Source organism: Azospirillum griseum, from assembly GCF_003966125.1.
GTDB classification, from domain to species: Bacteria; Pseudomonadota; Alphaproteobacteria; order Azospirillales; family Azospirillaceae; genus Azospirillum; species Azospirillum griseum.
The window spans coordinates 427,912-482,145 of sequence record NZ_RXMA01000001.1; the positions used below are offsets into that span (position 1 = coordinate 427,912).

Consider the following 54,234-nt stretch of genomic DNA (forward strand, 5'->3'; position numbering starts at 1 on the left):
CGCTGGCCGCCGCCTCGGCCACCGGTGACAAGGCCGCGACCGGCAAGGCGTTCGCGGCCTTGGCCGACACCTGCAAGGCCTGCCACCAGCGCTACCGCGCCGATTGATCGCTGTCGGCGAGTCATGGAAAAGGTTGCCCCCGTCCGGTCCGCCGGACGGGGGTTTCTGTTTGGGTCGGCCCGTCGTCCAGCCGTCGTCCGGCCCCCGTCAGCCCGCCGCGCGCACCACCAGCGACACCAGCCCCAGCGCGGCCAGCAGAAGGGTCAGCGCCAGCAGCGGCGAGGCCCGGCGCGGCTCGTCCACCGGCGGTTCGCCCAGCGCGTGCGGCACGCGCTTGCGCCCGGTGATCATCGGGCCGATCAGATTGTCTTTCTTGACCAGCAGATAGACCAGCACCGCCGCGACGTGGACGGCGATCATCAGCAGCAGGCCGTTCGGCAACAGCCGGTGCAGCGTGCTCAGCGCCTTCACCGTGCCCTCGGCCACCAGCGGGACCAGCGGGCCATCGACGACCACATCGTCGGTGGTGAACAGGCCGCTCGACGCCTGGACCAGCAGCACCAGCAGCAGCGCCACCACCATCAGGCCGCCCAACGGGTTGTGGCCCAACGTGACCGGGGCCGCACCCGGCGTGCGGCTGTTGGTGAGATAGGCCAGCACGGCGCGCGGTCCCCTGATGAAATCGGTGAAGCGCGCGGTCTGGCTGCCCACCAGCCCCCAGACCAGGCGGAACAGCACCAACCCCAGAATTGTTTCCCCGGCCAACATATGAATCGACAAGGCCCCGGCCTTGCCCGACACGATCGCCACGGCGACCAACAGCACCAGCGCCCAATGAAACAGGCGGGTCGGCAGGTCCCACACCCGGATGTCGCGCGCGCGTTGCTCCCGAGTCGCGGTATGACCACTTGCCATCGCTCGATCCTCGCCGTGTTGCCCAGCTTCGGGACTGGAAAATGGGGATGTTTCTTTTGCGGCTGATCCTGAAAAGCCGTCCCGTTTTTGGTGACAAAGACCGTATCGGCTGTCAACACGCTTGATGGTATGGCCGCACGGCGGATATGACTGGTCGCAAGATCGGCCCGCGCACCCGCCCGAGGCTGACGCCCGTTCGCATCCGCGTTTCCAGACATCAGCCCCTCAAAACATCAGCCACAAGGACCCCGTCCATGCCCGACAAACAGCTCCTCCACCTCGTGTTCGGCGGCGAACTGGTGCGCCCGGACACCGACCAGTTCGTCGATCCGTCAAAGCTGCACATCGTCGGCATCTTCCCGAGCTATGACGAGGCGTACAAGGCGTGGCGCGGGGCGACCGGGCAGACCATCGACGACGCCCACACCCGCTATTACATCGTCCACCTGCACCGCTTCCTTGATCCGAACGCGGGCCATCAGGACGGCGACCACCATCATTGATGGGATGGCGGGCGGCGCGTCACCGCCGCCCGCCCGCCGGTTCGCCGTGTTATGTCCCGTAGTTTCGTATTTTAAAAACACACCGCCTCGAACGCGCGCCCGCTCAGGCCGGTTCCGGCACCGCGAGGCTTTTCAGGCGCTTGCTCAGCAGGTCCAGCGCCGCGTCGGCGGGGACCGGCCGCCCGGTCAGCCAGCCTTGCACCTGGGTGCAATTGTGGTGGCGCAGGAAATTGGCCTGCTCGGTCTTCTCCACCCCTTCGGCCACCACGTCCAGCCCCAACATGTCGGCCATGGCGATGATGGTGGACACGATGCTGGCGTCCTCGCGCTCCTGCGGGACGCCGTTGATGAAGGAGCGGTCGATCTTCAACGTGGTGATCGGCAGCTTTTTCAGATAGCTCAGCGACGAATGGCCGGTGCCGAAATCATCCACCGCCACCCGGATGCCCATCGCCTTCAGCGCGGCCAGCACGCTCATCGCGTGGTCGATGTCCTGCATCACCGCCCCTTCGGTGATTTCCAGCTCGATCAGTTCGGGCGGCAGACCGTGGCGGTCGACGATGCGGCGGAAATCCTCCGCCGTGCGGTGGCGCAGATGGCGGGGGGAAATGTTGACCGCCACCGGGACCGGCCGCATCCCCTGATCCAGCCACGCCCGTTGCTGGCGGCACGCCTCGTCCAGCACCCAATCGCCCAGCGGCACGATGAAGCCGGTGTCCTCGGCCACCGGGATGAACTCGCCCGGCGACACCATGCCCTGCCCCGGCACGTCCCAGCGCAACAGCGCCTCGAAGCCTTCCAGGCTGTAATCGATCAGCGACACCTTGGGCTGATAGTGCAAACGGAACTGGCGGTTGACCAGGGCGGAGCGCAACTCCCCGTCCAGGGCCAGATGGCGGCGGGCCTGATCGGCCAACTCTTTGCGGAAAAAGGCGTGCCGCCGCCCGCCCAGCCGTTTGGCCGCGTACAGCGCGGTGTCGGCGGCGCGGATCAGCTCGTGCGGCTCCTCGGTGTGGTCGGGGAACAGGGCGATGCCGATCGCGGTGCGCACATAATGCTCGTTCCCGGCCAGGATGACCGGGCGGTCGAAGGCGGACAGGATGCGGTCGGCGATGACCGCCGCCTCCGCCCCGTCGGCGATCTCCTCCAGGATGATGGCGAAATCGTCGGTGCCGATGCGCCCGACCACATCGGACGCCCGCACCGCATCACTGACCCGCCGCGCCACCTCCTGCAACAGCGCGTCGCCCGCCTGATGGCCCAGCGTGTCGGTGACAAGCTTGAAGCGCGACAGATCCAGGCACATCACGGCAAAGCGGCGGTCGTGACGGCGGCAGCGTTCCACCGCCGTTTCCAGCATGGATTCGACCATCGCCCGGTTGGGCAGGCCGGTCAGCCGGTCGCGCGTGGCCAGCCGCATCAGCTCGCGCTCGTGCCGCAGCCGCTGCGTCATGTCGGTCAGGGCGCAGACATAGCCGCGCTTGCCCTGCACCACCAGCGGCGACACCGAAATCGCCGCGTCCACCCGCCCGTCGGCGCGCGGAATGCCCAGCGCCTCGGCCCGCAACAGTTCGCCAGCCCCACCGGCCCCGGCCAACAGGGCCTGGACGCGGCCCCGGTCGGCCTCAACAAACAGACCGGCCAGCGCCCGCCCCGGCAGCGAGTCCCCCGCCACCCCGAACAGGGCGACCGCCGCCGGGTTGTGCTCCTCGATCCGGCCATGCTCGTCCACCAGGACAATCGCCTCGCTGACGTTGTTCATGATCCCGGCCAGCCGCTCGTCCCGCTCGATCAGCGCGCTGGCAGAACGGCGGAAATACTCCATGGCGCGGGCCATCGCGCCGAACTCGTCGCGGCGGTGGCGGCCCGGCACGTCCACATCGGTCCGCCCCTCGGTCAATTGCCGCATGCGGGCGGACAGCGCCTCGATCGGGCCGACGACGTTCTGCGACAGATAGAGCGAAAAGGGCCAGCTCAGCACCAGCAGGGCCAGCAGGAACAGGATGAAGGCCGCCGCCTCCATCAGAAATTCACGGTCGATGTCGTCGATGTTGGCGGCGGCGGCGACCACCCACCCCCACGGCTCGAAGCGGGTCTGGCTGATGACCGCGTGGGAAAAGGGCGGCCAGCCCGCCGGTGCCGTTCCATCGGTGAAGACGGTCAGGTGAAAGGGGTCGTTCCCCAACGCGCGCAAGGCCAAGCGGGCGCGGGCCTGCGCCTCCTCACGCGGAATCGCCCCGCTGGCCGCCTCGCGGTCCAGATCGTTCAGCATGGTGCGGGAGGATTCGACGAGCGCGCCCGCCATCCGCTCCCGCTCGGCGATCAGGCCATGGCGCAGCAGATACAGCGCCGGAATGGCCGCCATCAGGCAGCCAATCAGGCCGATCCAGGTCAACCAGCGTATCTTGCGGCGAAGCGTCATCTGGCCCCGGCGAGGCTCCCCTGACCATCAGTCACACGGATGGTGTCTGTGCGCAGCGCAGGTTCGCTGTTTTGTTTCAAACCTGCAATCGCAATCTTGTTTGCAAACGCAACATTATCATGCAAGACCAACCTTGATTGGCGAGATGCGTCAATCGGCCTCGCGTCATGGTGTCACCCTGGCAAGCCCCCGACGACGCTGCCGCGATCACCCCGCCAATCATGCCCGTTCGCTCCCTTACATCCGGGTGGGGTACAGGCGTTGGAACCCGTCGGTGACGCGGGCGATCACCGCCGGGTCGCGGTCCCGCCAATAGCGCGGGTCGCGCATCAACGCCCGCAACTCCGCCTCGCCATCGGCGACGGTGGCCCGCCCCGGCCCCAGCGCCAGGGCCGTCGGCTCGGTCCCCGACATCATCGCGTGCAGGGCCATCACCCCTTCATAAGTGGTGGACAACCCTTCGACGGCGGCGGGCGGCAGATTCTTGCCCGCCCAGGCGAGAAGCTGGCGCGACACCTCCCGCCATTTCTCTTCGCCGCCAAAGCGGGCGACCAGCCGCTCGACCTCGCGTTCGGCCTGGAATTCAGCGGCGAGATGCTGGATCAACGGCATCATCCGCTCGGCGGCGAGATCATAGAGCAACTGCGCCTGACCGGGGGTGTAGCCCGCCTCGAACAGCCGCCCGTTGATCTCCGGGTCGGGCTGGAACAGGCCGTGGTCGCAGGCGATGCAATAGCCCTCCGGCGACTCGGGCGCGCCCAACGCCCGACGCAGCGCGACCGGATCGAAGGACGCCGGGTCCGGCGGGCTGTTGGCGGGCGACGCGACCGGGGCCGCCACCGACAGGCGTCGCTCCAGCTCGCGATAGGATTTCAACAGGGCGTCCACCCGCAGCGCGCCGGTTTTCGGGTCGCGGAACTTCTCCGGGACCGCGTCGGGCTCGGCGGGCGGGGTGTTGGGCGGGACATCGGTCCCGGCACCGGTGCGGGGGGCGATCAGCAGATTGTCGGCCATCGGTCACACACTCCATTCTAACAGCAAGGAAAAGGCGGCTCAGGCCCGTTGCCCGCGCGCCGTCAGGGCCAGGATCACCGCCACCAGATGCCGTTGGCCTTCCAGATGGCGCAGCGCGGCGTCGGGAACGTCGGGGCCAAGGGCGCGGCCCAACGTCATCGCCCGCAGCGTGTCGAGCACCCGCTGCCCGTCCGGCCCGGCGAAACAACGGGCAAAGGCCGGGGCCGGATCGGCGGCACTGTCGGCGGCGGCGTTGGTGGATGCGTCCGGGGGCGTCACCCCGTTCAACCACCCCCACCCCGCCGTGGTGTCCAGGTTCGGTTCCAGGATGCGATCAGCCATGGACGCCCCCGGTCGCGGAGGACGCGGAGACAGGCGGAACCGTGGCGGGCGGGACGGCAGCGGGCGAAATGGCGGCAGGCGATGCCGGGACCGGCGGCGGCGCGTCCTCCGCCCGCATCAGCGTGGCCGGAACGCCAAAGGCTTCGCCCAGCCAGCGCGCGGTCGCGGCGGCGTCCACCGTGGCGGCGGCCTGCGGCCCCAGCTGCTGCACGGTGTCGAGCCAGCGCAGCGTCGCCCGCACATCGCGTTGCGCCTGGGCCTGGGCCAACGGGGAGCGGTGTTGCAGCGCCACCAGCCGCCCATCGACGGTGATGTCGGGAATCTCGCCCCGGCGGCGCAGGATGGCGACGGCGCGCAACAGCAGCGGCGTCAGCATCTCCGCTTGCAGGCGGCCATAGGTCGCCCCCAACAGCCGCGCCATCTCGGCGGACCGCTCCATCACCTCGGTCGCGGTCATCCGCGCCTGATCGACCGGCCCCAACCGATCCGTCAGCAGGGCGTGGCGAATGCGCGACCGCAGATCCTCGAGCACCAGTTGCGAGACGTCGAACCGCCCCGGATTGGCCAGCGGCGTCAACCCGGCGGACCCCACCGCCTTGGGGATGATCGTTCCCGGCACCAAGCGGATCGTCGCCGGATTCAACACGCCGTCGTCATCGGCCTGCCAGATGCTAGGGAAAAGCTGGCATTATGATTGCTATTCAACGGATTGAGTGCCGGACGGGGGAGCATGTAAGCGCCATGTAAGCAAGGTGTCGGCGGCATCGATCACGCTCTGTTTGGCACCCAGCCACACATCATCCCGTACGCTAGTATCTATAATATACATTGTGTTATCAATACGGTGGAAGCAAGTTCAATGGCTGCGGTAAGTAGGCACCTCTTTACGCAAACTTCCGATACGATTAAGCTCCACGCCCCGTCCTAAAGTTGACAGTGCTGCTATGCCATTTGTCCTTGAAGCAACCGTTCCCCCATCTGATTATGATTTTTTTGATCGTGGAGAACACGATTGTATGGCTCTCTGTTATCTTGGAGCAGACCAGGATAAGGGGACAACATACTTCGCCGCAGTAGCTCTTGCCCCTTACGCGCTGGATCGGCCCGAGTACCATTTTTATATCGTCGAAAGGAACAGTTTCACCGGTGAAGCTGTTGAGCATTGGACAGGCAGAAGCATTCATGATGAGTTTACGAAACAAGATCGATGGATGATACTAGGGATCGTTTGCTACCTAACCGAAACTATTTTGAACATAAAACGACCCAGACAGGTGGATAGGTGTACGTATGACCATAACCCCCCTGAAAAATCTATGGACAAACATTATATGATTTCTCGTGTCTTTGTTGGATGTGGGTACAAGGTGCTCCAATGTGACGACTGGAATGGAAAGCGCGTTTGGCTAGCAACGCTCGGGGATCCAGAAATCGTTTGATTCCCGCCTCGGATAGGCGCTAGCTATGTAAGTCAATGGAGAGTGAGCTATGAACAGGACAGACCAGATAGAGTTCTGCGAGAACGCCGAGGAGCGTGCCAGAGCGACGTTTGCGAAGTGGCGTGTTGACGCTTCGTTCGAGGCTGCCCTGAGCAAGTACGATCATAAGGCCCAAGAGGAACGTAAGGTCGCTCGTAGAGCATAACGTTAGCCTAGCTTGATCTCAGCAATAGCCGTAAGATATGGCCCCGCACTTGCGGGGCCGATTTTTTTGCTTTGGTCACACTAATTCTCGAAAGCCGTTAATATTCATTATATCACCGCAAATGGCAGCGGCGAAGTTGATGGCGACGACAAAAACAGCACCGTCAAACTAAGAACTCTTCGTCCTCCACGTCCAGATCGTAAATGGAGCCTCCCGCTTCACCGTGTTGCGCCAGCGATACGGCGATGGCGCAGGCAACGGCCCCGTCGATCCGCTCGCGCGCCTTGCCCTTGCTGAACAGGCGGTTTCCGGCCCGGTCGGTTTCCACCTGGATGTTGTCGAAGCACCAGCGCAACACCTCATGCCCGCCGTGCTGAAACTGTCGCCCGACGATGGCGCGCTCAAGCTCCTTGATGGCGGGGGCCATGGTGATCCAGCCTTGCCGCACCTCCACAGCCGGATAACCGTCCTCGGTCAGCGTGTTCAGGGTGGAGCGGGCAAGGTGGGGGTCGATCCCCACCGACACCACGTTGAAGCGGTCGCACAGGTCGCGGATGCAGTCTTCCACCGCGCGGAAGTCCACCACGTTGCCCGGTGTCGGCTCGATCAGGCCGTCATCCGCCCAGCGGACATAGGGCACGCCGTCGCGGTCCTGTCGGCCCCGCAGGTTGTCGCCAGGACAGAAGAAATGCGGCAGCACCGCATAGCCCGTCCCGACGCGCCAGCACGCCACCACCACCGTCAGGTCCGAATTGCTCGACAGGTCCACACCAAGCCAGCAGGGCGCGCCCGCCAGGGCGTCGAGGTCGAGCGGTTCGGCCCCTGCGTCATAGACCGACATGTCAACGAACGGGTCGGTCGAATGATCCAGCCACACGTTCAGGTGCAGTTGTTTGAACGCCTCCCGATCCGCCGGGCGGTTCTCCGCTTCACGGGCAAGCTGCCGCAAGCCGTCGATGTCGGGGAAGCCATGGGCCAAACCGGGGTTGGCGCGGAACCACACCCGTTCGTCGCGCCAATCGGCATCCGGGGCCGTCTCGAACAGGACGGGCAGCGTGCCGGGGTCGTCGATCTCGCCACGGGCGACGCGGCGGGCGTAATCCACGATGTCATGGGCGACGTTCTGTTGACCGCGCCCGGCGGTGGAGATGACCACGCACAGGGAACCGGGAACCTTCACCAAGCCGGTGCGGATCACGTCCCACAGATCGCGCTTGGGCCATGCGTGCAGTTCGTCCACCAGGGCAAAGGTGGGGGTCGTGCCGTGGGACCGGGCGGCGTCGCAGGAAATGGCGCGAAGCTGGCAGCCGGATTTCGGATGCTCGATCCGGTGGCGGTAGTCGATGAACCGCAGCTTGTCACCGATCCGGGCATCCTCCCGGCAGATACCGGCGGCTTCCTCAAAGCCGATTCGGGCTTGCTCCCGATCCGACGCGGCGAACAGCGCCAGCCCGCCGGGCACCCGCTCCGGGCCGATGGTGTGCAGCAGCCCCAGACCAGCGCCCAGGCTCGTTTTGCGCCCGCCGCGCGGCAGCAGCATGACGACGTTGCGCACGATCCGCCGCCCGTCCGGGTGGCGCGGGCCGTAGATGCGTCTGACCAGACGCTCTTGAAAGTCGTGAAGCTGGAACGCCCGCTTGGGCAGGGTGGATTTCGGGTGGCGCAGCAGGCGCAGGAAATCGACGGCGCGTTGCCCGTAGCCCAAGGGGTCGGGGATGTCGGAACCGTCAGAGATCCAAGCCGGATAGGTCGTCATCGTCGTTGTCCGTGGGAGCGGCCTTGTTGCGGCTGGCCGGGGTCAAGCCCAGTTCGGCAGCCAACCGGCGGCTTTCGGTCAGGGCCTGGAACATGGTCTGAAAGGCCGGGTGCCGCCGCACCTCGCCCTTGGCGCTGGTGATGGTGTCGCCTTCGGTGGCAAGGGTCGCCTGCATCCGGCGGACGGTGCCAGCGGCCAGACAGTAGGATTCCAACATGGGCAGGTCTTCGCGCGTCACCGTCTTGCGGGCGCGCAACCCCGGCACCACCCGCCGCCATTCGGCCTTGGCCTCGGTCGGCAGCCAGGACGGCGCGGGCGGCAACCGGGCAAGCCCGCCGTCAATCGCCTTCAACTCCGGTTTCCGTCCACGCATCACAGCACCCCTTATCCGATTTGCTCAATTCGCCTCTCTCGGGAGGAAGACCCCCATCCGGTACCGGCCCCTCTCCCCCGAAATTGGGAACCCCCTACCCCAACCCCTTGCGATCATGATGTTTTTCCGTGTGTCTTCCGGTTGTGGTGCAGGCGGCAGAGCGTTTGAAGGTTGGACGGGTCAAGACGACGGTCGGGCCGGTCCTTGATGCTGGCCTTGTGGTCCACGTCCACCCCCTCGGTTGCCCCACACACCACACAGCCGGGGTGCGCCTTCAGATGGGCACGGCGCAGACGGGACCAATCGGCGTCATAGCCGCGCGCGTGGCGATCCGGGCGGGCGGCTTCCACAGCCTTGGCGCAGCGTCGGCACCGTTGACCGGCGGGAATGACCGAACCGCATGTGCAGATGCGGGGAGCGGCGTAGGGCATGGCTCACCCCTTCACGTTCATTTCAATGCGCACCAACTCACCCCGCGCATAGACCGGCCCCACGGCCTCCACGTTCCGCATCGTGCCGCGAACAACCAGCGAGTCGCCTTTCCTCGGAACGCGCGGGTCTGGGGTGCCCGACAGACCGGAACCGCCGGGCCACTTCGCCCGCTCGATCTCCGTCGGTGACAGGATGACGAAGATGTCCGTCTGGGTGATGCTGCCGATCAGTTCTTGCGGCTTGTAGCCTCGCACGAAGGCCATGCATTCCACGTCCACGCTCGTGCGCGGGTTCACGCCGTAGAAGCGGCGCAACAGCACGGGTTCACCGGCCACGGCAAGAGCGCGGTCAAGGGCTGCAATTTCGGGAATCATACTGCCGCCGCCCGGGGGGACTCGAACCCCCTACCTCCAGCTTGGAAGGCTGGCGCTCTATCCAGATGAGCTACGAACGCATACACGTCGCCATAAGGCAGCGGCAGGACGTTTTTATACCAAGGTTGCAGAGCGCATTGCAAGTTCTGAGTCATCGCACCACCGCCTTCACAGAGATGATGCTGTTGGCATAGGTACCGGTGGTCACGATCCGCGCGCGGAGCCGGTCCCCGAGAATGCCGTCAAGAATGGTGTCGTCCGTCAACGCGCCATCGGTGGGAACGGCGGGGGTGCCCCTCGGCGTCAGGCCGGACACATTCACCACCTTGACCGCGCCCGCCGCGCCAAAGGCGAGACACGCCACGTCAACCCAGGTGATCCCGCCGTCAAGGCTGGTCGCCACATAAACCTTGGCGGTCGTGCCGCCGGAGCCATAGGCAAGCCGCGCCTGGATGGTGACGGCGGTCACGCCCTCCAAGTCCAGAATGGGCGACTGCGCTTCGTTGATGGCGGTGGTGATGGCGCGGTCGGCAAGCGCGTAAGTGCCGGGATTGAGCATGGCGGTTCACCCGATGGACGGTTGACGGTGGGGAAAGAGAAGCCCTTCAACATCCGGGGGCAGGCACACGCCCGCGCCAAAGCCGCCCACCCAATAGGTGGTTGCCATGACGCCCGACACGTCTTCCGTGCGCACCATCGGATCGCGGGATCGGGCGAACCAACCCGCCTTCACCAGCATGATGGTTGCCCGCTCGATGTCTTCCGGGAGCGTGCGGCCCGGTTGTCCAGGCGCGACGTAACCGGCGGTGTACTCCACCGTCACTTTGCCAACCGGCCAATCACAACGGCGATCCAAGCCGGTCAGCCGGTGGATGAACCCGGCTCCACCGTCGGTTTCGTAATCGGCGGAGGTCAGCGCCTTTCCCCCTTCGATGATCGAGAGGATGGAAACCACCGGCCAACGCCCAAGGGACAGCGCGTCGGCGGCGACCGTCAGGCGAACGCTTTCGCGCACCGTTTCCAGGGCGAAGACGCGGTTGCAGAACCGTTCGACCGTCGCGCTTGCGCGGGCGATCAGGTCCGCGATGAACGGATCATCCGCCCCCGTCACAAGGGACAACTCAGCCTTGATCGCGGCCACGGTGGTGAGTCGGCGGGTGGTGGCGGGGGTGATGACGGTCAGCATGGCGGGCCTCACACCGGCGGGTTGCTGGTGGGGGCGTTGGCCGGATGCCCCAGGATCGCCACGGCCCCCAGGTTCGCCGCGCTGGCGTTGCCGGTGGGGGTGATGGTGAGGCGCTGGTAGCGCTTGCCCCCGACATAGCCCAGCTTGCGGGCCTTGTTGTCGTCGGCAAAGGTGAAGCCCGCCAACGCCTCGGTGCCCACCAGCAGAGCGTCAGGCACGGCCACCGCGTCGGACAGGTTCGCCGCGTCGCCATGCTCCAACAGGACGGCAAAGGTGGCGTCCGCGTCGGCAAGCGAGCCGGTCAGCAAGACGAAGGTCACGGAGCCATAGCCCAGCCGGTCCACGATGGCGGACACGACGGGGGTGTTGTCGCTGGTCGCCACCCCCGGCGGGATGATGGTGATGGGATGGATGCTGTTCAGCAGGTCGCGCATGGTGTGGCCCTTCCTCAGTTCGTGGCGATGCGCAGCTTGCGCAGGGCTTCGGATTTGCGAACGCCACCGGCCACCCGCTTGCGGGCGTGGAAGCGGCATTTCCCCTTGGTGCGTTGGGTCAGGTCGTCGCGCAGCAGGGAGAAGCCCACCCGGTCGAACACGCGATAGCCTTGCGCGAAGTCACCGAACACCAGGGGGATGGCTCCCGCCGTGATGTCCGGCATGTCGGGCAGTTCCACCACCGGACGGCCCAGGATCGTGGTGACGGGGGAACCGGCCAGCCCGGTCATGGACAGCAGATATTCGCCCGTCGAGGTCTTCAGCTTGCGAACCGCCCCCAGGGTGGTGGAGTTCATCGCCCAGACAGCGTTCGTCCGGTAGGGCGACGGCAGGGCGTGGAAGGCGTCAATCAAGCTGTCGGCGGTGATCTTCGCCGCGTCGCCGCTCGCCACGGTCGGGATGCTGGTGTCGGTCATGAAGCCCATGGGGCGTTTGACGCCGTTGCCGGTGACGAACGCCTCACCCTCCGCTTGCCCGAACTCTTCGGCCAGATCGGCGGCGAGTTCCGCGAAGATGTCCACGGCGGCGTCTTCCAGCGTGCTGAACGCCACATCGACATAGGCGGTCAGTTCCTTCACCTCATAGGCCGACTTGCCATAGCGCGAGCCGGTTTCGGTGTCGTCGCGGTCTTCCAGTTCCTCCACCCACGTCGCGGTGGGGCGACCGATCCGCTTGGGCAGTTCCACCGATCCGCGCGCCGTGTTGCGCACGGTGGCAAGTTGACGGACGGGCGACCACAGCACGATGTTCTTGTCCACCTCCGCGATGAACTCCGCCGGGGCCAGATAGCCCGCGCTGGTGTCGTCGCCCGTGCGCAGGGTCTTCACCTCGGTGAACTCCATCCCGGCGGTTCCGCCCCGGAGGTAGGCTTCAAACGCCTTGCGTTCGGGCGCGGTGGTTGCCGCGTCGCCCGTGGTCGCGGCGGTTCCCGGACGGCGCAGCATCGTTTCAATGCGCGAGACGCCTTTCGCGGTGGTCCCCATGCTGTCCTCAACCGATTTCAAACGCTTGTCGATGTCGGAAACCGTCCCTTCCAAGGCGGTCAGACGGGTGTCGGCGGGGGGCGTGTCGGTGGTGTCGGTGGTCGCCGCGTTCGGATCGGCCATGGTCTTTTCCTCGTGGGTTCGTGCCGTCGAAACGGCGGGGAAGGATTTCACGCTGGTGATGGTCGCGGCGGGGGCAGCCGGAACCGACACCAGTGAAATTTCGAGCAAGTCCACCTCATCCAACCGCCGGATGCCGCCGGGCAGGCGGGTGGCCTTGATGGTGCGGAAACCGATGCTCAGGCCGGTCAGCGCCTTGGCGCGGGCCAGGGCATAGGCGTCATCCCCGGTGGTGGTCCCCAGGGTCAGCCGCCCGGCCACCGTCAACCCACGCGGGGTTTCCTCGACGCGCTCCCACGCCCCGACAACCGCCGCCGGATCGTGGCTCAACAGCATGGCGGGCATGGTGCCGCGCGCCTTGTGTTCGGCCAGCGAGCGGGAGAAGGCACCGGGGGCCACGATGTCGCGCACGCGGTCGGGCGTACCCCCGAAGGGCGACGCAAGCCCCTCGATCAGCCCGGCACCGCTGGGGGCGGCTTTGAACTCCAGATCAAGCCGTTCCATGCGCGCCCCCTGTGGTCGGGGCGGGCGCGGTGTTGACCGGGCGCATGAAGGTTTCACCCCCGGCGTAGGGCGGGCGGTTCTCCATCGCGCGGGCTTCGTTCGGGTTCAGAATGCCCGACGAAATCGCCTTGCTCATCGCTTCGAACCGGGCGGCGATGTCGGCGCGGGCCAGATCGTCCACCAGAAATTCAAAATAAAGGCTGTCCCGTTCGTCGGGCGAAAGCAGCGTGATCGCCAGCGCGTCGCACCAACTGCGCAAGATGGGCAACATGCAGAAGGTGAGGAATTGTTGCCCCATGCTCTCGGCGTTCGCGTGGGTGGCGCGGTCCATTTCGTTGACCAGATGCAGCGGCACCCGCCAAAAGCGCGACACCTCTTCGATTTGGAACCGGCGCATTTCCAGGGTTTGCGCGTCCACGCTGTTCAACTGGATTTGGGTGAAATCCATGTCGTCATCGAACATCATCGTCCGGTGTTCGGCGTCCGCCCCCGAATAGAAGCGGGTGAACAGGGCGCGGATGCGCTGCAACGCCTCGGGCGTCTTCTTGCCCTTGACCTTCAAAATCCCGGACGGCTTGGCACCGCGACCGAACAGCCCGGCGCAATGGGCCTCCAACGTCAAAGACAGGCCAATGGCCTCCCGGCCCAGCGTGACGGGCGACGCGCCCTTGTGAACGTCCAGCCCCACGCCCCGGATGTGCAGGATCTCGGATCGGTCATAGTCGCGGGCGGGCAGCGCCGGGTTGCCGGTGGCGACGCTGTAGACCGGGGCCATGGTGCGCGGGTCTTGCCGGATGGAAACCGCGCGGGGATCGAGCGGGATCAACTCCACCACCCGGCCCTCGCCGTCCCGGTTGACGAAGGCAAAGGCGTTGCCGTGGGTGGCAAGGTGGGTGCCCAGCACAAGCCGGAACTCGCTGGCCGGGGTCCAGTCGTTCGCGGCCTTCGTCACCAGGGCGTAAAGGGGATGGTCGGTGGCGCGCTCCCGGTCATCGCCCTTGCGGCGGTACAGGTGCGGGGTCAGTTGCCCCATGGTTTCGGCAATGACCTTGATGCAGGCGAAGGACACCGAACAGCGCATGGCGGTTTCCGGGGAAACCGACACACCGGCAGCGGTCGGCAACGCCCCGCCGGTCAGAACCTCATAGCCGTCCGCGCTCTTGCGCTCAGTATCCGTGAAAAATCCCTTGATTGCTCCAAACATTTGCCGCGTCCTTTGCCGTACAAAAGCAAAATTCGTCGCAGTATCCGCGCAATCAAGTTATAAAATCAAAACAACCACACGCCTTGTGATTTGTCTTTTCTTCATCATTCCAGGGTTTTCCAACCGGAACAGAATGATTTCCGCACCCTTGACACATCACCGGACACCCGGCATCCGCTTGATGATGCCAGCGTCGGCCAGCAGCTTGGCGACGTTCGCCTTTTGCGCTTCCGTTGGCGTCGCGTTGTGGTCGGAACCGTCCGTGTCACGCCAACGCCCGATCCGGGGACCGGCTCCCCCTTTGGCGATCACCGTCAAGCGCTCCCATTCCTGCCGGAAGGCCGCACGCTCCGCGTCCAAGGCAGCTTCCAATTCCGGCCAACTCGGCCACCATGTCGGACGGCCCGGAACGGTCAGCCGCCGCAAGACCCGTTTGACAACATCCGCGTCGTTGATGATCGCAGCGGGATAGCCCGCGCGCAGAATGGCCGACGCGGCCCCCATCAGCTTGCGTTCGGGCGGCAAGTCCTTTCCCGCGCACAGATTCGCCACATGGGCCACGAACCGATCAGCCTCCTCTTGGTTCACCGGCCTGGATTGGACCTTCAGAACCCCCAACGCGTGGACCGCATCGCGTTTCATCTCGTCGGTGATGACAGCGGGCGGATGCCACGGGCACGGGCGGTTTTCGGCTCCATGATCGTCGGTGAACACGACGGTTTCAGGCGTCGCCAAAACAGCGCTCAAGGTCGCGCTCAAGTAGCGCCTCGAAATGGTTTCCTTGGGAAGCGTGCCGAATGGGTTGAACGGGGCGACGGTGTTCATGCGGGCCTCCCTTGGGCATTGGGCGGTTTCGTTGGGCGATGGCGTCGGCTATGGGCTTCTCGAAGTAGGACAACGTTCCCGGTGGAGCTTGGGACCGGGCGGCCATCGCGGCGCAGATTGCGGAAAACACCCCCTCGCACAGCGCATCGTCCGCACCCGCCGCAACCCATCGCTTGGCGTGGGTGATGTCCGTGGGGTGAGGGAAGGGGCGGCGTTGGTCTTCGCCAAAGGCCGCAGCGCGGGCGTTGTCGAACGCGTGAATGATCGCCCGTTCGGCCAAAATCACCCGAAGCCCCCCATTCGGCTCAGGCTGGGGGTTGCCGGATGGAACCGGATCACCGGCCAGATCGGAAACCGGCTCGCGCCCATCAACACAACAGTTAACTTCTTTAACTGTATTCCCTTCTTTGTTCTTGGTCCTAAAGCGGTCCTCTTGCGGTCCTGAACTGGTCCCGCTTGTGGTCTTCAAGCGGTCCTCTTGCGGTCCAAAATCGCCATCAATACCTTGATATTCCTTGTAATTCATGATGCGGGCGATGGTCCCGGCGTTCTGCGGGCAGCGGTCCCGAAACAGGGCAATCATGCCATCGTCAACCATGCGTTGGATCAGGTTCCGCATGGTGTTTCGGTGCAAGCCGAACTCTTCGGCCAAGCTGCGTTCCGCGATCAGGAGTTCCCCGGTTTCCAGGCGCACAGGGCCGTATTTCGTCGAAATGCGGCCATCCCGCCATTGGGCAGCGGCCAGCATCCACGAAAACACAGCGGCCTCTTGCTTGCTTCGAAAAACCGGGTTGTCCCACAGCCGCCGATACTGCCGGGTGTATCCTCCCTCAGCGTTCATGGTGCAGCCCTCCCCCCCTTCGATCCGCCAATCACGCACCCAGGTCGCTGGTGGAGCGGACCAACTTCCCCATGCGCTCAACCGCCCAGCGGTCGAGTTCCGCGACGGGGTACAGCGGCGTCCGGCTCACCCCCTTGTTGAAGGCCGGGCCACCCCCGACGCTGGCGTATTTGGCAAGCGTGGCCGGGGCGACGGTCACGCCGTGGACCAATTCCAGATACTCGGCAGCCTCCCAACGGCGCAGGCGCGGCTTGCGCAGGGCGGGCGGAAGGCAAAGGTCAGGGCTTTGCGGCAGAACGTCATTCTGCCGAATGCTCAGATCAGACATGTTGTGGTTCCTTTCGAAGTTGGGGCCAATGCCCCCAGTCAACTCAGCCGTTGTCCTCTTCATCCGCCGCCATCGCTTCAGCGATAGCCCGCAGCGCCTTGCCGGTCAGAATGCGCACCGTGCGGATGGGGGGAACCTCCTTTTCATCAGCATCGGGAAACGCAAACCGATGTTTCGGCGTGTAAATCTTTCCGTCTAGGGAATAACTCTCCCAAATCGTAAATGTTTTGATGTCGGGATCAACCTCGATCCGATCAATGTCTCGGGCTTTCTGAGGCAGAGCCAACAGAACCGTCAACGCTTCACCAAAGTAACTTTGCCCAGTCAGAGGGCATTTTTGTTCTCCAAAAGCATCACGGGACTGTTGATTCGGGGAAATATACATTGCGCCAAGATTGAGAGTCTTTGCGATCCGCCCGGCGTTGCGCTTGGTTGGACTCCCCAAGATCGCACTCAGCAACAGCGCAACGTTCCCCGGAGTGGCCGGGGTTCCGCCACCAGGGCCGGAGCGCCCGCCGGAAAACTGCCCATCGTCCCGGATGGCTCGCTCCCAGTCGTACAACTCATGCAAGGTCATATTGAGCGCTTCGGCCATCCCTTGCGCATACAGGTTTCTCAGGTTCATCACGCACCCCTAATGTTGGCGTTGTCTCAACATTGTTTTCCCGGACTGTCTGGATAATGTTGTGACTCTCCCAACATGTCAAGATCGTTGGTCAGGCGAGCGGCGAAACCGCCTTGAACGCGATCAACCACAGCCGCTGTAGCTCTTCCCGGTGTTCGGCTGCCGCCCTGGACAGGTAGGAGGCGGCAGACGGAGCCTCACCATGTCCCATGGTCTCAGCGATCACGCTCAAGGCGTTGATGGCCCCCTCAAGCTGGATCAGTTGGGCTTCCATGGCGATGATCGCACGCGGACCAGGGTTGTTGAGCTTCCTCTTGGCAACCTTGGGGGTGGCAAGAAACTCTCGCATGATGGCCTCGCATATTCAGATTAACGTTTTTCGTTATTCGGTACCGTAAAACGGTGCGCGAAACGAAGCAAGCGCATTCCGGTATCGGTTGACGATTTTCGTTATTTCGGCCATTGTCGTTGTCATGATGACACCAGCCCAATGCCGTGCGGCTCGCGCACTAATCGACTGGTCGCAAAAGCGGCTTGCCGAAGCATCCCATCTTGGCGAGAGCACCATCCGCAACTTTGAAGCGGGCCGGGGATCGCCAACTCATAACAACCTCGCCGCGATCCGCGCCGCCCTGGAAGCGGCGGGCGTTGAGTTCATCCCTGAAAACGGCGGTGGCGCTGGGGTGCGTCTGCGCAAGGAAGCTCCCTGAAACCGCACGAGCCGCCAACCGGCGGCGGGAAACAGCGCCCCGATCAGGGCGCACCTTGGGGGTGGCAAGAAACTCTCGCATGATGGCTTCCTTGGCAAAACATGATACCTCAGGCATAATCTAACCAGCAAACACTAGTCAATACCTGAGGTATCATCTCATGCTGACCAGCGAGCAAGTCAGAGCCGCACGGATGCTCGTGCGCTGGGAACAGCGTGACTTGGCTGAACAGTCCAAGGTCTCCTTGCCAACCATCAAACGGCTTGAATCAAAACCCGGCACGATCTCCGCATATGAAACCACCCTCGCCGCGATCCGCGCCGCCCTGGAAGCGGCGGGCGTTGAGTTCATCCCTGAAAACGGCGGTGGCGCTGGGGTGCGTCTGCGCAAGGAAGCTCCCTGAAACAAAAAGCCCGCCACGGCGGAACCGGGCGGGCTTTGGTTGGTTTTCTGGCGTTGGCGGGGTTATTCGTTCCACATTCGTTCCGGTCGGTCAAGCCTTCCTGAAAAAACGGCTGCACGCTGGCACGCCAGCATAACAGGCGCACTCAAACACCCGCCGCTCACGCCCCTGCCGATCCAGGTCCTTCAACCGGAAGCGCTGCCCGCCAACAGCGGAAAGCAAAGAAGGCCCAGCGAAAGCCGGGCCTTCATGTCTGAGCCGTGCCCCATTACGGATCTCTTGGGTCAAGCCCTCAACTCGCCCTTGCGGGAAAGTGCGGCGGCTGGGTCTTCCGCCCTCAACAGACCGATTCAGCGTGCGGGGAGGCGCACGCCACGTCAAGAGCAAGACCAGACATGCCGCCGATGCGCTTGCGTTTCAGGTCCATACCCGCCCCAATCAAGAGTTGCTCGCAAACCAGCGCGAAGCTATGTTTTGCGTGCGGTCCGTGAAGTCGGTTTGGCCGTTCAGTGACGGGGGGATCTTCGGGTTCAGCACGATCACGTCACGGGCCGTGAATGCACCGTCTCACGCTTGCGCCCGATCCGCGCCGCAGCAACGTGGGGGCAAGCCTCGTCCAGACGCTTCACAGCAACGCCCCACGTTGGTGCGCAGCGGTGAGCAATGGCAAATCCACCGACACCCGATCATAAACGGCACGCGGCACCAGGGTGCGCCCGTGGCGTTGCAAATCGACCAGCCCGAACCCGGCCAGCGTCTTCAGGGTGCGCGACAGGTTCGGCCCCTTCCGCCCGCTCAAGCTTTCCAATTCCGCCACGGATGACGGTTTGGCTTCCGCGATCAATTCCAACAGCAGTTGGTTCTTGGTCGAAAGGACTTGCGCAAAGCTTTCGATGGACGAGAACCAGATTTTCGGCTCATCCGGCGCAGGCTTGTGTTCACCGCGAGCGATGGCCATCAACCGCGCCTTTTGCTGTTCATAGGTGGCGATCCCCACCTTGACGACACGTTCGGTCATGATTTCACCCCTCGCTCTTTCAGCACCGCATCGACTTTGGCGAAAAAGTCCGTCAACAGGTCTTGCGCCGACACATATTCGTAGAAGCTGATTTTCTGCCCATGATGCTGGTGGTCGTACTCAATCCGCCGCACCCGCCCCGGCCCGCGCCTTTCCCCCGTCACCTTCGGAGCGTGCGCGTTGTCGATCCCGAAGATGCGCGGCCCCTCCATGACATGCAGCGTCAGCGAGTATTTGACCCCGTGCGGAATGGCCGGTGACAGCGGGACCGCGCGCGCTTCGATCTTGAACCAATAGCCGCCCCCGACTTCACCGCGCTGCCCATCCATATCGAGAAGGGTTTGAAGCCCCCATTGTTCATCAACCATGCCCCCTCCCCAGCGCCTTAAACCTATCATCGGATGATAGATGTTTCAACGCGTCCCGAGTCGCAGCCCCGAAGTTCAACGCCCACAAGTTCAACGCCTATGAACGCCCCGGCCTTTTGGATGCGAGTGGCACCACGTTGCCGCTGGTCTCTCCCTTCATCGCGGCGGCAATGGTCCCGGCGATCCGGTCGGCGGCAGCCTTCAGGGGATCGTTCGACAGGTGGGCATAGCGGGCCGTGGTGGTGGTGTCCCGATGGCCCAGCAAAGCACCGATCACAACAAGGCTGTCGCCACCCGACGCGCCGACGCTGGCGAAGCTGTGGCGCAGGTCGTGAATGCGCACGCCCGGCAACTCGGCGCGCGTCCGGGCCTTGTCCCACACCTTCCACACGGCGGTGGTGGTGCCGTCGCGCCCCCGACCAGGGAACACCGGGCCGGTTCGCTCATCGCCCTGCAAGGCGGTCAGCAGCCCCAGCGCCGCCGCGCCCAACGGCACCACCTTTGCCCCGGTCTTGGAGTCGGGGAAGCGAATGCACGCCCGATCCCAATCCACCCACTCCCAACGCAACCCGGTGATTTCACCGCGTCGGCAGCCGGTCAACGCCAGCAGGCGCGCGACATTGACCGCAACCGGATTGGCTCCTTCGTCGATCAGGTCGGCCAACGCCTTGCCAAGCCGCGCCATTTCAGACGGCGACAGGAACCGTTCGCACTTCTTATCGGCAAACCGCTTGACGCCCCGCACCGGATTGTCAGGGCGCAGGTTGCGGTTCACCGCGAACTGAAACACGCCCGACAGCAGCCCCAGGACGCGGGCGGCAGCCCCTCGCCCTCCGGTCACGGTCGAGCGGGATTTGAACCCGCCCTTGATGTCGGCAGCGGTCTTGCCGGTGGCAACGTCCGCCTGAAACCGCTCGATGTCCGCACGGGTGATGGACCGCAGCAGACGCTTGCCCAGCAGCGGCTTGACATGCCGCTCCAGCTTGCCCTTGTCGGTCGCGATGGTGGACGGCTTCTTTGTGGTCATCCCCTCCGACACATAGAGGTCGCACAGTTCGGACACCGAGAGGTCACGCCGCTGTTCCTCACGCCGCGCCGCCGGGTCCAACCCGCGCGCCACGTCGGCCAGGATCAGGCGCGCCTCTTTGCGGGCCTCATCCGGGGTCATGACGCCATGGCGGGCGACGGTCATCCGGCGGGAGCGGCCACCAAAGCGATATTGCACAACGTAGGATTTCGCCCCGGCCACCGTGACGCAGAAGCCGAAACCGGGCAATTCGTCATCCCAGAGGAAGCGCGTCCGCCCGTCGGCGGTCGTCACATCGACCAACTTTTTTGTGATCTTCGGCATTGGGCGGCGTCTCCATGTAAGCGCCATGTAAGCAGGCAAGGGAAAATGCGTGAGTTTTCCCGGAGTGTCGTTGCCCCACTATCTCGTAAAAAACCCTGTAAAATCAATGTGACTAGCCAATTCCAGAAAGCTCACGCAACCATCGGAAAATATAAATCACGGGCCTGCCAGATGCCGGTCACGGCGATGGAGGCGTTTTTCAGCACCAGTTCCACCACCTTGTTGGCGGTTTTGATGTCGGGCAGCGCCTTCATCACCGGGGAGCGGCCATAGGTTTCGCCGGGGGCCTTCAGCCAGCGGAAATTGACGAAGGGCGATTGGGCGAAGCGCCCCTGCGCCAGCCAGGACGGATCGGCCAGACCGCTGTCCAGCACCACGCCCCAGCGGTAGGCCAGACCATCGGGCAGCACCGCTTCCACCAGCGGGAACCGGCGGTCCGGCTCGTCGGCCCCGCCCCGCTCCACCGCGTCCGGCAGGGCGGCGGCGGGGAAGCGGTGGCGCAGTTGGGCGAGCGTGGCCTCGCTGCGGCGGAAGGTGGCGTCGAGGCGGCCGTCCGGCCCCTCCTCCAGCACCGCTTCGGCCAGCGGCACGGCGGTGAAGCGCAGGGCCGACTCACCGCCGGGGGCGGCCTCCTCCATCAGCAGGCAGGCGGTGCCGACGGTGACAAGGTCGAGAAACGCCTGATGCGCCTCCACCGCGAAGTTGGAGCGGTCGAAATGCGCCTGGACCAGCCCGGCGGCGCGGTCGAGCATCGGGGCGACGCGGTCACGCTCCGCCCCGGTCAGCGCCGGGCCGGGTTGAAAGCCGAACCAGCGCGACCAGGGCGGCGTCAGTTCCGACAACAGACTGGCGGCGAGCTGCTCCACCGCGTCGGGAGCGGTTCCGTCGAACAGCCGATCGACCCGCCGGTCCCCCGGCGTGCCGACCCCGCGAAAGGGCTGGCCGTTCGGCAGGGCGTGGTCGTAGCACTCCTGCCAATGGCTTTCCCACACGGTGCGGCGTTCGCGGGCGGCGCGGTAGCGCTCCAGCAGGCGTTGCGCCTCCTCCCGGTCCGGTTCCGAAGGGGGGTGCGGGTGATCCGGCGGGGCCAGATCGGCCCGGTGGCGGTTGGGCATGGCGGAACTCTCCCTCAAACGACCTCTCCCTCAAACGCCGTGGGCGGCGCGGGTCAGATGGCGGTGCAATTGCCACGGGGTGACGACAAAGGGCGCGTGCAGCCCCAGCAGCCGCTTGACCGCCTCCACGCAGGTGAACGGCCCCCAGGGGGCCGGGCGGGTCAACCCGCGCCGCAACGGCGCGGTGTCCACCGTCAGCCCCTGGTCGCGGTACCAGCCGGGCAGATCGAAGCCCGGCGGCAGATCCAGCACCGCCACGTCGGTGAAGGGGGCGAGCGGATCGACCACCACCCAGCGCCGCCCGTCGTTCAACAGGGCCAGACAGTGGCGGAAGCCGGGTTTGAGCGGGCGCAACCACCACAAGGGCGACTCCCCCCGGAACACCACCCAGGCGGCCGGGGCGGTGGCCGGTTCCCCGGGCGCGCGGCGGGGGACCGGGAGTGATGCGGGGGCGTGGCTCATCGCACGATGCCCTTGGCCCGCAGCACCGGGGCCAGCCGGGCGAACGCCTCCCCCCACAGGCTGTGGGCGCGCTGCTCGCGGTGGCGGTCGGGATCGGGCGCGCTGAGGCGGCGGCCGTAATGGGCCAGCACATACAGATGGTCGCGCAGCAGGGCGCGGCTGCGGTACAGGCGATCCACCGCCCGCATCACGTCCGCCGGTTCGCAGGGGCGCTGCACCGCGCCGCGCCCGGCGGCCACCCGCGCGCCCGCCGCCTTGGCGTCCTCGGCCTGGACCGACCAGAACCACGCCTCCTCGGCGCTGTTGAAGGGGGTCCCCTCGACGCCAAAGGGATCGCCCGAACGCACGATCACGCCCGGCGGCGGGTTGGCGGCGGGGCGGCTGGTGGGGACACAATGGGGGATCGCCATGCTCGTCTCCTGTCGGACGGACGGGTGGAGCGGGGGGCGGTCCGCAGGCGGTCCCGCGTGGGGAACACCCAAGCTTTGTTTCCCAACCGCACCCCACCCCACCCGCCGTCACGGGTTTTTTCCCGGTGGGGTGGTGTTTGTGTTTTCTTTTTGTTTCTATTACGGGGTGCGGTCAATGATTTTATGAAAAAGTTCCTAGGGACGGTGCGGCGGGATTATGTGATTATCGTCCCATGCTGAAACACACGGACATCTGGCGGGCCATTGATCGCCTCGCGGCGCAAAGCGGCCTCTCCGCGTCGGGCCTGGCGCGCCGCGCCGGATTGGATCCGACCACCTTCAACAAGAGCAAACGGACGACCGGCGACGGCAAGCTGCGCTGGCCCTCGACCGAAAGCATCTCCAAGGTGCTGGACGCGACCAGTGTGTCGCTGACCGATTTCGTCTCGCTGATCGGGGATACCGCCGGACCCGGCGCGTTCCAGCGGGTTCCGGTCATCGGCTACGCCCAGGCGGGCAACGCCGGGTACTTCGACGACGCCGGGTTCCCGGTCGGCACCGGCTGGGACGAGCTGCTGTTCCCCAGCCTGGGCGATCCGCAGGCCTACGCGCTGGAAATCGCCGGCGACAGCATGGAACCGGTCTACCGCGACGGCGACACCATCATCGTGTCGCCCGCCGCCCAAATCCGCCGCAACGACCGCGTCGTCGTGCGCACGCGCGGCGGCGAGGTGATGGCCAAGCAGTTGGTCCGCGAAACCGCGACCCGCATCGAACTTCTGTCGATCAACCGCGCCCACCCCGACCGCAGCATCCCGCGCGGCGAGGTTGCGTGGATGGCCCGCATCATCTGGGCCAGCCAGTGAGCATCACAGGGTGAGGACCATCGCAGGGTGAGCGCCGCCATCGGAGCAGCCGCTCCGGCGACCTCAATGTCTATGGTTTTAGGGTAAATTTCCTTGATTGGGCTGCGTGGTGGCGCGATGCTGCCGCCATGCCGCGCTCTGATCCCCCCGCCTGCCGCTTCGCGCCTGCCCATCCGACGGGTGGCTCGCCCGGCTGTGCGCCGCGCTGGCGCATCACCGGGCGGTGGCCCTGCGGTTGCGCCAGGCGGATTAACGGAACGCGTATTCCCAATAGAGCGCGCGGGCGCGGGCAAACAGCGGACCCGGCGCGAAGACGCGATCCTCCACCTTCGTCACCGGCACGCATTTGGCGTGGTTGCCGGTGGAAAACACCTCGTCGGCGTTCAGCACGTCGGCGGGGGTCAAGGTCACTTCCTCCACCGTCACGCCGTCGGCGCGCAGCAGGGCGATGATGCGCTGGCGGGTGATGCCGTTCAGGAAACAGCCGTTGGGAACCGGCGTGCGCACCACCCCATCCTTGGCGATGAACAGGTTGGCGGTGGCGAATTCGGCGACGTTGCCGATGGCGTCCAGCATGATGGCGTTCTGGAAGCCGCGCTTGCGCGCCTCGGTCAGCGCCAGACCGGCGTTCGGGTAGAGACAGGCGGCCTTGGCCTCGGTCGGGGCCATGCTGGGGATCGGGCGGCGGCGGCTGGACAGACAGGCGGCGAAGCCGGTCGGCTTGGGCATCGGATCCTCATAGATCGACAGCACAAAGCGCGTGGTCGCCGGATCGGGCGAGACAAAGCCCTCCTCCGCGAAGAACATCGGGCGGATGTACAGCTCCGCGTCGGGGCCGAAGCGGCGGATGCCGTCCCAGCACAATTCCTCGATCTCCCCCGCCGTGACCATCGGGGCCAGCCCCATCACCAGGGCGGAGCGGATGGCGCGTTCGCAATGCAGCCCCAGATCGGGGGCGACGCCCTGGAAGGCGCGCGCGCCGTCGAACACCACCGACGACAGCCACAGGGCGTGCGACAGCGGCCCGACGATGGGGGGATTGCCCTCCAGCCATTCGCCCTGCACCCAACTCCACGCCTGCCCCGTCGTTCCACCCATGATCGTTGTCCTTCCTGGGATCCAAAATTGCCTGTTCGTTGAGCATACCCGCTCACCGCGTCGGGTCAACCGGCCCCATCACGTCCAAAAACAAACGGGACGCTCCTTGCGGAGCGCCCCATCAGGCCCAAAAAGAAACGAGGCGCTCCTTGCGAAGCGCCTCGTCGGGGTCACGGACCAGCGTCGCGGATCGGGTGGATCAGCGGCGGGCCACCATCAGCTTCTTGATCTCGGCGATGGCCTTGGCGGGGTTCAGACCCTTCGGGCACGCCTTGGTGCAGTTCATGATGGTGTGGCAACGGTACAGGCGGAACGGATCCTCAAGGTTGTCGAGGCGCTCGCCCGTCATTTCGTCGCGGCTGTCGGCGATCCAGCGGTAGGCTTGCAGGAGGATCGACGGGCCGAGGTAACGGTCGCCGTTCCACCAATAGCTGGGGCAGGAGGTCGAGCAGCAGAAGCACAGGATGCACTCGTACAGACCGTCCAGCTTGGCGCGGTCTTCCGGCGATTGCAGACGCTCGCGGCTCGGGGCCGGGGACTGCGTTTGCAGCCACGGCTTGATCGAGGCCAACTGGGCGTAGATGTGCTTCAGGTCGGGCACGAGATCCTTGACCACCGGCATGTGCGGCAGCGGGTAGATCGCGACGTCGCCCTTCACATCCTCGATGGCCTTCAGGCAGGCCAGCGTGTTCGTGCCGTCGATGTTCATCGCGCACGACCCGCAGATGCCTTCACGGCAGGAGCGGCGGAAGGTCAGCGTGCTGTCGACCTGGTTCTTGATGTAGATGATCGCGTCGAGGATCATCGGCCCGAACTTGTCGAGGTCGACGATGTAGGTGTCGACGCGCGGGTTCTGGCCGTCGTCCGGGCTCCAGCGGTAGATCTTGAAGCTCTTCGCCCGCTTGGCGCCGTTCGCGACGTTGATGGTCTTGCCGACACCGACCTTGGAGTTGGCGGGCAGGTTGAATTCAACCATGGTTGCTATCCTTGCCGATGCGGGGCTTAGTAGACGCGGGCCTTGGGCGGGAACACCTGGACCTCGTCGGTCAGGGTGTAGAGGTGGACCGGACGATAATCGATCTTCGTCTGGCCGCCTTCTTCCACCCAAATCGCCGTGTGCTTCATCCAATCCTCGTCGTCGCGGTTCGGGTAATCCTCACGCGCGTGCGCACCACGGCTTTCCGGGCGGTTTTCCGCCGAATGCAGGGTGGCGACGGCCTGGAACAGCAGGTTGTCCAGTTCCAACGCCTCGACCAGATCGGAATTCCACACCAGCGAGCGGTCGCTGATGGAAATGTCGTTCTTCTTGGCGAAGATGGCGTCGATCTTCTTCACGCCTTCGCTCAGCACGTCGCCGGTGCGGAAGACGGCGCAGTTGTTCTGCATCGTCCGCTGCATTTCCAGGCGCAGGTCGGCCGACTTGATCGACCCCTTGGCGTTGCGGATGCGGTCGAAACGCTCCAGGGCGGCGTCGGCGCTGTCGGCCTTGACCGACACCGACTTGCCCGGCGTGACGATTTCCGCCGCGCGGATGGCCGCCGCACGGCCGAACACCACCAGATCCAGCAGCGAGTTCGAGCCGAGGCGGTTCGCGCCATGGACCGACACGCAGGCCGCTTCGCCGATCGCCATCAGGCCGGGCACGACCTGATCGGGGTTTTCGGCGGTGGGCGAGACCACTTCGCAGCGGAAGTTGGTGGGGATGCCGCCCATGTTGTAGTGGACGGTCGGCAGAACCGGGATCGGCTCCTTGGTCACGTCCACACCCGCGAAGATCTTGGCCGTCTCGGCGATGCCGGGCAGGCGCTGGTGGATGATCTCGGGCGGCAGATGCTCCAGGTGCAGATGGATGTGGTCCTTGTGCTCACCCACGCCGCGCCCTTCGCGAATCTCGATGGTCATCGAGCGGGACACGACGTCGCGCGAGGCCAGATCCTTGGCCGACGGCGCGTAACGCTCCATGAAGCGTTCGCCGTTGGAGTTGGTCAGATAGCCGCCCTCGCCGCGCACGCCCTCGGTGATGAGGCAGCCGGAGCCGTAGATGCCGGTCGGGTGGAACTGCACGAACTCCATGTCCTGCATCGGCAGGCCGGCGCGCAGCACCATGCCGCCGCCGTCGCCCGTGCAGGTGTGGGCCGAGGTCGCCGAGAAATACGCGCGGCCATAGCCGCCGGTCGCCAGAACGACGAGCTGGCCACGGAAGCGGTGGATGGTGCCGTCGTCCAGGTTCCAGGCGAGCACGCCCTTGCAGACGCCGTCTTCCATGATGAGGTCGAGCGCGAAATACTCGACGAAGAATTCGGCCTCATGCTTCAGCGACTGCTGATAGAGCGTGTGCAGCATGGCGTGGCCGGTGCGGTCGGCGGCCGCACAGGTGCGATAGGCCTGGGTCTTGCCGTACTGCGCGGTCATGCCGCCGAAGGCGCGCTGGTAGATCTTGCCTTCCGGGGTGCGCGAGAACGGCACGCCGTAATGCTCCAGCTCGATGATCGCCGGAATGGCCTCGCGGCACATGTACTCGATGGCGTCCTGGTCGCCCAGCCAGTCCGACCCCTTCACGGTGTCGTACATGTGGTAGCGCCAATCGTCCTCGCCCATGTTACCGAGCGCCGCCGAGATGCCGCCCTGGGCGGCAACGGTGTGGCTGCGCGTGGGGAACACCTTGGTGATGCAGGCGGTCTTCAGCCCCTTTTCGGCCATGCCGAAGGTGGCGCGCAGACCGGCCCCGCCGGCGCCGACGACGACGACGTCATAGGTGTGATCGATGATCTGATAGGCGGTCGCCATGGTCGTCAGGCTCCGATGAAAATCTTGGCGACGGCGAGCACGCAGGCCGCCGCGAGCGCGAAGGACAGGAACTTGACGGCGATCAGCAGCGCCAGCTTCTGCCATTCAACGTGGACGTAATCCTCGATCACCACCTGCAGGCCCGCATGGGCGTGGTGGAAGGTGACGACGGCGGTCAGGATCATCATCACCGCCGAGAAGGGCGACTTCATCCAGGCGTGGAAAGCCGTGTAGTCGGCCCCCAGATGGCGGATGACGCCGAAGACGAACCAGATGGTCAGCGGGACCAGCGCCATGGCGGACAGGCGCTGCCCCCACCAATGCTCCGTACCATCCTTGGCCGAACCGAGGCCGCGCGCGCGGGCCAGCGGCGAACGCAGATCCGAGGTGTTGGACGCCATGCTCTCTCTCCTCACCACACGGCCAGGCCGACGATCCACGTCAGCACGGTGAGCGCGGCAGCCGCACCCAGAACGATCCGGTTGTTGCGGTCAGCGTCCGACAGCTCGAACGACTTGCCGGCATCCCACACCAGGTGACGGATGCCGTTGCACAGGTGGTAGTAGAGCGCGGCCGACCAGCCGAACATCAGCAGCAGGCCAAAGCCTGAACCGATGAAGCCCTGCGCGCGCGCAAAGGCTTCGGGGCTGACGGCGGCGGCCACCAGCCACCAGGTCAGGAGAAGGGTGCCCACGGCCAGCCCCACGCCCGTGATGCGGTGCGTGATGGACAGGATCGCGGTCAACGGGAGTTTGTAGACCTGAAGATGCGGGGAGAGCGGCCGACCGCTGCCGTTTGCCATTGCGTCGTCCTCTGTTCGGCGGCCGATCGCGGCGGAACATGACGAGTGCCGCGACGGCTGGGTGGTGCGTGCCCTGGGATGGAACGGTTTTCCGCTCCGATTGGTTGGCGCATTGAATTACGCTCACGCAGCATCCGAGTCAACGGCGCGGCCCGTGCAAAAGCCGACGGTGTGACGTTTTTGGCGCGGTGCGGGAAGTGGCTGAAAAGAAACGGCGTCCGCGTCTCGTGGTATTACCATCGAACCGGCGCGGGCGAAACCTGCGCGCGGTTCTTTCGCGCGCTTACTTGTCGAACCGCCGCACGTTCTCGACCATCATCGAGTACATCTGGGTGATGAGTTCCGCCGGGCGCAACCGACCAAAGGGGATGTTCTCCTTGGCCCATTCCACCAACCCTTCCGGCGGCTTCACCGGGGCCACCTCGTACCCCGCCTTTTTCAGCGCGGTGGTCACGGCCTTGGCCTGCTTGGCGTAGTCCTCGTTGAAAAAGGACTTGTCGGCGTCCTTGATCGCCTTGGCGATGAGATCTTCGATGGTCGTCGTCATGGCGCGGGCGCGGCTGGCTTCGGTTGGCTTGGTGAAGGAATGGTTAGCGCATCATGTCAGGGTGCGCGGGCGCTGGCAATCGCGCGTGGATGGGTCCTTGCGCCCGGCCGCCTGTCGCTGTGCGATGCGCGGTCATCCGGTGATTTGCCACCACCGTCGGCCATCCGGTGCGCGGACAACGGGTCACAACCCCAAAAAGAAGGCGTTTATATACTTTAAAAACCCACGGTACCAGGGTAAGGTAGGGACATAGAGGAAATGCCCCTATGTCCGTCCTGTCCGCCCCGTACTTCCACGACGAAGAAGCCGCTTACGCGAAGCTGGAGAGCATCGTTTGGCCGAACGGCCCGGTGTGCCCGCACTGCGGCGGCTACGAGCGGATCGGCAAGCTAGCGGGCAGCGCTACCCGCATCGGCGTCCACAAGTGCTACCAGTGCCGCAAGCAGTTCACGGTGAAGGTCGGCACGGTCTTCGAGTCCAGCCACGTTCCGCTCTACAAGTGGTTCCAGGCTTGCTATCTGCTGTGCTCCTCCAAGAAGGGCATCAGCTCCCACCAGCTCCACCGCGTGCTGGATGTGACCTACAAGACGGCTTGGTTCATGACGCACCGTGTCCGCGAGGCGATGCGCACGCTGGGCTTCGACCCGATGGGCGGCGAGGGTGAGACGGTCGAGGTTGACGAGACGTTCATCGGCATCGACCGCACCGTAAAGCCCAAGGGCGAGAAGAAAAGCCGTGGCTATGCCCACAAGCACAAGGTGCTGGCGCTGGTGGACCGGAAGACTGGCCGCGCCCGGTCTATGGTGGTGGACAGCCTGAAGGCAAAGGATCTCACCCCGATCCTGCGCGAGAACATCGCCAAGGAGAGCAGGGTGTGCACCGACAAAGCCGACCAATACGTCCATCTGGGCAACGAGTTCGCCGCCCATCGCGTGGTGCGCCACGGTCAGGGCGAGTACGGTCGTGGCCCGATCCACACGAATACGATTGAAGGCTTCTTCAGCATCTTCAAGCGCGGGATGAAGGGCGTGTACCAGCACTGCGCCAAGAAGCATCTGCACCGCTATCTGGCGGAATTCGATTTTCGCTACAACAATCGTGGTATAGATGATCTTACCCGTACGGGAGATGCACTGACCGGAATCTCCGGGAAACGACTGACCTATCGGCGGGTTGGTGTCTGATTTGAAAAAAGAATCAGGATCAAAGACTTAGTGCTCCGGCTGTTTTTCATGCACCATCCACTTGACTGTTGAGTCAGCATCACATATCTTCATCACTGGTGGGACGCCGGGGCGCTCGGGTTGCGGGAAGATTTCGGCCTCGTGGCGTCTGAGTGGACGGTCGCCTCCGATAGATCGGCGGCCTATATGCCCTCGGATTAGACGGGTCCGGGTCCCACCACTGCTTTGGGTATCCGTAAAACTGGAAAATCTCTTTCTGCTGACTGGTAATGTTAACCTTCTTGTATGAAGGGAATAGCTTCACACCATATCCCGAAATCAAGTTATCTCCCTTGTAAATTGACCGCGCCATGCGGGGACGTAACAATTTAGCAAATTGAGGGTCGCATTCCCTCGTGTCGTGAATATCGCACGACTTAAAGAATGCACTTGCAACAATGTCAGCAATTTGTAGCCCTGGGCGCTCCTTGTGCGGATAAACTTTAAGCAAGCTGCGGTCCATTGTCTCCCATGCCAAATCTCCCAATGGCAGAAACAAGTTTGCGGCTCCGCTCTTCATCTTCAGCCATTCATAATATGCGTTCATCTGCGAATAAGACAGACCTCCGCATTCGCTATATTCCAACTTGACCTTCTTCGGCTCTCCGTAGTGCTTAATTGATCTTTGCTTTACGTATTGAGTGACACGCTCAAGTAAAATTCGTGACATCCAACAATAAAACCAATTCTTTGACGGAATTTGTTCTGCAAACGGATTGGCGTACCCTCTCATGTTTTGCTTATTCGACGCTACAATAAAGCAACGAAGAGGAAGGCTTGCGACGGATGTGCAGACTAGCGTCTTGGTCACTGGAAGAAGGTTCTTGAAGTGAAGCACTTTCATCTGGCGCTGAATAAGGCGAGCGCTGGCAGTAATATGTTCGACCCACCCAGCAACCTCACTCTCTCTTGCCGCATCGATGACGACAGCCGACAGAATGAACCACTCGCTTGACCCGTTTTCATCGATGGGCTTGACTGTCTTGAGGCCGTAGTCGCCGGCCTCATCAATGTAGGCGATGTAGTGGTATTCCATGTGAACGGCCACGCGCAACCAAAGGGATTGCTGGCAATGAAACAAGAGAAATCATCTACAGGTCAACACCAGAAGTTTATGGATGCCGCCCGCGAACTCGGTTGCGACGAGGACGAAGCAGCCTTCGAGGACAAGCTACGACGCATCGCGAAGGTGAAACCGAAGCCTGAGGCTGACACCAAGGCAGAAGACGACGAAGCCCCCGAGTGATCTTCGGGGGCTTCTGATTCGTGGGTTATCCGCCGCAAGTGGCGCTGAGTTTGCGAAGTATACAAATGCCAAAAAGAAACCCCCGCCCAGGCCGGGCGGGGGTGCGGGGAGTCAAAGTATCGTCCGCGCAGGGCCAGCAGCGCGCCGCCACGTCGGCCCGTTACGGCCCGTCGTAGCGGACGACCTGCTGGTCAATGGCCCCGAAGACGCTGGCGCCGGCTTCGTCGAACAGTTCGATGCGCACGCGGTCGCCGAAGCGCAGGAAGGGGGTTTTCGGCGCGCCGGTGGTGATGGTTTCCACCGTGCGCAGTTCGGCCAGACAGGAATAGCCGACGCCGCCCTCCGTCACCGGTTTGCCGGGGCCGCCGTCCAGCTTGTTCGACACGGTGCCGGAGCCGACGACGCTGCCCGCCGCCAGAGGACGGGTTTTGGCGGCGTGGGCCACCAGGGTCGGGAAATCGAAGGTCATGTCGACGCCCGCGTCGGGCTGGCCGAACAGCGCGCCGTTCAGGTGCGTCACCAACGGGCGATGGACGACACCGCCGTCCCAGGCCGCGCCCAGCTCGTCCGGCGTCACCGCGACGGGGGAGAAGCTGGAGGCCGGTTTGGATTGCAGGAAGCCGAAGCCCTTGCCCAGCTCCGCCGGGATCAGGTTGCGCAAGGACACGTCGTTGACCAGCATCAGCAGCTTGATGTGACCGCGCGCGGCGTCGGCGCTGACGCCCATCGGCACGTCGTCGGTGACGACGGCGATCTCCGCCTCGAAATCCACGCCCCAGGCTTCCGACGCCGCCGGGATCGGGTCGGTCGGGGCCAGGAAACCGTCGGAGCAACCCTGATACATCAGCGGGTCGGTCCAGAAGCTGGGCGGCATCTCCGCCCCGCGCGCCTTGCGCACCAGCTCCACATGGTTGACGTAGGCCGACCCGTCCACCCATTGATAGGCGCGCGGCAGCGGCGAGGCCGCCTGCGCCGGGTCGAACGGCGCGCCCGCCGCCGGATCGGCGTTGAGCGTGGCGTAGACCGCCTCCAACTGCGGGGCGAGCGTCGCCCAATCGTCCAGCGCGGCTTGCAGAGTCCGGGCGATGGTGGGGACCGCTTGCGCGCGGGACAGGTCGCGCGCCACCACCACCAGGGTGCCGTCGCGCCCGCCCGCCTTCAAACTCGCCAGCTTCATCGGTGTCTCTTCCCTCTTGGCCTGTGTGGTCTGTGTGTGATCGCAACGCGGGGGCGGCCCGTCTCAAACCGCCCCGCTCCTCAAGCCGCCCTTACTTGGCCTTCCAGCTGTCGGCGTAGCCCGACCATTCGGTGCGCTCCATCGGCTCGTACACGTCCAGCGGGTCGCGGGTGTCGATCATCACCGCCACCTCGTCGGTCTCCTTGCGGTCGTACTTCTGCGCGGTCTCATAGGCCTTGGGGTGCGGCCCGTGCGGGAAGCCCGAGGGGTGATACGTGACCATGCCGGGATGGATGTTGTCGCGCGAGAAGAACTGCCCCTTGTGGTAGAACAGGACCTCGTCGAAATCCTCGTTGGAGTGGTAATAGGGCAGCTTCAGCGCCTCCGGGTCCGATTCGATCGGGCGCGGCACGAAGGTGCAGACGATGAAGCGGTTGGCCACCCAGGTGCTGTGCGCCGACGGCGGCAAATGGTAGCGGTGGCTCATCAGCGGGCGGATGTCGCGCCAGTTCAGCCGCACCGGGGCAAGGTCGCCGTGCCAGCCCACCGCGTCCAGCGGGTTGAACGGGTAGGTCATCGCGCAGATTTGCCCGCGCTTGCGCACCCGGATGTGGGTTTCACGCTCGCTCTTCTGATCCTGGAACGCCTCGTCCAGCAGCGGCACGTCGAGCATCGCCGGGTCGAAGATGGCGTGGGTGCCGACGATGCCCTTGGCGGGCAGGCGGTAGGCGTCGTTGGTCGCCTCCACCATCAGCACGGTGGCCCCGTCCGGGCTGTCCAGCCGCCAGGCGGTGTTGCGCGGCAGCACGACGTAATCGCCCTCCACCACGGTCAGATGGCCGTAATCGCAGAACAGCTCGCCGCCGCCCTGGTGGAAGAACAGCAGATCGTCGCCGTCGGCGTTGCGGACCAGATGCTCCATCTTGCCCTGGAAGCGCCACAGGCGGACTTGGGTCGCCGCGTTGCCCATCAGGCTGGGGGCCGACAGCGGGCAGTCCAGCCGCTCCTCGCTCTTGGTCAGGTCGAAGGCGCGCGGGCGCAGCGGCCCGTCGAAGCGGGTCCAGCCGGTGGGCGGGTGGCTGTGGTGGAACTGCGTGGCGGGACCGAAGAAGCCCTCGCGCCCAACCTCGCGCTCATAGGTTCCGGCGGGCAGGCGGACATGGGCCTGTCGGGTGGCGGTGCCTTCGACCTTCGGGAACGAGATCCAGTTCTTCAAAGCGTCCTCCCACGGGGATCGGTGGCGGGCGTTTGCGCCCGGTTGTCGTAAGCACACAAGATAGTTTCGTTTGAAACTGTTGCAAGCACAAAATTCCCGGTCAGGATGGATTTTCAGCGCTGCACCGATCAAGAAGCCCGCCCATGCCGCCCGTCCGCCGCACCCGCTCCGCCAAAGCCACCCCGGCCGCGTTGCACCTGACGCGCTTTCTGCCCTATCGCCTGTCGGTTCTGGCCAACACGGTCAGCCACACGGTGGCCAAGCTGTACGAGACGCGGTTCGGCATCACGATTCCGGAATGGCGGATCATCGCGGTGCTGGGCGGCGGCGAAACGCTCAGCGCCGGGGACATCGCGCGGCGCACGGCGATGGACAAGGTGCAGGTCAGCCGCGCCATCAGCCGGATGCTGGACTCCGCCCTGATCCTGCGCGAATCGGGCGACACCGACCGGCGCAAGGCGCTGTTGACGCTGACGCCGAAGGCGCTGGCGATCTACACGGAAATCGTGCCGATGGCGCTGGCCTACGAAGCCGAACTGACCGACGCGCTGAGCGACGAGGAGCGCGCCACGCTCGACCAGCTGCTGACCCGCCTCCAGGCCCGCGCCGACGCGCTGGCCACGCCCGCCGCGCCGGAGGGCGAGGAGGCGGTTGACGCCTGACCCCGCCGCCCTCACCCCTCCTTGGTGCGGTGCAGCGGTTGCACGGTGCCCGCGTCCACGCGCGGGCGGCTTGGCTCCTCGGCGGTCAACGCGTCGCACGCGACCATGGTGGCGAGCGAACGCTGGCTGAGGCGCTGGTATTCGGCGGTCCCTTCGGCCTTCCAGGCGATTTCCTGGTCGCTCAGCTCCCGCACCAGCTTGGCGGGCATCCCGGCGGCCAGCGTGCGCGGCGGCACGGCAAAACCGGCCTTGACGAAGGCCATGGCGGCGACGATGGCCTGTTCGCCGATCACCGCGCCATCCATCACCACCGCGTTCATCCCCACCAGCGCCCCGCGCTTCACCACGCAGCCGTGCAGCACCGCGCCATGGCCGACATGGCCATCGACCTCGATCACCGCGTCGTGACCGGGAAAGGCGTGCATGGTGCAATTGTCCTGCACGTTGCTGCCCGCCTCCAGAATGATGCGGCCGAAATCGCCGCGCAGGCTCGCGCAGGGGCCGACGTAGCAACGCGGCCCGATCACCACATCGCCGATCAGCACCGCCGACGGGTGGACAAAGGCGGTCGGGTCGATCACGGGAACCACGCCGTCGATGGCGTAGACGGTGGGGCGCGGCAGGCTCATCGGGCATCCTCGGCGATGACATCAGCGGGTGTTGTGACCCAGGCTACACCGCAACCGCGTTGCACGCGATACTGATTTTCTGCATGATGCATTGTGTTTGTATCGCATGAGCCGACCGGCACGAACAGCGCTTGATTGGTATCAAATGAAACTGTATCGTTCGCAACAATAACAATCCGCCCAAATCCATCCCCAGGGGGAAACATCCATGCATGCGGCCTACAGCTATCCGAAATTTCCCTATCAGCCGTCGGTGGAACAGCGCACCGGCGCGCGGCCCCGCCATCCGGTGGTGGTGATCGGGGCCGGGCCGGTCGGCCTGACCGCCGCGCTTGATCTGGCGAAAAAGGGCGTGCCGGTGGTGGTGCTCGACGCGGAGGACACGGTCAGCGTCGGCAGCCGTGCCGTCTGCTACGCCAAGCGGGCGTTGGAGGTGTGGGACCGGCTGGGCGTGGGCCAGCGGATGATCGACAAGGGCGTGGTCTGGAAGATCGGCAAGGTCTTCAACGGCGACGGGCTGGTCTACCAATTCGATCTGCTGCCGGAGCCGGACCACAAGATCCCGGCCTTCATCAACCTTCAGCAATATTACCTGGAGGATTATCTGGTCGCCGAGGCCGGTCGGCAGGATGGGCTTGAACTGCGCTGGCTGTCGCGCGTTCTGTCGGTGAAGGACGAGGGCGACCATGTGGTGTTGCAGGTGGAAACCCCCGATGGCGTCTACGCGCTGGAGGCCGATTGGGTGATCGCCTGCGACGGTGCCAAATCCTCCGTCCGCAAGATGCTGGGGCTGGAGTTCCATGGCGAGGTGTTCAAGGACCGCTTCCTGATCGCCGACGTCATCATGACCGCCGATTTCCCGGCGGAGCGCTGGTTCTGGTTCGACCCGCCTTTCCACCGCAAGCAATCGGCCCTGCTGCACATGCAGCCGGACAATGTCTGGCGCATCGATTTCCAACTGGGCTGGGACGCCGACCCGGAGGAGGAAAAGAAGCCCGAACGCGTCATCCCGCGCCTGAAAGCCATGCTGGGCGAGGACACGCCGTTCGAACTGGAATGGGTGTCGGTCTACACCTTCCAATGCCGTCGCCTGGACAATTTCCGGGCGGGCCGGGTGTTCTTCGCCGGGGATTCGGCCCATCAGGTGTCGCCGTTCGGCGCGCGCGGGGCCAACAGCGGCGTGCCCGACGCCGACAATCTGGCCTGGAAACTGAAGCTGGTCCTCGACGGGTTGGCCCCGGAAACCCTGCTCGACAGCTATTCGGACGAGCGGGTGGCGGCGGCCAAGGAGAACATCCTCAACTCCACCCGCTCCACCGACTTCATCACCCCGAAAAGCGCGATGAGCCGCATCTTCCGCGACGCCGTGCTGGAACTGGCGGAGGAGTTTCCCTTTGCCCGCTCCCTGGTCAATTCGGGCCGCCTGTCCACCCCCACCACCTACCTCGACAGCCCGCTGAACACGCCCGACCGCGACGCCTTCGCCGGAAAGATGGTTCCGGGCGCACCGGCCACCGACGCGCCGGTGGAGCGCAACGGTCAGGACGGCTGGTTGATGGACGCGCTGGACGGGCGCTTCGTCGTGCTCTGCGCCGCCGGGGATGGGCCGGTCCCGACCGAAACCGCCGCCGCGCTGGACGCGCTGGCCGCCGGGCCGCTGCCGCTGGTCTGGCACGCCGTGGCCGACCGGCGCGGGACCGCCACCAACGCCGCCAGCACGCTGGTGGACAGCGCCGGGCGGCTGCGCGAACGCTACGATCTGACGCCGGGCAGCCTGTATCTGATCCGGCCCGACCAGCACATCGCCGCCCGCTGGCGCGCCTTCGACGGCCCGGCCCTGACCGCCGCGCTGAACCGCGCGGTTGGTCGCTGACTCGGTTGCTGAGACGCCCCCCCCCCCCTTTCCCGCCCAGGAGTTCCGCCACGATGGCCTCGCTTGTCACCACCGCCCGATTCGCCAACCCGGACGACGTTTATCAGGCCCTGATCGACAGCCACCGCGATCTGACCCCCGACCAAAGCGCCACGCTGAACGCCAAGCTGATCCTGCTGCTGGCCAACCACATCGGCGACTCCGAGGTCGTGGCCGAGGCGCTGGCGATCGCCCGCAAGGGTGTGCTGTAAGGGCTTGTTCCCCGCCGGGAAAGGGTTCTACAACAAGGGGGAGCCGGTCCCCGCCCGACCCCGGTTGCCGCCCAGGCACCCGGTGGTTCGCGCCGGACCGGCACCCCCGTCGGCCCTGTGCGCCGGTCCTGACCGATGGGGCGACGAACCACGACCGGAGATGAGGACGCCCGCGATGTCGAACCAACACAAACAGGCCATGGACGCGGTTCTGCAAGCCGCCGCGCACGACATCGTCGCCACCCTGCAAGAGCGGGAGGTCGAGGATCGTCACAGCGAGGAAGGCGATCTTGCCGTTCTCGACGTCGCCATCCTGCACGCCTACCGCGTGTTCATGCGCATTTGCGAGGAAAACGGGCTGGAGGTGGACGCCGGTTACTTCGCCGATCTCGCCTCCGACCTCGCCGACGAGGTTGCGCAGGACGAGGAAGACTGATTGACCGAGGCGTCACGCCCACCCGTCGCCGCCCCGGATCGCCCGATTCCGACGGATCTTGATCTGGCCATCATCGGCAGCGGCCCCACCGGGCTGATGGCGGCGGAGGTCGCGGCCAGCGCCGGTTTGCGCGTGGCCGTGTTCGATCAGGCCCCCAGCCCGGCGCGCAAGCTGCTGCTCGCCGGGCGCGGTGGGCTGAACCTGACCCATTCCGAGCCGCTCGACCGCTTTCTGCCGCGTTACGGCGCGGCGGAACCGCTGTTCCGTCGGCTGCTCGCCGATTTCCCGCCCGACGCCCTGCGCGATTGGGCGGCGGATTTGGGGGTGGACACCTTCGTCGGCAGCAGCGGGCGGGTCTTCCCCGTCGGCATGAAGGCATCGACCCTGGTGCGAGCGTGGCTGCGGCGGCTCGACGGGCTGGGCGTGACCCTGCACCGCCGCCACCGCTGGACCGGCTGGGACGCCGACGGCCGCCTCACACTGAGCAACACCGAGGGCCAGACGCTGGCGCTGTCGCCGCGCGCCACCCTGCTGGCGCTGGGCGGGGCGAGTTGGCCGCGCACCGGGTCGGACGGGCAATGGACCGGGCGTCTCGCCGAGCTTGGCGTCGCCATCGCCCCGCTGCGCCCGTCGAACATGGGGTTCGAGGTGCCGTGGTCCGATCACCTGCGCGCCCGCTTCGCCGGGCAGCCGGTGAAAAGCGTCGGCCTGTCCGTCGCAGGCCCATCCGCCCCCCACCAGTCCGTTGCCAGGCGACGGATCAAGGGGGAGTTCATCGTCACCGACAGCGGGATCGAGGGCGGGGCCGTCTACGCCCTCAGCGCCCCCTTGCGCGACGCCATCGCCGCCGACGGCCACACCCTCCTGACGCTGGATCTGCTGCCCGACCGCACAGAGGCCGAGGTGGCGCAGCGCCTTCGCCAGCGCGGGGCCGAGTCGCTGGCCACCTTCCTGAAAAAATCCCTGGGCATCTCGGGCGTGCGCGCCGCGCTGCTGCGCGAATTCACCCCGGTGGCCGACCTGTCCGACCCGGCGGCCCTGGCCCGCAGCCTGAAGGCGCTGCCGATGCCGTTGACCGGCGTCCGCCCCATCGACCGCGCCATCTCCAGCGCGGGCGGGGTGGCGCTGGACGAGTTGGACGAGCGATTCATGCTGAAACGCCACCCCGGCCTGTTCCTGGCCGGTGAAATGCTGGATTGGGAGGCCCCGACCGGCGGCTATCTCCTGCAAGGCTGCTTCGCCATGGGCGTGGCCGTGGGCCGGGGGATCGTGGACCGGCTGAACGGCTGACGCGCGGCTGCGTCACCGCTGCGACGTTCCGTAATCCGGCTGTCCCTTCGGCGCGCTGCCACCGCCAACCAGACGGCTGATGAGCGAACCGATGCCGCTGTCGCCGCGCGTCGCGGGAGCGGCTCCGACCGGAGCAAGGCCGGGTTGCCCCGCCGGAACGGCTCCAGGCATCCCACCACCCGCCGCCGCCACCGGCGTGGTCCAGGCGGGGGCACCGTCCAATCCGGGCAGCGGGCGCGGCGGCTTGCCCGCGTGGGCGTCCATCATGAAGCCTTGCCACAGCTTGGCGGGCAGCGTACCGCCGGTGACGCGCTTCATCGCCTCGTTGTTGTCGTTGCCCAGCCACACCCCGGCGACCAGATCAGCGGTGAAACCGACGAACCACGCGTCGCGGTATTCCTGCGTCGTGCCCGATTTCGCCGCCGCCGGACGGTCGAGCTTGGCGCTTTTGCCGGTGCCGAACTCGATCACCCCCGCCATCATCCGCGCCAACTGCACGGCCAGCGCCGGATCGACCACGGCGGCGGAGCCACCGCCCTGGCGGCGGTACAGCACGGTCCCGTCGCGGTCGCGGATTTCGGTGATGGCGTAGGCCCAGACCGGCGCGCCCCGGTTGGCGATGCCCGCGTAGGCGCGGACGAGGTCGAGCAACGTCACCTCGCTGGTTCCCAGCGCCAGCGACAAATCCTTGATCATCGGCGTGCCGATGCCCAGCGCGGCGGCGAGGTGACGCACCCGCTCCGTCCCCACCTTTTCGATCAGGCGCACCGTGGCGGTGTTGGAGGAGTGGGCGAGTGCGGTGGCCAGCGTGATCGGCCCCCGGAATTTGCCGTCGTAATTGCCCGGACTCCAGGTGCCGATCTGGATCGGCGCATCCTCGATCAGCGTGTCGGGCGTCCACCCGGCCTCCAGCCCGGCCAGATAGACAAAAGGTTTGAAGGCCGATCCCGGTTGCCGCTGGGCCTGGATGGCGCGGTTGAACTCGCTGCTGTCGTAATCGCGGCCACCGACCAGCGCCCGCACCGCGCCGTCGGGCGACATGGCGACCAGGGCACCCTGGCGCACGTTCGCGCTGGGGCCAGCGGTGGCCAGCAGCGTTTCCAGCCGTTGTTCGGCGGCGCGCTGCATCTTCAAATCCAGCGTGGTCCGCACGATGACGTCGCCATGGCCGGACCCGACGAAACCCGACACCAGATCCGTCACCCAATCGGCGAAGTAGCGGCCATCGCCGCCCGGCTTGCGGCGCGGAACCGGCGGGGTGTTGCGGGCGTTTTCCGCCGCCTGCGGGGTGATGAATCCGGCGTCGGCCATCGCCGCCAGCACGATGCGGGCGCGTTCGGCCGATTCGTCGGGGTTGGTGGTGGGGGCGTAGCGCGAGGGCGCTTTCAACAGCGCCGCCAGCACGGCGGATTCGCGCATGTCCACCTGGGTGGCCGGTTTGCCGAAATAGGTGCGCGCCGCCGCGTCCACCCCGAAGGTTCCCGCCCCCAGATAGACGCGGTTGAGGTAAGCGGTGAGGATTTGATCCTTGGTGAAGCGGCGCTCCAGCCACAGGGCGAGCATCGCCTCCTGAATCTTGCGCTTCAGCGATTTTTCCGCCGTCAGGAACAGGTTCTTCGCCAACTGCTGGGTGATGGTGGAACCGCCCTGTGTGGCCCGCCCCGACCGCCAATTGACGTACACCGCGCGCGCCAAGCCAATCGGATCGATGCCGAAATGGGAGTAGAAGCGCCGATCCTCAATCGCCAGCACCGCTTGGATCAGATGCGGCGGCAGATCCTTGACGCTCAAGGTCGTGCCGTGCAGATCGCCGAAGCGGGCGAACTCGGTCCCGTCGGCGGCCAGCACGGTGACGGAGGCGCGGCGTTCGAACTGCGCCACTTTGGAAATGTCCGGCAGGTCGAGCGCGAAATAGGCCAGCACCGCGCCCAACCCCACCCCGCACCAGATGGCGACCACCAACCCCCAATGAATCAGCGTGCCCAGCCGCAAGCCCCAACGCATCCCGCGCCCCGACCCGCCACCACCCCCAGCGGAACGCCCGCTGGATGGAACCGGTTTGGGCGCGGCCTGCGGGGCCTTGGCGGCAGGTTTGGGCGGCGGAGACAAGGAAGGCGGTGCGGGAGGCGGCTTGGCGGCCTTGGCCTTGCCGAAGATCGGGAGTTTGCCCAGGGCAAAGCGCGATCCCTTGGCGGGGGCGGGTCGTTTCGCGGGCGTGGCTTTTGCCGCCTTGCCCAGATGGCCCGGTCGCGGTCCGGCGAAAAGCTGATCCGGTCGGTCGGCGCTCACGGCGTGGCCCCATTTCCACCCAAGGACAATCCGCGCGGCGACAGGCCGCACCCCCGCCATATAGCCCCGCCTTGCGGCAGCGCAAAGCGCCGTCAGCGCTGCCCCATCATTTGCCCGCCAACCGTGGCGAAAGAATGACTCTCCGCGCGCCTTTCCCCATCAGGCCCCACCCATCATCCCCCACCAATCAAACCATGCTTTTTCAGCATCCCGCGCAGCTGGTGATAGCCCAGCCCCAGCGCCTGCGCGGTCTGGCGCTGGTTGAAGCGGTGACGGTCCAGGGCGGCGCGCAACCGGTCCGCCTCATACGCCCGCAACTCCTCCAGGAAACCGCCGGGGGGAACGGACAGGTCGGCGGGCGGTTCCGCCACCTCCGCAGTCAATTCCGGTTCCGAAACAACCACTGACGCCATTGGGCGCGGACGCCAGGGCGAGGCGAAGGGGTCGAGCACGATTGTGGCGACCGGCGCGTCGGGATCGCTGGCGGCGACGGAGCGCTCCACCGCGTTGCGCAGCTCACGGACGTTGCCCGGCCAGTCGTGGCCGCGCAGGGCGTCGAGCGCGGCGTCGGTGAAGCCGGGAAACAGCGGCCGCCCCAGTTCCCGCGCCATGGCGACGGCGAAATGGGTGGCCAGCAGGGCGACATCCTCGGGCCGGGCACGCAGCGGCGGCAGAGTCACCACATCGAAGGCCAATCGGTCGAGCAGATCGGCGCGGAACCGACCGGCGGCGGCCAGCGCCGGAAGATCGCCGTTGGTGGCCCCCACCACCCGCACATCCACCGTCGCCGTGCGCCCCCCCACCCGCTCGATCTCGCCATACTCCACGGCGCGCAGCAGCTTTTCCTGCACGGCGGGCGAGGCGGTGGCGATTTCGTCCAGGAACAGCGTGCCGCCGTCGGCCTGCTCGATCCGCCCGATCTGGCGGCGCGTCGCCCCGGTGAAGGCCCCGGCCTCGTGCCCGAACAGTTCGGAATCGAGCAGGCTTTCCGGCAGGGCCGCGCAATTGACCTTCACAAAGGGCCGATCCCACCGCCGCGACAGGTAATGCAGACGGGCGGCGATCAATTCCTTGCCGGTCCCGCGCTCCCCGATCACCAGCACCGGGCGTTCCAGCGGGGCCACCCGCGACACATGGGCCAACGCGGCGTGAAAGGCCGGGGATTCCCCCAGCAAGGGCGGCGGCGTGGTCATTATCGCGATTTTGGCTTCATAATCGTGTTTTCAGCGATTGTATCGCCGTTTTGACCACACGGCAACCGACCCCATTGACCCCCACCACCGCGCAAAGCCCCTGTTTTCCAGGCTTTGCCGCCCATCCCGCCACTTGGCACGCCGGTTGCAAAAGAGAGGGCCAGGAAGGAGATCACCCATGACCGACTTCACCGATGTTCGCCGCCGCTACAGCGACCTTGCTCCGCTGGCCCACCGCGCCCGCCTGTATCTGGCCACCCGCCCCGCCGAAAGCTGGCTGTTCTTCTTCGTCGGCATCGTGCTGGGCGCGGTTCTCGGCTGATCCACTGACACGCCCCACAGGCACGCCCCACAGGCACGCCCCACAGGAATCCGATCATGAGCATTTTTTCGCGCCTGACCGACATCGTCCAATCCAACCTGAACGCCCTGCTGGACCGGGCGGAGGAGCCGGAGAAGCTGATCCGCCTCATCATCCAGGAGATGGAAGACACGCTGGTCGAGGTCCGCTCCTCCACCGTCAAGATCATCGCGGAAAAGAAGGAGATCGAACGCCGCGTCGCCGATCTGCACCGCGAGCGCGACGAGTGGGACCGCAAGGCCGAACTGGCCCTGACCCGCGACCGCGAGGATCTGGCCAAGGGCTGCCTGCTCGCCAAATCCAAGATCGCCGAGGAGGCCGACACCCTGACCGAGCAGCTCATCCACGTTGAAGCCGCGCTGTCCAAGGCCAACGACGACATCGGGCGGCTTCAGGCCAAGCTGACCGACGCCAAGAACCGGGAAAAGGCGCTGACCGCCCGCGCCCAGACCGCCGCCAACCGGGTGAAGCTGCGCAGCAGCCTGCACGACGAGCGCATCACCGACGCGCTGTCGCGCTTCGAACAGGTCGAACGCAACCTGGACGAGATGGAAGGCCGCGTCGAATCCTATGATCTGGGCCGCAGCAAGAGCCTGGTCGAGGAAATGGCCGAACTGGAGGCCACCCACAAGGTGGAAGGCGAACTGGCCGCGCTGAAGGCCCGCATCGCCGCCCGCCGGTCGTCCTGACCCACACCCGTCACCGCTGGAAAGGTCCATCAACCATGGGGTTCTTCGCGTTTGTCATCGGCGTTCTGTTCATGGTGGTGGTGGCACCGGTCTGGATCGTCTTCCACTACATCACGCAATGGCGCGCCCAGCGCGGCTTGAGCGCGCAGGACGAGCAGTTGCTCGCCGAATTGTGGGAGATCGCCAACCGGCTGGAAGGCCGCATCCACGCGCTGGAACGGGTGCTGGACAGCGAAGCGCCCCAGTGGCGGAACAAGATCTGACCGGAAAGGCTCCTCATCATGGATCGCCCGTCCTCCCACACGCCCTATGAGTCCCCCAACCCGCACCGTCTTTACCGCAACCCGCAACAGGGTGTGTTGGGCGGGGTGTGCGCCGGGATCGCCGAGTATTTCGGGGTCAAGCCGCTCGCCGTCCGTTTGGCGGTGGGGGTTGGTCTGTGCTTCTTCGCCTTTCCGCTGGTGATCGGCTATGGCATCGCCCTGCTGGCCCTGCCGGTGCGCCCGCCCCAGCTCTACCGCAACCCGGAAGAGGAAGTCTTCTGGCGCACCGTGTCCACCAAGCCCGACCGCAGTCTGGCCGGTCTGACCCAGCGCTTCCGCGATTTTGAAAAGCGCATCGCCGGGTGCGAGGCCTTCGTCGCCTCCAAAGAGTTCGAGCTGAACCGCGCGATCCGCGATCTGGATCGCTGACCCCCCTCCCCCCTTTTACCCCGGAGCACACCCAAAATGGGACGGCACACCGCCCCCTTATGGCCGACGCTTGCCCTGATCGCCGCCCTGCCGGTCGGCGCGGCCAGCGCCGCCGCCGCACCCGACACAGCCCCGGCGGTCGGATTCCGCACCATGACCATCGCCGAGAGCGCACAAGGCCGCGCGCTGGAGGTCGCCCTCTGGTACCCGACCGACGACCACGCGCGTGACACCACGCTGATCGCCGACAACCGCGCCTTTGTCGGAACCGCTCTGCGGGTGGACGCGCCGCCGCAGCCGGGGCGGCACCCGCTGGTCGTGCTGTCCCACGGTTATGGCGGCAACTGGACGAACGAGCAGTGGCTTGCCGCCGATTTGGCCGCGCAGGGCTACATCGTCGCCGCCCCCAACCACCCCGGCACCACCACCCGTGATCTGGCCGCGCCGGACCAGGTGCGCCTGTGGGAGCGTCCGCGCGACGTCAGCCGGGTGATCGACGCGGTGAACGCCGATTCCCGGATCGCCCCCACCCTGGTCGCCCAACAGGCGGCGGTGATCGGCCATTCGCTGGGCGGCTGGACCGCCGTGGCGTTGGCCGGTGGGCGGTTCGACCCGGCGCGCTTCGCCCAATCCTGCCAAGCCCATCCGGCGATGGCGGCTTGTGGGCCAGAGATCGGGGCCGACCGGCGCGACGCCGCAACCATGACCGCCCTGGCCCAACCGCTGGGCGACGCGCGGGTGCGGGCGGTGGTGACGCTGGATTTGGGGCTGACCCAGGGCTTCGATCCGGCCAGCCTCGCCGCCGTCCGTGTTCCAGCGCTGGTGATCGCCGCCGGGCCGGGCAACCCGAAAATGCCGGTGGATCTTGAATCGCGAACCCTGGCCGACCGGCTTCCCGCCGCGACCACGCGCTACGTCGCCATCGACGACGCCAGCCATTTCAGTTTTCTGCGGGTCTGCAAGGCCGACGCCATCCCGCTGTTGGAGGCCGACCGGCCGGGGGATGGCGTCGTGTGCCGCGATGGAAACGGGCGGGACCGCGCGGCGATCCATCGGCAGGTCGCCGATCAGGTGTCGCGCTTTCTGAAAGACACGATGCCGTCGCTGTAAGGCGGCTCGGCACCGATCACCGCAAGACGGAGTAAGCCGCGTTCAGCGTGCAGGCGGTGGGGTCAGCGGCGCGACCGGCGACGGTCGCGGCTGCGGATCGGAACCGGCTTGGGCGTCGGCAGCGTCGCGATCACCCCGGCCAACACCGCAGCCATCGCACCACCGAGCAGAATGACGTCCATCATTGGCCCCTCCACGATCAAACCTGCCTACCGTGCTATGGTGCGACAGTTTGATTGCAACATGGTAGCGAAAAGAGCGTCCGACAACCGCTCCACCCCATCGGGATCAACCCGGATACGCGGAAAAAACCGGCCCGGCCAACCGGATGAGGCGTTTCCATGACACACCCGGCGGGCGGACACGGTCCTTGATCCATGTCAGATGTGTCAAAGTCGGGCGGCGGCCTCCCCATTCATCGGGGGGGTGCTCACTTGCCCTGCTGCTCGATCTCCATCACCGCAAAGCCCTTTTGTTCGGGATAGCGGGATGTGGCCTTTTCACGGGCCTTTTTCTCGTCCTGCGCCCACACCAGGAATCGCCGCCCACGCTTCCAACTGTCCAGAGCGATGGGTTCCAGATTGCTGTTCACCCGGCTGGCATACTCAATGTTGACGATTCGCAGGATCCAGGTGCTGTCGGCGTCGGTGCGGCGGTCGTCCAGCACGTAAATCCGATTGCTGGCACCGCCCGTTGAGCGCAAACGCTGCTCCAACTCCTCGCACCCCAGTTCGGCCATCGCCTTGCGGCGGCGGGCGTCACGCAGGTCGCGGGCCTGCCCCAGCGTGGTGCGGGCCAGCTTCTTGATGCGGTCAACCTGGGTCTGTTTGCGGTTGACCGCGTTGGCGATCCGCTCCTCGGTGTTCTTCAAACGGCGCAGGGCCAGCAGCAGCGCCACCACCAGAGAGGCCAGACCGATCAATCCGGCGAAAACGAAAGCCATGATGCGCTGTCCTCAACCCGCTTTGGCAACCGGGCCATCGCTGGCCCCGCTGTCCTGCATGCGCGTGATGCTGTAGCCCAGCGCCGGGGGAAAGCGGCGTTCCACCTCGGCGCGGGCGTCGGCGATGGTCTTGGCCCACACCTCGACCGTTTGGGGCCGCGCCCAATGGGGGTCGATGTAGGCGTTGGGCTTTTGCTGGAAATTCGCCCCGGTGATGTATTTGTTGACCACCATGGCGATGTAGCAGGGGGTCCCTTTCACCTCTTCGCCGATCAGACGGATCAGCTTTTCTCCGGCGACCTGCGACTCGCGGAGCTGGCGTTCCAGGGTCTTGCGGCGGCGCAGGATGTCTTCCACCTCGCCGTCCAGCTCCTTCAGCTCCGTAATCCGCACCACGCGGCGGGCTTCCAGCTTGGTTTCCAGTTTGGCCCGCATCACGATGGAATCGCGCATGCCGGTCACACCATGCCGCTTTTCAATGGCCCGCTCGCCAAACACCACGACGAGCTTTGCGATGGCAAAACCAAGTCCGGCCAGCCCGAAAGCGGTGATCAGTGCCTGGGTGTACTCGTGCCACATGATGTTGCGCCCGTGTTGGCTATCGCCCGCGCCAATCAGTATCCCTTAAGTCAGATGGGTTCAACGGGGGCAACGCAACATTTTGCGGCAACGCCGATGGTCAGCCACGCTCGACCCGGTTGCGCCCGGCCTGCTTGGCGCTGTACAGCGCGGAATCGGCCCGACGCAGGGTCTGTTCGATCGAGGTTTCGTCGGCCAGCCAATTGGCCACACCGATGCTGGCCGCGATCGGGACCAGACGCCCTTCCACCGGAACCGGGGCCTGCGCCAGCGACGCGCGCACCCGCTCGGCAACGACCAGCGTGCCCTCGATGTCGGTTTCCGGCAGCATGACGACAAACTCCTCACCGCCAAAGCGCGCGATGTGGTCGGACGCCCGCAGCGCCTCGCGGGTGCGGCGGACCACGGTGCGCAACACCTCATCCCCCGCTGCGTGGCCATAGGTGTCGTTCACCTGCTTGAACCGGTCGAGATCGAGCAGGAAAATCCCCAGATGACGGCCATAGCGCCGCGCCCGCCCCAGCTCCGCCCCGGCCAGTTCCAGGAACCGGCGTCGGTTCCACACCCCGGTCAAGGGATCCAACGTTGCCAGCCGGTTCAGGCGGGCGTTCGCCTCTTCCAGCGCACGGGTGCGTTCGGCCACCCGCAGTTCCAGCGTCTCGTTCGCCTCGCGCAACCGCTCATACAGGCTGACGTTGGAAAAGCTGATGGCGATCTTGGACGCGAACACCTCGACCAGCGCGCGGTCCACCCCGTCGAGCGGACGGTCGGTGTGGATCCAGGCCGCCACCTCATGCCCGTCGGGCACGCGGATGTAGAGGGTGGAGCCGTCCGCGCCATAAACGCCGCGCTTGCTGCGGAACGCCTCGTTGATGCCGGCGACGATCTCCGGGGTCAGGGCGTGGTCCGGGTGGTCCACCGCGTCGGCGTAGCGTCCGGCCCCGGCCAGCACGGTCAGCGGACCATCCGCCTCCCCGCGCTGGGCGCACAGGATGGCGTTCGGCTTGACCCGCAACACGCTGGACAGTTGCGTCAACACCCCCGCCGCGAATTGCTGCATGCTGCGCAGTTCGAACAACCGGTCGGTCGATTGAATGATCTGTTGCAGGCCGCGCCGGTTGGTTTCCAGCGCGACGATGTCAGTGTAGGAACGCAAGGCCGCCACCACGCTGGTGAACAGCTTCTGCGAGGTCAACTCCGCCTTGGATTTGTAATCGTTGATGTCATAGGCCAGCACGACATCCTCCTCCGGAGCCTGACCTGGCTGACCGGTGCGCAGGATGATGCGGATCGCGTGGTTGCCGATCTCCTCGCGGATGGTGCGGACCAGACGCAAACCGGCGTCCTCCGTCTCCATCACCACGTCCAGCAGGATGATGGCGATGTCGGGCGTGGCGCGCAGAACACGTTCGGCCTCCGCCGCCGACAGACAGCTCATCAGCTTGAGCGGTCGGCCACGAAAGCGCAGACGGGTCAACACCAGACGGGTGACGGCGTGCACCTCCGGCTCGTCATCGACCACCAGAACCAACCAGGGATCAGGCCAGGGGTCGGCGTCGCGGGTCGCCACCGACGGAGAAGGGGTGGTTTCCTGGATGAACGGATCGTCGTTGGACATGGCCCCCGGCTCGGGATGCATCGCGGCACGCGGAGGCATGGAAGCATTTAGCCAAAGACGATGCAATGGTTCCGAACCCTGATTGCGCCCGGAACCATTCCAGGAACCGATTGCGCGAAAAACCAACGCGTCCGTTCAGGATATGATTGCCGGTTGTCCCCACCGCAACCGCAGACTCCGCCGGAACCATTCGGATCTTGCCTTGCGACGCAGCGCCGCATAAGGGATCGGAGTCTGAACACTCCCCTCGGGCGACGAGCGACAGGACCGCCATGGAAGCCAGCACGACCGACCGCGACCACGCCGCCAAACTGCGCGCCATGACCCTGGGCGCGCTGGGGGTCGTCTATGGCGACATCGGCACCAGCCCGCTCTACACCCTGCGCGAATGCCTGACCCAGGGCGGCGGCTTTGATCTGTCGCCCCACATCATCCTGGGCGTGCTGTCCCTGATCTTCTGGGCGCTCATCATCACGGTGACGGTCAAATACGTCGTCTTCGTCATGCGCGCCGACAACCAGGGCGAGGGTGGAATCCTGGCGCTCACCGCGCTGGCGCTGCGCGGGATGCGGCCCGGCCACCGGCGGACGCGCGCGGTGATGGCCATCGGCATCATCGGGGCGGCCCTGTTCTACGGCGACAGCCTGATCACCCCCGCCATTTCGGTGCTGAGCGCGGTGGAAGGGTTGAAGGTCGTCGAGCCGGTGTTCGACGAGTACGTCATCCCCATCACCGTGGTGATCCTGGTCGCGCTGTTCGTGTTGCAGAATTTCGGCACCGAACGGGTCGGCAAGCTGTTCGGCCCGGTCATGATGCTGTGGTTCCTGGCGCTGGGAACGATGGGCGTCAGCCAGATCGTGCAATACCCGGCGGTGCTGGGCGCGGTGTGGCCCGGCCACGCGGTGGAGATGCTGTCCACCCACGGGTGGAAAGGCTTCCTGCTGCTGGGGGCCGTGGTGCTGGCGGTGACGGGGGGCGAGGCGCTCTACGCCGACATGGGGCATTTCGGGCGCAAGCCGATCCGGCTGGCCTGGTTCGCGCTGGTCCTGCCCGCCCTGCTGCTGTGCTATTTCGGCCAGGGGGCCTTGCTGCTGCGCGAGCCGGAGGCGATCGAAAACCCCTTCTTCCATCTGGCCCCGGACTGGGCGCAATTGCCGCTGGTGCTGCTGGCCACCGCCGCCACGGTCATCGCCGGTCAGGCGGTCATCACCGGAGCCTATTCGGTGACGTTGCAGGCCATGCATCTGCGCTATCTGCCGCGCATGGAGGTGCGTCACACCTCCGAGCACGAGAAGGGCCAGATCTACATGCCGCAAATCAACTGGGTGCTGTTGATCGGCGTGGTCGCCCTGGTGCTGACCTTCAAGACGTCGAGCAATCTGGCCGCCGCCTACGGCATCGCCGTCACCGGGACCATGGTCGCCACCACCCTGCTGGCCTACAAGGTGGCGCGCGGGTTGGGGCGGTGGCCGCTGTGGCAGGCGGTGTTGGCCGCCCTGGTCTTCCTGTCGGTGGACGCGGCCTTTTTCCTGTCCAACATCATCAAGGTGGAAGACGGCGGTTGGTTCCCGCTGGTCATCGGCGCGCTGGTCTTCCTGCTGATGGCGATCTGGCGCGCCGGGCGCGAGGTGGTGCGCAAGCGGCTGGCCGAAGACGCGCTGCCGATGGATTCGCTGCTGGAACGGCTGCGCGGCGGCTCGATCCAGCGCGTGCCGGGAACGGCGGTGTTCCTCACCGGCAACCCGCGCGGCCTGCCGCCCAGCCTGCTGCACAGCATGAAGCACTACAAGGTGCTGCACCAACGCGTCGTGCTGCTGACCGTGGACATCGACGACGTGCCCCATGTGCCGGACGAACAGCGGTTCGAGCTGAAACCCTATTCGGCGGGCTTCTACCGGCTGATCCTGCATTTCGGCTTCAAGGACGAGCCGGACATTCCCAACGCGCTGGAAAAGAAGAAGATCCCCGGCCTGCCGTTCGAGCCGATGGAAACCACCTATTTCGTCAGCCGCGAGACGCTGATCCGCTCCACCCACACCAACGGGCTGCCCAAATGGCAGGAGCCGGTGTTCATCTTCCTGTCGAAGCTGTCGGCCAGCCCATCGGAGTATTTCTGCATCCCGCCGAACCGTGTGGTCGAGCTGGGCATGCAGTTGGAAATCTGACCGCGACTCGCCGTCCCTCACGCCATTCCACGGTCCGGGGAGGGGGGCGGAACGCCCGCTGCGGGGTTCCGCCTCCTCATGGTGGAGCGCCCCGCCGGATCGACACGACCTTGCGGGGCTGGTCAGAGGTTGCCGGGCGGGACCGCCCCGGCGGCAAAAAATGCCGCCTGACGGGCTGCCAGTCCCGCCGCATCACTCACCAGACAATCGACACCGGCGGCTTGTAGGTCGACGCCGCGAACATGGTGCGAATGGCGAACTCGATCTTGATTTGCGCCTCCGATTTCTTGACGAACGACAAATCGATGTCTCCCAACGACTTGACCATGCAGCCCGACCGGCTGAGGTTGCGCAGGGTGACTTCCGATTGCTTCTGTTTTCCTTCGGGAATGGCGGTGACGGTCGCCATTCCGGCGGGGGGTCTTACGACGTAGAGGTCGAATTTCGGCATCGGCGTCTCCGTTGGTGGAACAAACGCGTATGGCATCGCAAGGGATGGGCCAATTGTCGGGCTGCGGCGACGCGGATGGATTTCACCGCCGGGGCGGGCCTGCTATACCTCTTGCTCGATTGGGCCTCTGGCTCGATTGGGTTTGGGCGCTGCGCAGGGGAAGACCGGGGACGATGGGGGTGGACGACCGTTTCGGGACTGGAGAGCCGTGGTTTGAATCCCGGCGGGACGGGGAGTCGCCCGACGGGCCGCGCCGCGAACCGCGCTTTGGCCAACGCCCGCCGCCCGCCTTCCTGACCACCCGCTCCCCCACCTTCGACGCGCCAGCCCCGCCGCCGAACGCGGACCACGGCCACGCCGACCAACCGTCGCCCAGCGACCACCCGCATCTTGGCCCGGCTCCACTGAAGGCGATCCGGCCAAACCTCACCACCCGGTCGGTCCCGCCCCTGCAACCCCATCCCCGCGCCCATCTGGTGGTCCCACCGATGGAACCGCCCCCCGCGCCCGCGTCACCCGCCCCCGCCCCCGCCCCCGCCCCCGCCCCGACCAAAGCCGCGCTGTTCCTGCCCGAACAGCGGTTGCGCGAGGCGCTGAATCCGCTGTTGAGCGCCGCCGCCCCGGCGCTGGCGCTCGCCGCCGCCCTGCGCGACCGCGCCACCCACGAGGATCCCGACGGTGCCCTTGAACTGGCGCTGTCCACCCTGCGCCGCTTCGAGAGCGACGGGGCCGCCGCCGGGCTGGCCCCGGAGGAGTTGCGGGTCGCCCGCTTCGCCCTGTGCGTCACGCTGGACGACGTGGTCCGCGCCACGCCTTGGGGTCCCCGCAGCGTCTGGGCGCAGGCGGGGGTGGCCGACCGGATCGACCCCGAGGCGGGCGGACCAGACCGGCTGTTCGACCTGCTCGACACCATGCTGGGCGACCCGCGCCTGCATCTGCGCGAGCTGGAGCTGTTCTACGCCTGCCTGTCGCTGGGATTCGAAGGCAAATACCGCGACAAGCCGCGCGGCGCGCATGATCTGGCCCATCTGCGCGATGAACTCTACCGCATCCTGCGCCGGGCGCGCGGCGACCGCGACCCCGCTTTGTCGCCGTCCTGGCGCGGCCTGACCGAACGCTTCCGCCCGCTGGGCGTGACGGTCCCGTCCTGGATCGCCTGGGTCGCCGTTGGCGTGGCGCTGGCGCTGCTCTACGGCCAATTGTCGGCCTCCCTGGCCCGGCAGGCGGAGCCGGTGGTCGCCCGGCTGTCGGCCCTGCTGCCCGACGGCCCGATCGAAATCGCCCGGCTCGCCCCGCCGCCGCCGCCCACCGCCGGTCCCGCCCTGATCGCCCGTGTCACCGGCCAACTGACCCCGGAAATCCGCAGCAACGCGGTGGAGGTTCTGGCCGGGGAAGACGGCGCGCTGGTCATCCGCATCCCCGCCGCCGCCATGTTCGCCACCGGCAGCGAGGTGGTGAAGGCCCGTCACCGTGCCATCGTCGACCGCGTCGGGCAGGCCCTGGCCCCGGAATCCGGCCACGTCATGGTGGTGGCCCACACCGACGACCAGACGCCGCGCACCGGCCGTTTCCCCAGCGCCCAGAGCCTGACCGACGCGCGGGCCGACGCGGTGCGCAAGCTGTTGGAGCGCAGCGTCGGCCCCAGCCGCCTGAGCGCGGAGGGACGGGCCGACAGCGAACCCATCGCGCTGAACAGCACGCCCGCCGGGCGCGACAGCAACCGGCGGATCGACATCCGCCTGTACCCGCAGTAAGGGGGCGGCGATGCACCGGCCAACCCAGCCCCACCCCAAGCGGTCCTTCCTGTCCAAACCCACGCTGGCGCGGCTGCGCGGGCGTGGTCCCCGCCCGGGCTTGGCGTCCATGGGCGCACCGCTGCCCGCGCGGGTGCGCTGGGGCGTGTCGCTGGGCGGGGCCGCCCTGTTGGGGGTGATCGGCTGGCTGGTGGTTCCGCATCTGGCCGACACCGATTGGTCGGTGCGGCTGCTGCCGCTGCTGGCCGCGCTGGCCGGGTGGGTCGCCGTCAACCGCCTGATCGACGCCCGCGAACGCGCGGCGAACGCCCGACTGGTGGAGGCGCTGGCCGCCGCCCACGACCCGGAGCTGCGCGCCTCGCTGGACGAGATCGGGACCGTGCGCCAGCGGCTCGACGCCGTGCTGACGCGGTTGAAGACCCAGCGCTTCGGCGCGGGCTGGACCGGGCGCTACCTCTATCAACTGCCCTGGTATCTGGTGATCGGCGCGCCGGGGTCGGGCAAATCGACCGCGCTGGCCAACGCCCGTCTGGGCGCGCCGCTGACCGACACCGACATCGCCGAACCCATCGCCAATCTGGGCGGGACCCGCAATTGCGACTGGTGGTTCACCGACCGGGCCGTGCTGATCGACACCGCCGGGCGCTACACCACGCAGGACAGCCGCCGCGCCGTCGATGGCCGGGTGTGGTCGGGCCTGCTCGACCTGCTGAAGGAGCACCGGCCGCGCCAACCGGCCAATGGCGTGTTGGTGACGCTCAGCCTGCCCGATCTGGCGCAGTGGAGCACCACCGAACGCCGCGCCCACGCCACCGCGCTGCGCCAGCGCCTGGGCGAGCTGCGGGCGCAACTGGGCGTGCGCCCCCCGGTCTATGTGGTGCTGACCAAGGCCGATCTGGTTGAGGGCTTCGCCACCTTCTTCGACCCGCTCGACCGCGCGGGCCGCGCCCAGATTTGGGGCATGACCTTCCCCGCCGAGGAGGCGTTGACCGGGCCGCTGCCCGCCTTCCACGGCCTGTTCGCCGGGCTGATCCGGCGGCTGGACGAATGGCGGCTCGACCGCCTGCACCAGGAGCCGGACATCCAGCGACGCTCCGCCGCCTTCGCCTTTCCGCTGCGCATCGCCGAGCTGGAACCGGCGCTGGCCGACCTGATCGACACCGCCTTTTCCCCCGACGCGGCGGAGGCGGAGGGATCCGCCCCCCGGCTGCGCGGCGTCTATCTGACCAGCGCCACGCAGGCGGTGCGCGGACGCCCCGGCCCGCTGGTGGCCGACGCCGAGAGCGACACCTATTTCCTCGACCAGCTGTTGCCCGACGTGGTGTTCCCCGAGGCCAACCTCGCCGGGGTGGACAGCGCGCTGGAACAGGCGCGCCGCCGCCGCACCGTCCTGTCGCTGGGCGGGGCGCTGGCCGCCGGGCTGCTGCTCGGGGCCTTCTGGCTGTACAGCTACGGCGGCAACGCCGCGCTGCTGGCGCGCGCCAACGCCGCCGCCGCCGGGGTGGAGGAGGCGTTGCGCCCGCTCAACACGCCGCCACGCGCCCTGACGCGGGTGGACGACACCG

The 54,234-nt window shown here is 66.1% G+C and carries 61 protein-coding genes, 1 tRNA gene and 1 pseudogene (2 of these 63 cut by a window edge); 20 read left to right on the forward strand and 43 right to left on the reverse strand.

The window, feature by feature from the left end; genetic code table 11:
* A protein-coding gene (locus EJ903_RS02085) for a c-type cytochrome (RefSeq protein ID WP_126611605.1) crosses the window boundary here: on the forward strand, positions 1–107 show its final stretch. It extends 334 nt beyond the left edge of the window; only the last 107 of its 441 coding nucleotides appear in the window; its start codon lies off the left edge, out of view; its stop codon occupies positions 105–107.
* Between the two features lie 100 nt (positions 108–207).
* Here the strand turns inward: EJ903_RS02085 and EJ903_RS02090 are convergent, their stop codons facing one another.
* Positions 208–915 (reverse strand): cytochrome b/b6 domain-containing protein, encoded by a 708-nt coding sequence (locus EJ903_RS02090; protein WP_126611608.1) that lies wholly within the window; start codon positions 913–915, stop codon positions 208–210.
* Positions 916–1,169: 254 nt separating this feature from the next.
* On the opposite strand from EJ903_RS02090, the gene EJ903_RS02095 reads away from it, so the two are divergent.
* Positions 1,170–1,418, forward strand: a complete 249-nt coding sequence (locus EJ903_RS02095; protein ID WP_126611610.1) for a DUF4170 domain-containing protein — start codon at positions 1,170–1,172, stop codon at positions 1,416–1,418.
* Positions 1,419–1,521: 103 nt separating this feature from the next.
* On the opposite strand, the gene EJ903_RS02100 is transcribed toward EJ903_RS02095, so the two are convergent.
* From EJ903_RS02100 to EJ903_RS02190, 19 genes and pseudogenes are all read right to left on the reverse strand, one after another.
* A complete protein-coding gene (locus EJ903_RS02100) occupies positions 1,522–3,840 on the reverse strand; it encodes a putative bifunctional diguanylate cyclase/phosphodiesterase (protein WP_126611612.1) in 2,319 nt (772 codons plus the stop codon).
* Positions 3,841–4,077: 237 nt separating this feature from the next.
* Positions 4,078–4,854, reverse strand: coding sequence for a capsid assembly protein (locus EJ903_RS02105; protein WP_126611614.1), 777 nt, complete (start codon positions 4,852–4,854; stop codon positions 4,078–4,080).
* Positions 4,855–4,893: 39 nt separating this feature from the next.
* A complete protein-coding gene (locus tag EJ903_RS02110) occupies positions 4,894–5,196 on the reverse strand; it encodes a Bbp19 family protein (protein ID WP_246015095.1) in 303 nt (100 codons plus the stop codon).
* Positions 5,189–5,866 (reverse strand): annotated as a pseudogene (locus tag EJ903_RS02115) (portal protein); the annotation flags it as partial. The gene EJ903_RS02110 and the pseudogene EJ903_RS02115, both read right to left, overlap by 8 nt.
* A gap of 1,137 nt (positions 5,867–7,003) precedes the next feature.
* Complete coding sequence (locus EJ903_RS02120; protein WP_126611616.1) at positions 7,004–8,596, reverse strand: terminase large subunit; 1,593 nt, start codon at positions 8,594–8,596, stop codon at positions 7,004–7,006.
* The gene (locus EJ903_RS02125; protein WP_126611618.1) at positions 8,568–8,969 is read right to left on the reverse strand and encodes a phage terminase small subunit P27 family; all 402 of its coding nucleotides are present in this window, start codon (positions 8,967–8,969) and stop codon (positions 8,568–8,570) included. Before EJ903_RS02125 ends, EJ903_RS02120 begins: the two co-directional genes overlap by 29 nt.
* Positions 8,970–9,082: 113 nt before the next feature.
* The gene (locus tag EJ903_RS02130) at positions 9,083–9,400 is read right to left on the reverse strand and encodes an HNH endonuclease signature motif containing protein (RefSeq protein WP_126611619.1); all 318 of its coding nucleotides are present in this window, start codon (positions 9,398–9,400) and stop codon (positions 9,083–9,085) included.
* 3 nt (positions 9,401–9,403) lie between these two features.
* Positions 9,404–9,775: a hypothetical protein gene (locus EJ903_RS02135; RefSeq protein WP_126611621.1), complete on the reverse strand. Its 372-nt coding sequence runs from the start codon at positions 9,773–9,775 to the stop codon at positions 9,404–9,406.
* A gap of 5 nt (positions 9,776–9,780) precedes the next feature.
* Positions 9,781–9,855: transfer RNA gene (locus EJ903_RS02140), tRNA-Gly, on the reverse strand.
* Between the two features lie 71 nt (positions 9,856–9,926).
* Entirely contained in the window at positions 9,927–10,334 is a 408-nt protein-coding gene (locus tag EJ903_RS02145; RefSeq protein ID WP_126611623.1) for a hypothetical protein, read from the reverse strand.
* Positions 10,335–10,340: 6 nt separating this feature from the next.
* On the reverse strand, positions 10,341–10,961 hold the full coding sequence (locus EJ903_RS02150) for a head-tail connector protein (protein ID WP_126611625.1): 621 nt from the start codon (positions 10,959–10,961) through the stop codon (positions 10,341–10,343).
* 8 nt (positions 10,962–10,969) lie between these two features.
* Complete coding sequence (locus EJ903_RS02155; protein ID WP_126611627.1) at positions 10,970–11,395, reverse strand: hypothetical protein; 426 nt, start codon at positions 11,393–11,395, stop codon at positions 10,970–10,972.
* Between the two features lie 14 nt (positions 11,396–11,409).
* Positions 11,410–13,062, reverse strand: coding sequence for a phage major capsid protein (locus EJ903_RS02160; protein WP_126611629.1), 1,653 nt, complete (start codon positions 13,060–13,062; stop codon positions 11,410–11,412).
* Positions 13,049–14,266 carry a phage portal protein gene (locus EJ903_RS02165; RefSeq protein ID WP_126611631.1) on the reverse strand — a complete coding sequence of 406 codons (1,218 nt, stop codon included), beginning with the start codon at positions 14,264–14,266 and terminating at the stop codon, positions 13,049–13,051. Before EJ903_RS02165 ends, EJ903_RS02160 begins: the two co-directional genes overlap by 14 nt.
* Positions 14,267–14,422: 156 nt before the next feature.
* On the reverse strand, positions 14,423–15,013 hold the full coding sequence (locus tag EJ903_RS02170; RefSeq protein ID WP_246015097.1) for a hypothetical protein: 591 nt from the start codon (positions 15,011–15,013) through the stop codon (positions 14,423–14,425).
* Complete coding sequence (locus EJ903_RS02175; RefSeq protein ID WP_126611633.1) at positions 14,988–15,932, reverse strand: helix-turn-helix domain-containing protein; 945 nt, start codon at positions 15,930–15,932, stop codon at positions 14,988–14,990. The genes EJ903_RS02170 and EJ903_RS02175 overlap by 26 nt, the downstream gene beginning before the upstream one ends.
* Before the next feature lie 31 nt (positions 15,933–15,963).
* Positions 15,964–16,260, reverse strand: coding sequence for a hypothetical protein (locus EJ903_RS02180; protein WP_210211361.1), 297 nt, complete (start codon positions 16,258–16,260; stop codon positions 15,964–15,966).
* A gap of 43 nt (positions 16,261–16,303) precedes the next feature.
* The gene (locus tag EJ903_RS02185; RefSeq protein ID WP_126611635.1) at positions 16,304–16,885 is read right to left on the reverse strand and encodes a hypothetical protein; all 582 of its coding nucleotides are present in this window, start codon (positions 16,883–16,885) and stop codon (positions 16,304–16,306) included.
* 91 nt (positions 16,886–16,976) lie between these two features.
* Positions 16,977–17,234 carry a hypothetical protein gene (locus tag EJ903_RS02190; RefSeq protein ID WP_126611637.1) on the reverse strand — a complete coding sequence of 86 codons (258 nt, stop codon included), beginning with the start codon at positions 17,232–17,234 and terminating at the stop codon, positions 16,977–16,979.
* Between the two features lie 88 nt (positions 17,235–17,322).
* On the opposite strand from EJ903_RS02190, the gene EJ903_RS02195 reads away from it, so the two are divergent.
* Positions 17,323–17,595, forward strand: a complete 273-nt coding sequence (locus tag EJ903_RS02195) for a helix-turn-helix domain-containing protein (RefSeq protein ID WP_246015098.1) — start codon at positions 17,323–17,325, stop codon at positions 17,593–17,595.
* Between the two features lie 160 nt (positions 17,596–17,755).
* Positions 17,756–17,998 carry a helix-turn-helix domain-containing protein gene (locus EJ903_RS02200; RefSeq protein WP_126611639.1) on the forward strand — a complete coding sequence of 81 codons (243 nt, stop codon included), beginning with the start codon at positions 17,756–17,758 and terminating at the stop codon, positions 17,996–17,998.
* A gap of 625 nt (positions 17,999–18,623) precedes the next feature.
* On the opposite strand, the gene EJ903_RS02205 is transcribed toward EJ903_RS02200, so the two are convergent.
* From EJ903_RS02205 to EJ903_RS02230, 6 genes are all read right to left on the reverse strand, one after another.
* Positions 18,624–19,016 carry an HVO_A0114 family putative DNA-binding protein gene (locus tag EJ903_RS02205; RefSeq protein WP_126611641.1) on the reverse strand — a complete coding sequence of 131 codons (393 nt, stop codon included), beginning with the start codon at positions 19,014–19,016 and terminating at the stop codon, positions 18,624–18,626.
* Positions 19,013–19,384 carry a toxin-antitoxin system TumE family protein gene (locus tag EJ903_RS02210; RefSeq protein WP_126611642.1) on the reverse strand — a complete coding sequence of 124 codons (372 nt, stop codon included), beginning with the start codon at positions 19,382–19,384 and terminating at the stop codon, positions 19,013–19,015. The genes EJ903_RS02205 and EJ903_RS02210 overlap by 4 nt, the downstream gene beginning before the upstream one ends.
* A 97-nt stretch (positions 19,385–19,481) precedes the next feature.
* Positions 19,482–20,735 (reverse strand): site-specific integrase, encoded by a 1,254-nt coding sequence (locus EJ903_RS02215; RefSeq protein ID WP_158627859.1) that lies wholly within the window; start codon positions 20,733–20,735, stop codon positions 19,482–19,484.
* 131 nt (positions 20,736–20,866) lie between these two features.
* Positions 20,867–21,850, reverse strand: a complete 984-nt coding sequence (locus EJ903_RS02220) for a portal protein (RefSeq protein ID WP_417281844.1) — start codon at positions 21,848–21,850, stop codon at positions 20,867–20,869.
* Positions 21,851–21,880: 30 nt separating this feature from the next.
* Positions 21,881–22,312: a hypothetical protein gene (locus EJ903_RS02225; protein ID WP_246015099.1), complete on the reverse strand. Its 432-nt coding sequence runs from the start codon at positions 22,310–22,312 to the stop codon at positions 21,881–21,883.
* Positions 22,309–22,722, reverse strand: a complete 414-nt coding sequence (locus EJ903_RS02230; protein WP_246015100.1) for a hypothetical protein — start codon at positions 22,720–22,722, stop codon at positions 22,309–22,311. The genes EJ903_RS02225 and EJ903_RS02230 overlap by 4 nt, the downstream gene beginning before the upstream one ends.
* A 233-nt stretch (positions 22,723–22,955) precedes the next feature.
* On the opposite strand from EJ903_RS02230, the gene EJ903_RS02235 reads away from it, so the two are divergent.
* Positions 22,956–23,588 (forward strand): S24 family peptidase, encoded by a 633-nt coding sequence (locus EJ903_RS02235; protein WP_126611644.1) that lies wholly within the window; start codon positions 22,956–22,958, stop codon positions 23,586–23,588.
* Positions 23,589–23,837: 249 nt separating this feature from the next.
* Here the strand turns inward: EJ903_RS02235 and EJ903_RS02240 are convergent, their stop codons facing one another.
* The 6 genes from EJ903_RS02240 to EJ903_RS02265 all read right to left on the reverse strand — a co-directional run bounded on the left by EJ903_RS02240 (position 23,838) and on the right by EJ903_RS02265 (position 28,822).
* Positions 23,838–24,686 (reverse strand): branched-chain amino acid aminotransferase, encoded by an 849-nt coding sequence (locus tag EJ903_RS02240; protein ID WP_126611645.1) that lies wholly within the window; start codon positions 24,684–24,686, stop codon positions 23,838–23,840.
* 199 nt (positions 24,687–24,885) lie between these two features.
* On the reverse strand, positions 24,886–25,662 hold the full coding sequence (locus EJ903_RS02245; RefSeq protein ID WP_126611647.1) for a succinate dehydrogenase iron-sulfur subunit: 777 nt from the start codon (positions 25,660–25,662) through the stop codon (positions 24,886–24,888).
* A 26-nt stretch (positions 25,663–25,688) separates the two neighbouring features.
* Complete coding sequence (sdhA, locus tag EJ903_RS02250; protein WP_126611648.1) at positions 25,689–27,473, reverse strand: succinate dehydrogenase flavoprotein subunit; 1,785 nt, start codon at positions 27,471–27,473, stop codon at positions 25,689–25,691.
* Between the two features lie 5 nt (positions 27,474–27,478).
* The gene (gene sdhD, locus EJ903_RS02255; protein WP_126611650.1) at positions 27,479–27,874 is read right to left on the reverse strand and encodes a succinate dehydrogenase, hydrophobic membrane anchor protein; all 396 of its coding nucleotides are present in this window, start codon (positions 27,872–27,874) and stop codon (positions 27,479–27,481) included.
* A gap of 11 nt (positions 27,875–27,885) precedes the next feature.
* Complete coding sequence (gene sdhC, locus EJ903_RS02260; protein ID WP_126611652.1) at positions 27,886–28,275, reverse strand: succinate dehydrogenase, cytochrome b556 subunit; 390 nt, start codon at positions 28,273–28,275, stop codon at positions 27,886–27,888.
* 283 nt (positions 28,276–28,558) lie between these two features.
* A complete protein-coding gene (locus EJ903_RS02265) occupies positions 28,559–28,822 on the reverse strand; it encodes a hypothetical protein (protein WP_126611654.1) in 264 nt (87 codons plus the stop codon).
* Between the two features lie 266 nt (positions 28,823–29,088).
* Here EJ903_RS02265 and EJ903_RS02270 point away from each other — a divergent pair, with 266 nt between their 5' ends.
* Entirely contained in the window at positions 29,089–30,006 is a 918-nt protein-coding gene (locus EJ903_RS02270) for an IS1595 family transposase (protein WP_126611656.1), read from the forward strand.
* A gap of 79 nt (positions 30,007–30,085) precedes the next feature.
* Here EJ903_RS02270 and EJ903_RS02275 read toward each other — a convergent pair whose 3' ends face one another.
* The gene (locus EJ903_RS02275; protein WP_126611658.1) at positions 30,086–31,081 is read right to left on the reverse strand and encodes a DUF3800 domain-containing protein; all 996 of its coding nucleotides are present in this window, start codon (positions 31,079–31,081) and stop codon (positions 30,086–30,088) included.
* A 36-nt stretch (positions 31,082–31,117) separates the two neighbouring features.
* On the opposite strand from EJ903_RS02275, the gene EJ903_RS27215 reads away from it, so the two are divergent.
* Positions 31,118–31,291, forward strand: a complete 174-nt coding sequence (locus tag EJ903_RS27215; protein ID WP_174237227.1) for a hypothetical protein — start codon at positions 31,118–31,120, stop codon at positions 31,289–31,291.
* Between the two features lie 160 nt (positions 31,292–31,451).
* On the opposite strand, the gene EJ903_RS02280 is transcribed toward EJ903_RS27215, so the two are convergent.
* Positions 31,452–32,468, reverse strand: a complete 1,017-nt coding sequence (locus EJ903_RS02280; RefSeq protein ID WP_126611660.1) for a fumarylacetoacetate hydrolase family protein — start codon at positions 32,466–32,468, stop codon at positions 31,452–31,454.
* A 91-nt stretch (positions 32,469–32,559) separates the two neighbouring features.
* Positions 32,560–33,684, reverse strand: a complete 1,125-nt coding sequence (locus tag EJ903_RS02285; RefSeq protein ID WP_126611662.1) for a homogentisate 1,2-dioxygenase — start codon at positions 33,682–33,684, stop codon at positions 32,560–32,562.
* 143 nt (positions 33,685–33,827) lie between these two features.
* Between EJ903_RS02285 and EJ903_RS02290 the strand changes: the two genes are divergently transcribed.
* Positions 33,828–34,346 (forward strand): MarR family winged helix-turn-helix transcriptional regulator, encoded by a 519-nt coding sequence (locus tag EJ903_RS02290; RefSeq protein ID WP_126611664.1) that lies wholly within the window; start codon positions 33,828–33,830, stop codon positions 34,344–34,346.
* Positions 34,347–34,357: 11 nt separating this feature from the next.
* On the opposite strand, the gene EJ903_RS02295 is transcribed toward EJ903_RS02290, so the two are convergent.
* The gene (locus tag EJ903_RS02295; protein ID WP_126611666.1) at positions 34,358–34,975 is read right to left on the reverse strand and encodes an acyltransferase; all 618 of its coding nucleotides are present in this window, start codon (positions 34,973–34,975) and stop codon (positions 34,358–34,360) included.
* Between the two features lie 208 nt (positions 34,976–35,183).
* Between EJ903_RS02295 and EJ903_RS02300 the strand changes: the two genes are divergently transcribed.
* The 4 genes from EJ903_RS02300 to EJ903_RS02315 all read left to right on the forward strand — a co-directional run bounded on the left by EJ903_RS02300 (position 35,184) and on the right by EJ903_RS02315 (position 38,825).
* Entirely contained in the window at positions 35,184–36,848 is a 1,665-nt protein-coding gene (locus EJ903_RS02300; RefSeq protein ID WP_126611668.1) for an FAD-dependent oxidoreductase, read from the forward strand.
* Positions 36,849–36,901: 53 nt separating this feature from the next.
* Positions 36,902–37,099 carry a DUF2783 domain-containing protein gene (locus EJ903_RS02305; protein WP_126611670.1) on the forward strand — a complete coding sequence of 66 codons (198 nt, stop codon included), beginning with the start codon at positions 36,902–36,904 and terminating at the stop codon, positions 37,097–37,099.
* 175 nt (positions 37,100–37,274) lie between these two features.
* On the forward strand, positions 37,275–37,535 hold the full coding sequence (locus EJ903_RS02310; RefSeq protein WP_126611672.1) for a hypothetical protein: 261 nt from the start codon (positions 37,275–37,277) through the stop codon (positions 37,533–37,535).
* Positions 37,536–38,825 (forward strand): BaiN/RdsA family NAD(P)/FAD-dependent oxidoreductase, encoded by a 1,290-nt coding sequence (locus tag EJ903_RS02315; RefSeq protein ID WP_246015101.1) that lies wholly within the window; start codon positions 37,536–37,538, stop codon positions 38,823–38,825.
* 12 nt (positions 38,826–38,837) lie between these two features.
* Here the strand turns inward: EJ903_RS02315 and EJ903_RS02320 are convergent, their stop codons facing one another.
* Together EJ903_RS02320 and pspF are read right to left on the reverse strand one after the other, a co-directional pair.
* On the reverse strand, positions 38,838–41,114 hold the full coding sequence (locus EJ903_RS02320; RefSeq protein ID WP_126611674.1) for a transglycosylase domain-containing protein: 2,277 nt from the start codon (positions 41,112–41,114) through the stop codon (positions 38,838–38,840).
* A 173-nt stretch (positions 41,115–41,287) separates the two neighbouring features.
* A complete protein-coding gene (gene pspF / locus EJ903_RS02325; protein ID WP_174237228.1) occupies positions 41,288–42,307 on the reverse strand; it encodes a phage shock protein operon transcriptional activator in 1,020 nt (339 codons plus the stop codon).
* Between the two features lie 178 nt (positions 42,308–42,485).
* Here pspF and EJ903_RS27220 point away from each other — a divergent pair, with 178 nt between their 5' ends.
* From EJ903_RS27220 to EJ903_RS02345, 5 genes are read left to right on the forward strand one after another with little or no spacing between them, the layout of a single operon-like run.
* Positions 42,486–42,629, forward strand: a complete 144-nt coding sequence (locus tag EJ903_RS27220; protein WP_174237229.1) for a hypothetical protein — start codon at positions 42,486–42,488, stop codon at positions 42,627–42,629.
* 56 nt (positions 42,630–42,685) lie between these two features.
* Positions 42,686–43,357: a phage shock protein PspA gene (gene pspA, locus EJ903_RS02330; RefSeq protein ID WP_126611678.1), complete on the forward strand. Its 672-nt coding sequence runs from the start codon at positions 42,686–42,688 to the stop codon at positions 43,355–43,357.
* A 35-nt stretch (positions 43,358–43,392) separates the two neighbouring features.
* Entirely contained in the window at positions 43,393–43,620 is a 228-nt protein-coding gene (pspB, locus tag EJ903_RS02335; RefSeq protein ID WP_126611680.1) for an envelope stress response membrane protein PspB, read from the forward strand.
* Between the two features lie 18 nt (positions 43,621–43,638).
* On the forward strand, positions 43,639–44,049 hold the full coding sequence (locus tag EJ903_RS02340; RefSeq protein WP_126611682.1) for a PspC domain-containing protein: 411 nt from the start codon (positions 43,639–43,641) through the stop codon (positions 44,047–44,049).
* Between the two features lie 36 nt (positions 44,050–44,085).
* Positions 44,086–45,159: an alpha/beta hydrolase family protein gene (locus tag EJ903_RS02345; protein WP_126611684.1), complete on the forward strand. Its 1,074-nt coding sequence runs from the start codon at positions 44,086–44,088 to the stop codon at positions 45,157–45,159.
* Between the two features lie 62 nt (positions 45,160–45,221).
* Here EJ903_RS02345 and EJ903_RS27970 read toward each other — a convergent pair whose 3' ends face one another.
* From EJ903_RS27970 to EJ903_RS02360, 4 genes are all read right to left on the reverse strand, one after another.
* Positions 45,222–45,344: a hypothetical protein gene (locus EJ903_RS27970; protein ID WP_281274734.1), complete on the reverse strand. Its 123-nt coding sequence runs from the start codon at positions 45,342–45,344 to the stop codon at positions 45,222–45,224.
* Positions 45,345–45,589: 245 nt separating this feature from the next.
* Positions 45,590–46,102, reverse strand: coding sequence for a hypothetical protein (locus EJ903_RS02350; protein WP_126611686.1), 513 nt, complete (start codon positions 46,100–46,102; stop codon positions 45,590–45,592).
* 12 nt (positions 46,103–46,114) lie between these two features.
* The gene (locus tag EJ903_RS02355) at positions 46,115–46,681 is read right to left on the reverse strand and encodes a hypothetical protein (protein ID WP_126611688.1); all 567 of its coding nucleotides are present in this window, start codon (positions 46,679–46,681) and stop codon (positions 46,115–46,117) included.
* Between the two features lie 100 nt (positions 46,682–46,781).
* Positions 46,782–48,338, reverse strand: coding sequence for a diguanylate cyclase (locus tag EJ903_RS02360; RefSeq protein ID WP_246015102.1), 1,557 nt, complete (start codon positions 48,336–48,338; stop codon positions 46,782–46,784).
* A 233-nt stretch (positions 48,339–48,571) separates the two neighbouring features.
* Between EJ903_RS02360 and EJ903_RS02365 the strand changes: the two genes are divergently transcribed.
* Positions 48,572–50,464: a potassium transporter Kup gene (locus EJ903_RS02365; RefSeq protein ID WP_126611690.1), complete on the forward strand. Its 1,893-nt coding sequence runs from the start codon at positions 48,572–48,574 to the stop codon at positions 50,462–50,464.
* Between the two features lie 196 nt (positions 50,465–50,660).
* Here EJ903_RS02365 and EJ903_RS02370 read toward each other — a convergent pair whose 3' ends face one another.
* Positions 50,661–50,915 (reverse strand): hypothetical protein, encoded by a 255-nt coding sequence (locus EJ903_RS02370; RefSeq protein WP_126611692.1) that lies wholly within the window; start codon positions 50,913–50,915, stop codon positions 50,661–50,663.
* 179 nt (positions 50,916–51,094) lie between these two features.
* Between EJ903_RS02370 and icmH the strand changes: the two genes are divergently transcribed.
* Entirely contained in the window at positions 51,095–52,669 is a 1,575-nt protein-coding gene (icmH, locus tag EJ903_RS02375; protein WP_246015103.1) for a type IVB secretion system protein IcmH/DotU, read from the forward strand.
* 10 nt (positions 52,670–52,679) lie between these two features.
* Positions 52,680–54,234, forward strand: the 5' portion of a protein-coding gene (gene tssM, locus EJ903_RS02380) for a type VI secretion system membrane subunit TssM (protein ID WP_126611694.1). The gene runs 482 nt beyond the window's last position; the window shows 1,555 of its 2,037 coding nt (coding positions 1–1,555); it begins with the start codon at positions 52,680–52,682; its stop codon lies beyond the right edge, outside the window.

Bases quoted from the DNA above. Each gene is read 5' to 3' on its own strand.
- EJ903_RS02090 (WP_126611608.1), bottom strand. From the start codon at position 915: ATGGCAAGTGGTCATACCGCGACTCGGGAGCAACGCGCGCGCGACATC.
- EJ903_RS02095 (WP_126611610.1), top strand. From the start codon at position 1,170: ATGCCCGACAAACAGCTCCTCCACCTCGTGTTCGGCGGCGAACTGGTG.
- EJ903_RS02100 (WP_126611612.1), bottom strand. From the start codon at position 3,840: ATGACGCTTCGCCGCAAGATACGCTGGTTGACCTGGATCGGCCTGATT.
- EJ903_RS02105 (WP_126611614.1), bottom strand. From the start codon at position 4,854: ATGGCCGACAATCTGCTGATCGCCCCCCGCACCGGTGCCGGGACCGAT.
- EJ903_RS02110 (WP_246015095.1), bottom strand. From the start codon at position 5,196: ATGGCTGATCGCATCCTGGAACCGAACCTGGACACCACGGCGGGGTGG.
- EJ903_RS02120 (WP_126611616.1), bottom strand. From the start codon at position 8,596: ATGACGACCTATCCGGCTTGGATCTCTGACGGTTCCGACATCCCCGAC.
- EJ903_RS02125 (WP_126611618.1), bottom strand. From the start codon at position 8,969: ATGCGTGGACGGAAACCGGAGTTGAAGGCGATTGACGGCGGGCTTGCC.
- EJ903_RS02130 (WP_126611619.1), bottom strand. From the start codon at position 9,400: ATGCCCTACGCCGCTCCCCGCATCTGCACATGCGGTTCGGTCATTCCC.
- EJ903_RS02135 (WP_126611621.1), bottom strand. From the start codon at position 9,775: ATGATTCCCGAAATTGCAGCCCTTGACCGCGCTCTTGCCGTGGCCGGT.
- EJ903_RS02145 (WP_126611623.1), bottom strand. From the start codon at position 10,334: ATGCTCAATCCCGGCACTTACGCGCTTGCCGACCGCGCCATCACCACC.
- EJ903_RS02150 (WP_126611625.1), bottom strand. From the start codon at position 10,961: ATGCTGACCGTCATCACCCCCGCCACCACCCGCCGACTCACCACCGTG.
- EJ903_RS02155 (WP_126611627.1), bottom strand. From the start codon at position 11,395: ATGCGCGACCTGCTGAACAGCATCCATCCCATCACCATCATCCCGCCG.
- EJ903_RS02160 (WP_126611629.1), bottom strand. From the start codon at position 13,062: ATGGAACGGCTTGATCTGGAGTTCAAAGCCGCCCCCAGCGGTGCCGGG.
- EJ903_RS02165 (WP_126611631.1), bottom strand. From the start codon at position 14,266: ATGTTTGGAGCAATCAAGGGATTTTTCACGGATACTGAGCGCAAGAGC.
- EJ903_RS02175 (WP_126611633.1), bottom strand. From the start codon at position 15,932: ATGAACGCTGAGGGAGGATACACCCGGCAGTATCGGCGGCTGTGGGAC.
- EJ903_RS02180 (WP_210211361.1), bottom strand. From the start codon at position 16,260: ATGTCTGATCTGAGCATTCGGCAGAATGACGTTCTGCCGCAAAGCCCT.
- EJ903_RS02185 (WP_126611635.1), bottom strand. From the start codon at position 16,885: ATGAACCTGAGAAACCTGTATGCGCAAGGGATGGCCGAAGCGCTCAAT.
- EJ903_RS02190 (WP_126611637.1), bottom strand. From the start codon at position 17,234: ATGCGAGAGTTTCTTGCCACCCCCAAGGTTGCCAAGAGGAAGCTCAAC.
- EJ903_RS02200 (WP_126611639.1), top strand. From the start codon at position 17,756: ATGCTGACCAGCGAGCAAGTCAGAGCCGCACGGATGCTCGTGCGCTGG.
- EJ903_RS02205 (WP_126611641.1), bottom strand. From the start codon at position 19,016: ATGACCGAACGTGTCGTCAAGGTGGGGATCGCCACCTATGAACAGCAA.
- EJ903_RS02210 (WP_126611642.1), bottom strand. From the start codon at position 19,384: ATGGTTGATGAACAATGGGGGCTTCAAACCCTTCTCGATATGGATGGG.
- EJ903_RS02215 (WP_158627859.1), bottom strand. From the start codon at position 20,735: ATGCCGAAGATCACAAAAAAGTTGGTCGATGTGACGACCGCCGACGGG.
- EJ903_RS02220 (WP_417281844.1), bottom strand. From the start codon at position 21,850: ATGCCCAACCGCCACCGGGCCGATCTGGCCCCGCCGGATCACCCGCAC.
- EJ903_RS02225 (WP_246015099.1), bottom strand. From the start codon at position 22,312: ATGAGCCACGCCCCCGCATCACTCCCGGTCCCCCGCCGCGCGCCCGGG.
- EJ903_RS02230 (WP_246015100.1), bottom strand. From the start codon at position 22,722: ATGGCGATCCCCCATTGTGTCCCCACCAGCCGCCCCGCCGCCAACCCG.
- EJ903_RS02235 (WP_126611644.1), top strand. From the start codon at position 22,956: ATGCTGAAACACACGGACATCTGGCGGGCCATTGATCGCCTCGCGGCG.
- EJ903_RS02240 (WP_126611645.1), bottom strand. From the start codon at position 24,686: ATGGGTGGAACGACGGGGCAGGCGTGGAGTTGGGTGCAGGGCGAATGG.
- EJ903_RS02245 (WP_126611647.1), bottom strand. From the start codon at position 25,662: ATGGTTGAATTCAACCTGCCCGCCAACTCCAAGGTCGGTGTCGGCAAG.
- sdhA (WP_126611648.1), bottom strand. From the start codon at position 27,473: ATGGCGACCGCCTATCAGATCATCGATCACACCTATGACGTCGTCGTC.
- sdhD (WP_126611650.1), bottom strand. From the start codon at position 27,874: ATGGCGTCCAACACCTCGGATCTGCGTTCGCCGCTGGCCCGCGCGCGC.
- sdhC (WP_126611652.1), bottom strand. From the start codon at position 28,275: ATGGCAAACGGCAGCGGTCGGCCGCTCTCCCCGCATCTTCAGGTCTAC.
- EJ903_RS02265 (WP_126611654.1), bottom strand. From the start codon at position 28,822: ATGACGACGACCATCGAAGATCTCATCGCCAAGGCGATCAAGGACGCC.
- EJ903_RS02270 (WP_126611656.1), top strand. From the start codon at position 29,089: ATGTCCGTCCTGTCCGCCCCGTACTTCCACGACGAAGAAGCCGCTTAC.
- EJ903_RS02275 (WP_126611658.1), bottom strand. From the start codon at position 31,081: ATGGAATACCACTACATCGCCTACATTGATGAGGCCGGCGACTACGGC.
- EJ903_RS27215 (WP_174237227.1), top strand. From the start codon at position 31,118: ATGAAACAAGAGAAATCATCTACAGGTCAACACCAGAAGTTTATGGAT.
- EJ903_RS02280 (WP_126611660.1), bottom strand. From the start codon at position 32,468: ATGAAGCTGGCGAGTTTGAAGGCGGGCGGGCGCGACGGCACCCTGGTG.
- EJ903_RS02290 (WP_126611664.1), top strand. From the start codon at position 33,828: ATGCCGCCCGTCCGCCGCACCCGCTCCGCCAAAGCCACCCCGGCCGCG.
- EJ903_RS02295 (WP_126611666.1), bottom strand. From the start codon at position 34,975: ATGAGCCTGCCGCGCCCCACCGTCTACGCCATCGACGGCGTGGTTCCC.
- EJ903_RS02300 (WP_126611668.1), top strand. From the start codon at position 35,184: ATGCATGCGGCCTACAGCTATCCGAAATTTCCCTATCAGCCGTCGGTG.
- EJ903_RS02305 (WP_126611670.1), top strand. From the start codon at position 36,902: ATGGCCTCGCTTGTCACCACCGCCCGATTCGCCAACCCGGACGACGTT.
- EJ903_RS02310 (WP_126611672.1), top strand. From the start codon at position 37,275: ATGTCGAACCAACACAAACAGGCCATGGACGCGGTTCTGCAAGCCGCC.
- pspF (WP_174237228.1), bottom strand. From the start codon at position 42,307: ATGACCACGCCGCCGCCCTTGCTGGGGGAATCCCCGGCCTTTCACGCC.
- EJ903_RS27220 (WP_174237229.1), top strand. From the start codon at position 42,486: ATGACCGACTTCACCGATGTTCGCCGCCGCTACAGCGACCTTGCTCCG.
- pspA (WP_126611678.1), top strand. From the start codon at position 42,686: ATGAGCATTTTTTCGCGCCTGACCGACATCGTCCAATCCAACCTGAAC.
- pspB (WP_126611680.1), top strand. From the start codon at position 43,393: ATGGGGTTCTTCGCGTTTGTCATCGGCGTTCTGTTCATGGTGGTGGTG.
- EJ903_RS02340 (WP_126611682.1), top strand. From the start codon at position 43,639: ATGGATCGCCCGTCCTCCCACACGCCCTATGAGTCCCCCAACCCGCAC.
- EJ903_RS02345 (WP_126611684.1), top strand. From the start codon at position 44,086: ATGGGACGGCACACCGCCCCCTTATGGCCGACGCTTGCCCTGATCGCC.
- EJ903_RS27970 (WP_281274734.1), bottom strand. From the start codon at position 45,344: ATGATGGACGTCATTCTGCTCGGTGGTGCGATGGCTGCGGTGTTGGCC.
- EJ903_RS02350 (WP_126611686.1), bottom strand. From the start codon at position 46,102: ATGGCTTTCGTTTTCGCCGGATTGATCGGTCTGGCCTCTCTGGTGGTG.
- EJ903_RS02355 (WP_126611688.1), bottom strand. From the start codon at position 46,681: ATGTGGCACGAGTACACCCAGGCACTGATCACCGCTTTCGGGCTGGCC.
- EJ903_RS02360 (WP_246015102.1), bottom strand. From the start codon at position 48,338: ATGCCTCCGCGTGCCGCGATGCATCCCGAGCCGGGGGCCATGTCCAAC.
- EJ903_RS02365 (WP_126611690.1), top strand. From the start codon at position 48,572: ATGGAAGCCAGCACGACCGACCGCGACCACGCCGCCAAACTGCGCGCC.
- EJ903_RS02370 (WP_126611692.1), bottom strand. From the start codon at position 50,915: ATGCCGAAATTCGACCTCTACGTCGTAAGACCCCCCGCCGGAATGGCG.